The following is a 57671-nucleotide window of genomic DNA, read 5'->3' as shown; positions in this document are numbered from 1 at the left end:
GATCGCGGTGAACGAGTCGGACACGGCGCGCGCGGCCTGCCGCTGACCTTCCCGCACCGCCTCCATGATCGCGGCGGTGAGGCGCGCCGGGCCGAGGTCGCAGGCGCGGTGCCCGAGTTCCAGGCTTTGCAACGCACCGTTCGGCGCGATCGTGACGGTCACCGACCCGTCCTTCGACCGCACCGTCGCCGACGCCTCACCGAGCGCGTCCTGCAGCGCCGCGGCCTTCTGCTGCATCTCCCGCACCTGCTGTTCGAGCAGGTGCTGGAAATCCTCCCCCGGCCTCAGATTCGGCTGCATCCTGCTCCCCTGCGCGCGTGTCCGATGATCAAGGCGCAGGCTACCGCAGCGATCGTGAGGTTCCACCCGGATGCGGCGAACTCCCCGGGAACCTTTCCCTAACGGGCGAAAGGGTCAGTCGCGGACCGGTCCGGTGACCGGGTCGAGGTGGTAGGACCGCATGACCCGGCCACCGCTGCGGTAGACGTGGATGCTGATCGCCGGGTCCGGGCCGTCGTTGCGCACCTGGTGCACGTACCCCGGCCCGAAGACCCGCGACTGCCCCGCCGACAACGCGTGCACCTCGGTCACCCCGCGCCGCGCGACGGTCTCGGTGAGACGTCCGCTGACAACGGTGAACGCGCCCGTCGAGTGCCCGTGGTCGTGCAGATCGGTGTGCTGACCGGGCAGCCAGCCCATCAGCCAGATCTCCTCGTCGTCGCGCGCCTCGACGAGCGCGGAGAACCGCTCGTCCGGGTCGTAGCGCAGCAGGTGCCGCCAGCGGTCGCGGTCGGCCGCGAACTCGAGCGCGACCCGCACCGGGTGGCGCAGGACGGGCTTCTCGGTCAGGGCAACGGTGTTGTCCGGAACGGCAAACATGAAAAGAGGTGTCCTCGGAAAAGAAGGTGGTTGTCGGACAGGCTGGGCTGAGTCAGCGACAACAACAAGGACACAGCGCGGCGCCGCAGCGGAGATCCCGCCGGGTCATCAGGCCACGCGTCGTCATGGCGCCCACCCAACCAGCAGGCCGGGCGGGCGTCAAATCCGTTCCACCTGCTAGGACCACTCGTGCTTCTGGCGGCGGCCGAGCAGCTCGGCGCCCACCTGGCGGGGGTCCGCGGCCTCATGGCACACGCGGTGCATCGCGTCCGTGATCGGCATGTCCACACCGTGCTTGTAGGCCAGTTCACGGATGGACGTGCAGGACATCACGCCCTCGGCGACCTGCCCGCCCGCCGCGGCCTGCGCCTGCTCCAGCGTCTCGCCGCGCCCGAGCCGCTCGCCGAAGGTGCGGTTGCGGGACAGCGGGGACGAACAGGTCGCCACGAGGTCGCCGACCCCGGCGAGCCCGGCGAACGTCAGCGGGTCGGCGCCCAGCTTCGTGCCCAGCCGCGCCATCTCCGCCAGCCCGCGGGTGATGAGCGTGGCCGTGGTGTTGGCCCCCAGCCCCATGCCGACCGCCATGCCGCAGCTCAGCGCGATGACGTTCTTCGCGGCGCCACCGACCTCGCAGCCCACCACGTCGGTGTTGGTGTAGGGCCGGAAGTAGGAGTTGAAGCTCGCTTGCTGGATCGCGACCGCGCGGTCGTGGTCGGCGCACGCCAGCACCGCGCCCGCCGGCTGCCCCTGCGCGATCTCCCGCGCCAGGTTCGGGCCGGACACCACCACGATCTCGTCCCCGGACACGCCGCTGATCTCGGCGATCACCTCGCTCATCCGCTTGAGCGTGCCGAGTTCGACGCCCTTGGCGAGGCTGACCAGGATCGCGCCGCGCGGCAGGAGTTCCCGCCAGCCGAACAGGTTCGCGCGCAGGCTCTGGCTGGGCACGGCCAGCACGACCGCCTCCGCGCCCGCCAGCGCCTCAGCCGGGTCGTGCGTCGCGGTCAGGTTCGCGGGCAGTTCGATGCCCGGGAGGTAACCGCTGTTGGCGTGCCGCTCGCGGATCTCCCGGGCGACTTCCGCCCGCCGGGCCCACATCGTCACGTCCCGGCCCGCGTCGGCGAGCACCTTCGCGAACGCGGTGCCCCACGAACCCGCGCCGAGCACGGTGATGCGCTGCACCATCGTCAGTCCGCCGCCTCGGGCTTGTGGGCCGGCGGCTGCTCACCGCGGACGTCGGCCAGCAGCTCGGTGACCCGCTCCATGAGCAGTTCCGTCACCTCCCGCAGCAGCGGACCGGTCTGCGGCTTGCCGCGGTAGGCGGACAGGTCGACCGGTTCGCCCACCGCGTGCGTCACGGTCGTGCGCGGCAGCAGCCGCACCTTCTTGTGGTAGAAGTCCAGGATCTGCTGGGTGCCCCAGCGCGCCACGGGAATCACCGGGACGTCGTTGTCGAGCGCCAGCCGCGCGACCCCGGTGTGCGACCGCTTCGGCCAGCCGTTCGGGTCCTTGGTGATGGTGCCCTCGGGGTAGATGACGACGACCTTGCCCTCCTGCAGCGCCTGGTGCGCGGCGCGGAGGCTGTCGCCGGCCTGCGCCGACCCGCGGTACACCGGGATGCTGCCGGCGCCGACGAGGATCTTCCCGAAGATCGGCGTGCGGGCGAGGCTGTCCTTGGCCAGGAACCGCGGCACGCGCTTCTGGCGGTGGATGAACACCGCGTCGACGGCGGGGTCCATGTGCGAGACGTGGTTCATGACCACGAGCGCCGGACCTTCCCGCGGGATGCGCTCGGCGCCGGTGTAGACCCGCCTGCCGATCCAGCTCACCGGGTAGAACAGCACGGCGGCGGCTCCGACCCAGAACCCGCCCTTCTCACGACCGGCCAAGACTCCTCCTGCTGTGGTGTGTGCTGCCGGTAGCTGATCCTAGGTGCACGATTGCGGAAAGATGGGGGTGTGCCCGTACCCGTCGAAATCTCCGGCCTGATCGTCCCGCTGAAGCCGCCGCGGGCAGGCAAGTCCCGCCTGCGTGGCGCGGTGGACGAGCACGACCACGCCGCGCTCGTACTGGCCCTGGCCTGGGACACCCTGGCCGCGGCGACCGACGCCGGGGTCCGTCGCGTGCTGGTGGTCGCCGCCGATCCGGCCGCGGTGTCCGGTCTGCGACGCCCCGGAGTGGAGGTCGTCGGCGAGCGCGGCGACGGCGACCTGAACTCCGCGCTGCGGCAGGGCGAGGCGCTGCTCCGGCAGCGGGAGCCGGACGCCGTGGTCGGGGCGATTCAAGCCGATCTGCCCGCTTTGCGCCCCGCGGAGCTGGCCGCGGCACTCGCCGCGGCGGAGGGCAGGCGGGTGTTCGTCGCGGACGCCGACGGCACCGGCACGACGCTGTTGCTGTCCGAACCGGGCGGGCCGCTCGACCCGAGGTTCGGCGCCGGTTCGGCCGCGGCGCACGCCGGGTCCGGCGCGGTGCCACTGGAACTGGACCTGCCGACCCTGCGCCGGGACGTGGACACCCCGGCGGACCTCGCGGAGGCCTGCCGTCTGGGTGTCGGCGACCGGACACGGGCGGTGCTCTGCTCACGGGAGGTCGCGTGAACATCACCCGGCCGCTCGGCGAACTGCTCCGGGTGGTCCTGCGGAGCACGGGTGAACTGCTCAATCTCTCACTCGGAGTATCGGCAGGCAGGCCCGAAGTAGGGAACAATGCGAGGGTGAGCAGCGACGAGACCAACCCCCCGGCAACGACCCAACCGGCGTCCGGCGAGACCGCCGCGCCCACGAGATTCCGCGCCATCCCGTCCGCGCCCCCGGCGGTGACCCCGTCGTCGGACCTGCCGCCCGCGTCCCTGCCCGACGACCGGTACTTCAACCGCGAGCTGTCGTGGCAGGACTTCAACGCCCGGGTGCTGGCGCTGGCCGAGGACGCGTCCCAGCCGCTGCTGGAGCGGGCCAAGTTCCTCGCCATCTTCGCGTCCAATCTGGACGAGTTCTACATGGTGCGGGTAGCCGGGCTGAAGCGCCGCGACGAGACCGGGCTGCCGGTGCGCAGCGCCGACGGGCTCACCCCGCGCGAGCAGCTGGCCTACATCGCGAAGCGCAACCAGGACCTGGTGGAGCGGCACACCGCCGCGTTCGAGGAGCACGTCCGCCCGGAGCTGGCCAAGCACGACATCCAGATCGTGTGCTGGGCCGATCTGGAGGCGGACGACCAGGCGCGGCTGTCGGACTACTTCACCGAGCAGATCTTCCCGGTGCTGACGCCGCTGGCGGTCGACCCGGCGCACCCGTTCCCCTACATCTCGGGGCTGTCGCTGAACCTGGCCGTCACCGTGCGGGACCCGGACCTGGGCACCGAGCGGTTCGCGAGGGTCAAGGTGCCGAACAACGTGCCGCGCCTGATCCGCGTCGAGCAGCAGCGGGAGAGCCGCGTCGCGACGTTCCTGCCGTTGGAGGAGCTGATCGCCGCGCACCTCGGTGAGCTGTTCACCGGCATGGAGGTCACCGAGCACCACGTTTTCCGGGTGACCCGCAACGCCGACGTGGACGTGGACGAGGACCGCGACGAGGACCTGTTGCAGGCGCTGGAGCGGGAGCTGGCGCAGCGCCGGTTCGGCCCGCCGGTGCGGCTCGAGGTCGCCAACGACATGAGCGAGCACGTGCTCGACCTGCTGCTGCGGGAGCTGGAGGTCGATCCGCACGACGTGGTCGAGGTGCCGGGGCTGCTGGACCTGACATGCCTGATGCAGCTTTCCAGTTTGGACCGCAAGGAACTGAAGGACCGCCCTTTCGTCCCGGCCACGCACCCGGCGTTCGGTGAGCACGAGACGCCGAAGAGCGTCTTCGCCACCCTGCGCGAAGGCGACGTGCTCGTGCACCACCCGTACGACTCGTTCTCGACGAGCGTTCAGCGGTTCATCGAGCAGGCCGCCGGGGACAGCAAGGTGCTGGCCATCAAGCAGACCCTGTACCGCACGTCCGGTGACTCCCCCATCGTGAACGCGCTCATCGACGCCGCCGAGGCGGGCAAGCAGGTCGTGGCGCTGGTGGAGATCAAGGCCCGGTTCGACGAGGAGGCCAACATCACCTGGGCCCGCACGCTGGAGCGGGCGGGGGTGCACGTGGTGTACGGGCTCGTCGGGCTGAAGACGCACTGCAAGGTGGCGATGGTGGTGCGGCAGGAGGGCTCGACCATCCGCCGCTACTGCCACATCGGCACCGGCAACTACAACCCGAAGACCGCGCGGCTCTACGAGGACGTCGGCCTGCTGACCGCGGACCCGGACATCGGCGCGGACATCACGGACCTGTTCAACGTGCTGACCGGGTATTCGCGGCAGGACACCTACCGCAACATCCTCACCTCACCGGCGGGAATCCGGCGTGGCATCCTGCGGCTGATCGACGAGGAGATCGAGCACAAGCACGCCGGCGCGGAAGCGGGTATCCGCATCAAGTGCAACTCGCTCGTCGACGAGCAAATCATCGACGCGCTCTACCGGGCCTCTGCCGAAGGGGTTCCGGTGGAGATCGTGGTGCGGGGTATTTGCGCCCTGAAACCGGGGGTGCCCGGACTGTCCGAGAACATTTCCGTCCGGTCCATTCTCGGGCGGTTCCTGGAGCATTCCCGCATCTTCCATTTCCTCGCCGGGCGCACCTACTGGATCGGCAGCGCGGACATGATGCACCGCAACCTGGACCGCCGGATCGAGGCGATGGTGCAGGTCAAGGACGTGCGGCTGACCAGGCAGCTGGACGAGATCCTCGATTCGGCGCTGGACCCGGCGACGCGGTGCTGGGTGCTGACCGACAGCGGGGAGTGGCAGCCGTCGCCCGCGGACACCACGCAGGTCCGCGACCACCAGAACGAGTTGTTGAAGAAGCACGGGGCCAACGGGTGAGTTCTGTTCGTGTCCGCGCCGCGGGTGCGGTGCTGTGGCGGACCGGTCCGGGCGGGATCGAGGTGGCTGTCGCGCACCGACCCCGCTACGACGACTGGTCGCTGCCGAAGGGGAAGCTCGACAGCGGGGAGACCCTGCCCGCCGCGGCGGTGCGGGAGATCGCGGAGGAGACCGGTTTCCGGGCCCACCTGGGGCGGCACCTGCGGACGGTGCGGTACTCGGTGGCGGCCGGGCCGAAGTCGGTGGACTACTACAGCGCGGCGGCCGTCTCGGGGGCTTTCGAGCCCAACGAGGAGGTCGACGAGCTGAGGTGGCTCGCGCCCGCGGAGGCGGCCGGGTTGCTGTCGTACGACAGTGACCGGTCGGTGCTCGAGGACTTCGGAGCATTGCCCGCGAGCTTGACCACGCTGTTGCTCGTGCGACACGCGAAGGCCGGGAAGCGGGACGAGTGGCGGGGTGACGACGACCTCCGTCCGCTGTCCCCGAGCGGCATCCGGCAGGCCGCCGCGCTGCGGGCGTTGTTGCCGCTGTTCGGACCGGACAGGGTGGTGGCCGCTCCCCGGTTGCGGTGCGAGCAGACGGTGCGCGGGGTGGCGGATGACCTCGGTGTGCCGGTGGAGCACGAGGACCTGATGGCGGAGGAACACTACTGGGACGACCGGGACGCCGGGCTCGCCAGGCTGCTGGCGCTGGTGTCCGTCGGTGGGACGCCCGTGGTGTGCAGCCAGGGCGGGGTGATCCCGGACCTGGTGACACGATTGGCCACGCGAGACGGCGTGCGCCTGCCGGTGGATGAAGGTGAGAAGGTGCCGAGCAAGAAGGGCTCGGTGTGGGTGCTCTCGTTCCGGGCCGCGCCCGGCAACGGCGGACCCCAGCTCGTGGCGGCGGACTACCTGCCCACAGCGCTGCCAACCCCCGCCACGAGCCAGGTGTAGTCCGTCCGCCTGCGACGGTGGTCGCAGCGCACCGAAGCCCCCGCCCGCCTCGCCAACGCAAGCCAGCCGACCAAGCCCCAGACCTCCCCCGCCCCCGATCCACAGCCTGCTTCTGGTCGCCGATCAGCGGAGTCAAGGTACTCTTTCCCGCCTTGACGCCGCTGTTCGGCGACCAATACGCAATCGAGGTGAGGGGGTGGGGGAGGTCGGCATCCAAGGCGACCTTTCTCCCGCCGTGAGGCGCTTCCCGTCCGAAGGGCGCACCGCCCGCAGGGCGGACTCTCCGCCGCGCGACAGCGCACCTCCAAAGATCAAAACAGTCCTCGCCGGACGGGCAGGCTCCGGGATGACAGAAGAGCCCCCCATGTCACCTTGGGTGGGTGGCTGGGTGCAAACGCGGCAGGGCCCCCGCGGGTTACCGCGGGGGCCCTGCCGAGAAGCAATCGCTACGGCGCTTACTTCTTCTTCCGGGTCGTGGTGGTCTTCTTCGCGGCAGTGGTCTTCGCCGCGGTGGCCTTCGGGGCCGCCTTCGTGGCGGTCGTCTTCTTGGCCGCGGTGGACTTCGCCGCCGTGGTCTTCGAAGCCGTAGCCTTCGAAGCCGTGGCCTTCGGGGCCGCCGTCTTGGTGGCGGCCGCGGCGCGGCTGCGCGTGCTGGTGCTGCGGGTCGCGGTGGGACGCGTGGTGGTCGCCTTCGCGGTGGTGGCCCGCGAGGTCGTCGAGCGCGACGCGGTGGTGCCGGTGCTGCGGGTCGAAGCGGCAGCGCTGCGGGTCGAAGTCGTCGTGCGCTTCGCCGCCGTGGCCTTCGGCAGCTTCTTGGCACCGCTGATGACGTCCTTGAAGGTCGTGCCGGCGCGGAAGGCCGGAACGTTGGTCTTCTTCACCTTGACCGTCTCACCGGTGCGCGGGTTGCGAGCGGTGCGGGCCGCGCGGGCACGCTTCTCGAACACACCGAAACCGGTGATGTTGACCTTCTCGCCCTTCTGCACGGTGCGAATGATGATGTCCACCAGGTTGTCGACCGCCTGGGAAGCAACCTTCTTGTCGCCCAGACGCTCGGAGAGCGCCTCGATCAGCTGGGCCTTGTTGGCCATTCCAGTCCTCCATGAAGAACTACGTGTCACACGGCCACATCGGCCGACTTCACGCACACGGTATTACCAACTCGCCCAAAATTCCAAACGGCGCGCGGAATTTTTCTGCAGGCGGGGCGTGGTTTCCGCCTCCTGAGCGACCCTCTCGGGCCCTTCCGCGCGCCGTTCGGCGTGGTGTTCCCGGCCTCGGACCGGGTGCGAATCCCTTGCTGAGCAGGGAATTCGTGCTATCCGGCGGCCACCGGGGTGGTCACCGGCTTCCAGCTGGGACGCTGCGACTCGAACCGGTCGATCTCGTCGGCGTGTCGCAGGGTGAGAGCGATGTCATCCAGCCCCTCCAGCAGCCGCCAGCGGGTGTAGTCGTCGATCGCGAAGGTCGTCTGGAAGTCCTTGGCCCGCACGGTCTTCGCCTCGAGGTCGACCGTGACCTCCGTGCCGGGGTCGTTCTCGAGGATCTTCCACAGCTGCTCGACGTCCGACTGCTCGCACTGGGCGGCCACCAGACCCTGCTTCCCGGAGTTGCCCCGGAAGATGTCGGCGAAGCGGGAGGAGATGACGACCCGGAAGCCGTAGTTCATCAATGCCCAGACAGCGTGTTCGCGCGAGGACCCCGTGCCGAAGTCCGGACCGGCGACCAGGACGCTGCCGGCCTTGAACGGCTCCTGGTTCAGGATGAACGACTCGTCGGTCCGCCAGGCGGCGAACAGGCCGTCCTCGAAACCGGTGCGGCTGACCCGCTTGAGGTAGACGGCCGGGATGATCTGGTCAGTGTCCACGTTGGACCTGCGCAGGGGCACTCCGATGCCGGTGTGCGTCTTGAACGGCTCCATGGTGGTGCGGGCTCCTTCAGTTCAGGTCTTCGGGGCTGGACAGCGTGCCGCGGACGGCCGTGGCGGCCGCGACGAGCGGCGAGACGAGGTGGGTGCGGCCACCCTTGCCCTGCCTGCCCTCGAAGTTGCGGTTGGAGGTGGACGCGCTGCGCTCGCCGGGGGCCAGCTGGTCCGGGTTCATGCCGAGGCACATCGAGCAGCCCGCCTGGCGCCACTCCGCGCCGGCGTCGAGGAAGACCTTGTCCAGCCCCTCGGCCTCGGCGGCCTGGCGCACCCGCATCGAGCCGGGCACGACGAGCATCCGGACGCCCTCGGCCACCTTGCGGCCCTGGAGCACGTCCGCGGCCGCCCGCAGGTCCTCGATCCGGCCGTTGGTGCACGAGCCGAGGAAGACGGTGTCGACCTTGATGTCACGCAGCGGGGTGCCCGGCTTGAGGTCCATATAGGACAGGGCCTTCTCGGCGGCGAACCGCTCGGTCTCGTCCGCGATCTGCTCCGGGTCCGGCACCGACTCGCTCAGCGGCAGGCCCTGGCCGGGGTTGGTGCCCCACGTCACGAACGGGGTCAGGGAGTCGGCGTCGAGGTGGACCTCGGCGTCGAAGACGGCGCCCTCGTCGGTGCGCAGCGACTTCCAGTTCTCCACCGCGGCGTCCCAGTCGGCGCCCTGCGGGGCGTGCGGGCGGCCCTTCAGGTAGGCGAAGGTGGTCTCGTCCGGGGCGATCATCCCGGCGCGCGCGCCCGCCTCGATCGACATGTTGCAGATCGTCATGCGGGCTTCCATCGACAGCGCCTCGATCGCGCTGCCCCGGTACTCCAGGACGTAGCCCTGGCCGCCGCCGGTGCCGATCTTGGCGATGACGGCGAGGATGACGTCCTTCGCCGTGACACCCGGCCGGAGCCTGCCGTCGACGTTGATCGCCATCGTCTTGAACGGCCGCAGCGGCAGGGTCTGGGTGGCCAGCACGTGCTCGACCTCGGAGGTGCCGATGCCGAAGGCCATCGCGCCGAACGCGCCGTGGGTGGAGGTGTGACTGTCACCGCAGACGACCGTCATCCCGGGCTGGGTCAGGCCCAGCTGCGGGCCGATGACGTGCACGATGCCCTGCTCGGCGTCGCCCATCGGGTGCAGCCGGACGCCGAACTCCTTGCAGTTCTTCCGAAGCGTCTCGACCTGGGTGCGGGACACCGGGTCGGCGATCGGGAGTTCGATGTCGACGGTCGGGACGTTGTGGTCCTCGGTCGCGATGGTCAGGTCCGGGCGCCGCACCTTGCGGCCGGCCAGCCGGAGACCGTCGAACGCCTGCGGGCTGGTGACTTCGTGCACCAGGTGCAGGTCGATGTAGAGCAGGTCGGGCTCCGCTCCTTCACCGCGGCGCACGGTGTGCGCCTCCCACACCTTCTCGGCCAGTGTCCGCGGCCGCGTGGTGGTCATCTGTGCTCCTCCCACGAGGTTGATTGGGAGCAAAGGAACCTGAGGACCGTCGCGGGAACGTCAGCGACCTCGGGTTCGATTTTCCCAGATTCTGGACTTCCCAAATCCCGGGAAGCTAGTATCGCGTCGTGGGACAGCATAGCTCTACTGACCAGCAGAGCGGTATCGGCGTTCTGGACAAGGCCGTCGCCGTGCTGCATGCCGTCGCCGAAGATCCCTGCGGGCTCGCGGAACTGTGCACCCGAACCGGGTTGCCGCGCGCGACCGCGCACCGCCTCGCCGTCGGACTCGAGGTGCACCGGCTGCTGCGGCGCGGGCCGGACGGCCGCTGGCGCCCGGGATCCGCACTCGCCGAACTCGCGGGCGGCACCGCGGATCCGTTGCTGGACGCGGCGAGTTCGGTACTGCCGAAGCTGCGCGACATCACCGGGGAGAGCGTCCAGTTGTACCGCCGCGACGGGGTGCAGCGTGTGTGCGTGGCGTCCGCGGAGCCGATGAGCGGACTGCGCGACACGGTGCCGATCGGGACTCGGCTGTCGATGACGGCGGGCTCTGGCGCGAAGGTCCTTGCCGCGTGGTCCGATCCGCACACCCAGCGCACAATCCTGGCGGACGCGGTGTTCGGGGAACGGACCCTGCTCGAAGTGCGCCGCCGCGGATGGGCGCAGAGCGTGGCCGAGCGGGAGCCGGGCGTGGCGAGTGTTTCCGCGCCGGTGCGGGATTCCGCGGGCAACGTGATCGCGGCCGTGTCGGTTTCCGGCCCGGTGGAACGGATAGGGCGCAAGCCGGGCGCGCGCTGGGCGGCGGATCTGCTCGCGGCGGCGGAGGCGTTGCAGGAAAGGCTGTAGCTCTCGCGGTCCTCCGGCGCGCCTCGGGCGGGTTCGAACAGCACATGCCCGGGTAGAACACACGTTCGATTTGGGGTAGCCTCGGGTCATGACCGCAGGGCTGCAGGGTTCGCTGTTCGGTCAGGCCGAGGAATGTTCGCTCGGGTCCCTGACCGAGACGCGGCGCACGGAACTGGGCGACGGCGCGTGGATCGATCTGCGGCCGGGGTGGCTGTCGGGCGCGGACCTGTTGTTCGATCGCCTGGCGGCGGACGTGCCGTGGCACGCGGAGCGGCGCCGGATGTACGACCGGGTGGTCGACGTGCCGCGGCTGTTGTGCTTCTACGGCGAGGACGAGCGGCTGCCGGACCCGGTGCTGGACGAGGCGCGGGCCGCGTTGAGCCGGCACTACGGGGACGAGCTCGGCGAGCCGTTCCGCACGGCGGGGCTGTGCTTCTACCGCGACGGCCGGGACAGCGTGGCGTGGCACGGCGACACGATCGGCCGGGGTTCGCGCGAGGACACGATGGTGGCGATCGTGTCGGTCGGCGCGCCGCGGAGCATGCTGCTGCGCCCACGCGGCGGCGGGGCGACCGTGCGGCAACTCCTGGGCCCCGGCGACCTCATCGTCATGGGCGGTTCGTGCCAGCGGACGTGGGAGCACGCCATCCCGAAGACGAGCCGCCCCGTCGGGCCGAGGATCAGCATCCAGTTCCGCCCGCGCGGTGTGCGCTGAATCCCAGCCGACAATGGGCAGCCACCGGCCCCGATGGAGCGGCGGGTCGGGCCGGCGGAGATCAGCGCGCGATTCCGCCAGCGGAGCGCGCTGAAGACAGCAGCCGTCACCCCAGTGGTGTCCGCCGGAGCGGAGGAGCGCCGCAGGGGCACCCTCGTCGGATGCCCGCGAGCGGCGTGTCAGACCCCAGTAAGAACAGTCAGGAACGCGCCCAGCGGTCGCCGAGCGTGGCCCATTCGGCTTCCCACCGCGCGGCGCGCCTGCGGTCCAGCACGAAGCGCGTGATCCAGTACGTCGCGGTCAGCACAAGCGCCGCCACCAGCCAGGCGAAGATCCCAGCCAGCACACCGGTCGTGGCCGCGTCGGTCGAGCTGATCGGCGCGGGCGCCGGGTCACCGGCTTCGTTGATCCACACCGGCACCGTCGACCCGGCCGTCGCGCCGGGGTCGGCCGCCACGATGCCCGTCTTCGGCTCCCCGCCGTTGTAGGTCCACGTCGCGTGCACCCCGGCCGTGCTGCTGGTCGAGAACGCGCCCTCGGTCGCCGGCACCGGCGCCGGCGCGTCCTCGAGCAGCGTCGCGGTCACGAGGTGCCGCGAAGTGCGCTGCTGTTCGGAAACCGCCAGCTGGCCCCCGTACGTCCGGGACCCGGTGAACAACGCCAGCGGAACCGCGACGAGCAGCCCCAGCACGACCACCAACAGGAGCGCAGCCTCGACCCGGTCGGACGTTCTGGCCAACGGGTTGCGACCGATGTGCAGGCGCCGCCAGAAACGCCCGATTGGTCCGGTCACGGTCTAATCCCCCTTCCTCTGCCACCTCGGCAAGCACAATCGCAATACCCACTGTGCCTCGCCCGTACCCGAATTGGCACTGAAACGAGACCAAGACCGCTGTGAGCCGCCCCTCACAACGGCTCAAGATCGGGATCTCTCCATGCTGGCACCGGTGAAGGGCTCACAACATCGACCGAAAGGGCTTTCCCGCGCGGCAGGGCGCCACGCTCCGTGACCGCCTCCACCTGGCGATCTGCGGCCGCCCGTCAAGCCGTGGGAAATTTTCGCGCGGAACCGGCCTGGTCACGGCCGCGGACCGCTGTTATCGTCCCTTGATGTAACGCGTTGATTCGCGATCGCCGATTAGGGCGTCCGCGTTACACATTTCCCGGACAATTTCTGTCACAGGCCTTTTCGTTTCTCCCCGTGACCGGAATCGGGGATGATCACGCGAGACCCTCGGCCAGAAGAGTGATGACGCGCGCGCCGAGAGCGGTCGGGGTCACCGCGCGTTCCGAGCAACACCAGTGGAGTCACTTTGCGTAAGCCCTTGGGCCGCCTCGCGGCGGCCGTGATCAGCGGTGCGCTGATCACCCTCACCACGGCCCCGGCCGCGCTCGCCGAGGAGAGCACCACCCCGGAGGTCACCACCACGACGTCGGCCGCGCCGGAGAGCACGGAGACGTCCGCGCCGAGCTCGGCCGCCGAGACGACGAGCGAGACATCCTCGGCCACCAGCACGACCAGCCAGCCGAGCGTCACCAGCAGCCCGGGCACCACGACGACGCCGGTCACGACGACCACCGGGTCGAGCGAGCCGGCGTCGACCTCCAGCAGCGCCCCGGAGGAGCCGCCGTACGAGGACGACACCGCCTACGGCATCGACCTCGGCGACGGCACCGGCGTGCTGATCATCGCCTGCGCCGCCGGCCAGCCGACCGACGTGTGGTCGCCGGACTTCGACATCCTCGACGGCCCGTACCAGGAGGAGCAGGACGGCCGGTACTGGGACTACCTCGTGCAGCTGCACGAGGGCAAGTCCTTCGACTCGGGCACCGTCACGGCCGACTGGACCTGCGCGGGCGCCCCGCAGGGCGGCGGCGCGTCCGGCGGCGGCGTGGCTCCGGTCCCGGGCTCGGGCGAGTCCGTCGAGTGGCAGCAGAGCAACGGCGGTGACGCCCAGGTCTCGTTCGCGCCCAAGGCGGGCGTGGAGACCGGGGCCGGCGGCACCGCCCGGTTCTGACCGCCATGCGCAACCCGTTCACCGGCCGGGGCGGTCGCGTTCACGCGGCCGCCCCGGCGGTTCTGCTCGCCCTCGTCCTGACCGGCTGCGGCTCCGATCCGCAGCCGACGCAGGCGGCGGCGCCCACCACGTCGGTCCCGGTGACCAAGCCCTACGACAAGCTGCGCCCGACCCAGGTGCGGATCCCGAAGATCGGCGCGGAGTCCTCACTCATCTCGGTCGCGGTCAACAAGGACGGCGAGATCGCGGTGCCCTCGGTCGACAAGCCGATGCAGGCCGCCTGGTACCGCCTGTCCCCCGTGCCCGGTGACGTCGGCCCGGCGATCATCCTGGGCCACGTGGACGGCAACCACCAGCCGGGCGTCTTCTACAAGCTGAAGGACGTCCGGCCTGGCGACGAGATCTTCGTCGACCGCAGCGACGGGCAGCAGCTGCGGTTCGTGGTCGACCACACCACGCAGGTGCCCAAGGACCAGTTCCCGCAGGACGCGGTCTACGGCAACACCGACGGGCCGCAGCTGCGGCTCATCACGTGCGGCGGTGTGTTCGACCACGCCGAGCACAGCTACACCGACAACATCGTCGTCTACGCGAACCTGACGTGACCCCCGGTGGCGCCCCGCCCGCGGCGCCACCGGCTCACCAGACGTCCCCGTCGCGCCAGTCGCACGTCAGCTCCCCGTCCGGGTCGAGCGACGTGCCGAGCACGAAGACCCCGCCCGCTTCTTCGGGCGTGGGCGTGATCCCGGACGGCGTGAGCGCGGAGAGTGGCCCGCGCCAGCACACCCAGCCGCGGGAGCCGTAGAACGGGATCGCCTTGTCCGACGCGCTGAGCGCACCCACCTCGTAAGCCTCGCGAATCACACGCTCCAGCGGCTCCATCACCAGGCCGCCGTAGCCGCGCCGCCGGCGGTCCGCGCGCACTCCAACGGCCTCCACATACCCGGTGCGCCAGGCCCGCCCGTTGTGGACCATCCTGCGCTGCACCACGGACGCGTGGGCCACCAGTTCCGGGCCCTCCCACAGCAGGGCGTGCACGCCACCGAGGGCGTGCTCCCAGTCGTGCTCGGTCAGGTCGCCTTCGAACACGCCGTACAAGAGCTCACGGGCAGCGCTGAGGACCGGAGCGCCGAGATCGGCTGTGTGGGCCACCTGGAGCGCGGGAGTGATCTCGGCCATGCCCGGAGATTAGGCCGGGCGGCCGGCTCTGTCATCCGGTTTTGTCCACCGTGGACGGGCGGCTTTTCAAGCAGGGCAACGAAAAAGACCGCCAGCCTGATAGCTGGCGGCCTTTCGGAGTACCCCCGATGGGATTCGAACCCACGCTACCGGCGTGAGAGGCCGGCGTCCTAGGCCGCTAGACGACGGGGGCTAGGCACTCGCTCTTTCCCTTGTTGCGAGAGGAACCTTACCAGAGGTGGTTTTTCCTCTTGCAGCTGGGGTACCAGGACTCGAACCTAGACTAACAGAGCCAGAATCTGTCGTGCTGCCAATTACACCATACCCCAACGGTTTGCCACTCCGATTCGCGACTCGGAGCAGCTCCGCTGGGAAGAAATATAGCCTAGCCCCGTCAGCGGTGCGTAACCGGGGGTGGGGTTCAGCGCTGGGCGGGCACGCCGATCCGCGCGAACTCGCTGACCAGCAGCTGCGGGAGCTCGTCCAGCCCGCCGATGACGTGCACACCCTCCGGCACCTCCGCGTCACCGCCCGCCCGGTCGAGCCACACGCCCTCCAGGCCGGCGTCCCGGGCGCCCACGGCGTCGGTGTGCAGCTTGTCGCCCACGTGGGCGGCCTCACTCGGGTCGCAGTCGAGGACCGCGCACACGGCGTGGAACATCACCGGATCGGGCTTTGCGGCCCCGACCTCACCGGCGATCGCCACGTGGTCGAAGAAGCGGGTGAGCCCCAGATCGGCTAGCTTGGCGCGCTGGTGGGCGCCGGAGGCGTTGGTCACAGCGGCGATGAGGACGTCCGCCGCGCGCAGCCACTCCAGGCAGGGCAGGACGTCGTCGAAGAGGCGCCACGAGCTGCGCAGCACCTCCTTGCGGCGGCGCTCGAACCGGGCCACGTCCTCCGCTTCCAGCACGACGCCGATCTCGGCGAGGAAGCACTGGGTGCGCCGGTGGTGCATGGACGCGTAGTCGATCTCCCCCGCGACGACACGGGCGACGTGCCAGTCGGTGATCCGCTCCCACAGCGGCCACAGGTCGGCCCGGCCGATCAGCAGCGACAGCGCGCGTTCGCCCGCGGAGGTGAAGTCGATCAACGTGTCGTCGATGTCCAGGCACACCAGCCGCAGGCTGGACGGTCTCCACGGATCCGCCGGATCCCCCAGACCGGGCTCGGGGACACGGACGCGGGTAGGTGTGCCGGAACGCGCAAAATCCACCCAGCGAGGCTAGGCGAGAACTACGCTGAGCGGTTCGGCCGACAAGGTGATTCAGTACGTCGTTTCGACGGCGACCGCTTCTACTCTGCGTTGCCGGGCAGAGCGTTACGCAGACGTCCGAGTGAAACCTCCCGGCCGAGCAGCTCCATCGATTCGTACAGCGGCGGCGACACCGTGCGACCGGTGATGGCGACGCGAACCGGGGCGAAAGCCTTGCGCGGCTTGAGGCCGAGGCCCTCGACCAGTGCGTCCTTGAGCGCCTGCTCGATCGCCGCGGTCTCCCACGACGGCAGCGCCTCCAGCGCCTCGATCGACGCGCGCAGCACGGGTTCGGCGTCCGGCTTGAGGTTCTTGGCGGCCGCGTCCTCCTCGGGCGCGAACTCCTCCTCCGGCACGAACAGGAACCGCACGAGCGGCGCCGCGTCACCGAGCACGGTCACCCGCTCCTGGACGAGCGGCGCGATGGTGCGCCACCTGGTGAGCTGCTCCTCGCTCGGCTCGGCGGGCAGCAGCCCGGCCGACTGGAGGTAGGGCACGACCCGCTGGACGAAGTCCTCGGCGTCGAGGGCGCGGACGTGCACGCCGTTGATCGCCTCGGCCTTCTTGACGTCGAAGCGGGCCGGGTTGGCGCTCACCTTCGAGATCTCGAACGCCTGGACCAGCTCGTCGACGGTGAACGTGTCCCTGTCGTCGGCGATGGACCAGCCGAGCAGGGCCAGGTAGTTCAGCAGTCCCTCGCGGATGAACCCGCGGTCGCGGTAGTTGAACAGGTTGGACTTGGGGTCCCGTTTGGACAGTTTGCGGTTGCCCTCGCCCATCACGTACGGCAGGTGGCCGAACTTCGGCGTGAACTCCGCGACGCCGATCCGCTCCAGCGCCCGGTACAGCGCGATCTGGCGCGGCGTCGACGGGAGCAGGTCCTCACCGCGCAGGACGTGCGTGATCCGCATCAGCGCGTCGTCGACCGGGTTGGTCAGCGTGTAGAGCGGATCGCCGTTGGCGCGCACCAGGACCGGGTCCGGGATCGAACCCGCGGGGAAGGTGATGTCACCGCGCACCAGGTCGTTCCAGGCGAGGTCCTCGTCCGGCATGCGCAGCCGTAGCACCGGGGCGCGGCCTTCGGCGCGGTAGGCCGCGCGCTGCTCCTCGGTGAGGTCGCGGTCGAAGTTGTCGTAGCCGAGCTGCGGGTCCTGCCCCTTGGCCTTGCGGCGCTCGGCGACCTCCTCGTTGGTGGAGAACGCCTCGTACAGCTCGCCGGCCTCCAGCAGGCGGCGCGCGACGTCGGCGTAGATGTCGCGTCGCTCGCTCTGCCGGTACGGGCCGTACTCGCCGCCGGCGTCGGGGCCCTCGTCCCAGTCGAGACCGAGCCAGCGCAGCGCCTCCAGCAGTTGCTGGTAGGACTCCTCGCTGTCCCGGGCGGCGTCGGTGTCCTCGATGCGGAACACCAGGCTGCCACCGTGGTGCCGGGCGAAGGCCCAGTTGAACAACGCCGTGCGGATGAGCCCCACGTGCGGGGTTCCGGTGGGCGACGGGCAGAAGCGGGCGCGGACTGTCTCAGTCATAACCCGTTCAGCCTATCCCGCTTGACCAGGCGTTCGGAGAGCGCCATGCTGGTATTATTCAACACAAGATGAATTAAGGGGGTGGTGGCCGTGGTCGAGCGCACGACCTGCGTCGTCGTCGGTGGCGGACCGGCCGGAATGGTGCTCGGACTGCTGCTGGCGCGAGCCGGGGTGGAGGTGACCGTGCTGGAGAAGCACGCGGACTTCCTGCGGGACTTCCGGGGCGACACGGTGCATCCGTCGACGCTGCAGCTGCTGGACGAGCTGGGCCTCGGCGAGCGGTTCGCGAAGCTGCCGCAGAGCAGGCTGAGCACCGTCTCGCTGCCCGGCCCGCCGCCGCTGACGATCGCGGATTTCCGCGGGCTGCGGATCGCGCACCCGTACCTGGCGATGGTGCCGCAGTGGGACCTGCTGGACCTGCTGGCGGACGCGGGCCGGGCCGAGCCCGCGTTCCATCTGCGGATGAGCACCGAGGTGACTTCGCTGGTCCGGGAGGCGGGCCGGGTGGCGGGCGTGCGTTACCGGACGGCGGACGGCGCGACCGGGGAGATCCGGGCGGACCTGACCGTGGGGTGCGACGGTCGTTGGTCGGTGGTGCGGCGGGAGGCCGGTCTGCGGGCACGGGAGTTCCCGGTGCCGTTCGACACGTGGTGGCTGCGGTTGCCCCGGTACGGCGACGAGCGACCGGAGTTGATGCCGGGCATGCGGCACGGGCACTTCGCGGTGATCATCCCGCGCGAGGAGTACTTCCAGGTCGCCTACCTGGCGGCGAAGGGGCTGGACGGGCAGTTGCGCGCGGAGGGCGTCGAGGCGTTCCGCGACCGGATCAGAACGGTGCTGCCGCAGCTGGCGGACCGCGTGGACGCGATCGCCTCGATGGACGACGTGAAACACCTGGACGTGCGGCTGAACCTGATGACACGCTGGCACCGGAACGGCGTGCTGTGCATCGGCGACGCGGCGCATGCGATGTCGCCCATCGGGGGCGTGGGGATCAACCTGGCGGTGCAGGACGCAGTCGCGACGGCCCGGTTGCTGGCCGTCCCCCTGCAGCGCGGAACGAGCGATCGGAAGCTGGGACGCGTACGACGGCGCCGCTTGCTGCCGACGATGGTCGTGCAGGCCATCCAGCGATTCATGCACCGGGCGGTCGTCCGGCCGGCGATCGAGGGACGGCGAAACGGACCGCCGAAGCCGCTGGTGACGGTGATGAACGCGGTGCCGTGGGCCCGCAGGATCCCCGCCTACGTCATCGGGGTGGGCCTACTGCCCGAGCACGCACCGAACTGGGCACAGCGAAACAACACCGAAAGCGAATAGGAAACGCAAGCCGGCAACGAAAGAAGACCGACCACGCACCAGACCTCCCCCGCCCCCGATCCACAGCCGATCTTTAGTCGCCGACCAGCGGGGTCAAGGTACTCTTTCCCGCCTTGACCCCGCTGCTCGGCGACTGAAACACAATCAGGTATCGGGCGCGGGGGCGGTCGTAAGGTGACCTTTCGAGCGCCGTGAGGCGCTTTCCGCGCGAAAGCGCGGCTCTAAAGATCAAAAGAGTCCTCGCCGGACGGGCAGGCTCCGGGATGACCACCCAGCTACCTTCGGTTCAAAGACTGGCGCTACGCGTTCTGTACCGGGTTGGTCAGTGTGCCGATGCCCTCGATGGTGATGGACACCGTCTGGCCGTCGGTGATCTGGCCGACTCCGGCGGGCGTGCCGGTGAGGATGACGTCGCCGGGCAGCAGCGTCATCACGCCGGACACGAACTCCACCAGCTCGGGGATCTTGTGGATCAGCAGCGAGGTCCGCGAGTCCTGCTTGAGCTCGCCGTCGACCTCGGTGCGGATCGCCAGGTCGGAGGCGTCCACAGCGGTCTCGATCCACGGTCCGAGCGGGCAGAACGTGTCGAAGCCCTTCGCGCGGCCCCACTGGCCGTCGGCCTTCTGGAGGTCCCTCGCGCTGACGTCGTTGGCGATCGTGTATCCGAGGATCGCCGCCGGGGCCTGCGCCGCCTTCACGTTGCGGATCGGCTGGCCGATGACCACCGCGAGCTCGCCCTCGAAGTCCACCCGCTGCGACGCGGCGGGCAGCTTGATGGCGGCGTTCGGGCCGATCACGCTGGTCGACGGCTTGAGGAACATCATCGGGGACTGCGGCACCTCGTTGCCGAACTCGGCCGCGTGCTCCGCGTAGTTCCGTCCGATCGCGATCACCTTCGACGGGAGGATCGGCGCGAGCAGCCGCACGTCGGCGAGCGAGAACCGCTTGCCCGTGTAGTTCGGCTGTCCGAAGGGGTGGTCGGCGATTTCCAGGAGCTCGTCGCCGTCGACGGAAGCGAAGGCGACCCCACCGGCATGAGCAACTCGAGCTAGACGCACCCACCCACCCTAACCAGCCGCCCTCCCCCGGGTACACGGGTGGTCATTGACACGGGGTACCCCACAGGCGTCTCATTAAAGGACACTTCCATTTCGATGAACGAAACGTGTAGGCTCGGTGATCACCAATGCCTGGTACGTCGCCGGGTTCTCGCCCGACTTCGTGCGCGGCCACCTGCACGCACCCGTCGTCGCGGGGCTGCCCCTCGTGCTGTGGCGGACCGTCGACGGTGACGTCGTGGTGCCGGCACAAGCGGTTCCCGCTGCTCCGGTCCGGCGGCGACCTGCGGTGCGCCTACCACGGAATCTGCAACGACCAGCCCGGTCCGTGCTCCCCCGGATCCGCGCCGTCGACCGTGCTCCCCCGCCGCCCGATGACCGAAAAGGACGGACTCGTCTGGGTGTGGCCGGGCGCGCCCGGCCGCGCCGAACGCGTCGCCGTCCCGGACACCCCCGAGATCCCCGGCTGGGCGACGGTCCGGTCCGAGCCGGTGGAGGTCGCGGGATGCAGCCGCCTGCTGGTGGAGAACCTGCTCGACATCCCGCGCTCCTACCCGCTGCACGTGCGGAGCCTGCCCGGCGGCACGCGGATCGCGGTGCGCCTGGAACGCCGGATCGATCGCCCACCGGTACTCGGGGATCATCCCGGCGATCCCGTCCGCGACCTGGTCGGCCAGCTCCCGCGACCGGCAGCTCACGGTCCACCACCACCGCAGCCGCTCCGGCGCGACCGGGGTGTGCAGGTGGTGCAGGACGTACCCCTTCTCCCGCTCGCCGCCCAGCCCGCCCGGACCGACGCGCAGCTCGATCCGCGTCAGGCCGGGCTCAGCACCCCGAGCGGGCCACGAGGACGTGCCCGTGAAAACCGACGGCGCGGTCGTCCTGCTGCGCCGCGCCTTCGAGCACCTGGAACGGCTCGAAGACGAACCCGACCACGCCGAGCTCGCCCGGCTGCGCACCGGAGTGACCCGATGCTGGGACGCCACGACAAACCCCCGCGCTGGGGCTACTGCGGAGGCTGCCGCCGCTGGATCTTCGCCGGATCCTGGCGGAGATCCCGGTGCCCGGTCTGCCGCACCGCGGTGAGCGTGCTGGAACATGCCGCGGACGACGCGTTCTACGTCGAGCAGGCGCCGACGAACCGGTGTTCTGACCCGCGCACGCGTGGCACGGGCAGTGCGGGCAGCCCACGTCGTGCGGCCGCCGCGGCGTGCTGGGGATGACGTCGCAGATCAGGCAGCACAGTTCACCGTCGAGCGAGACGACCTCCTCGTACGGCACGGGCGCCATCCGGTCCTCGGCGTCGATCGCCCGATGCGGCGAGCCCACGGCCAGGATGACGCGATCGGTGATCGCGCCGACGGCGTGCGGCACCTCGCCATCGATGAGGTACACCTGGCCGGCGCGGGTCTCGTGGATCCGGCCCGCGTAGGTGATCGTGCCGATCCCGGCGGTCACCACCAGCACGTGGTGGCCGGGGTGCGTGTGCGGGACGAACCCGTTGGACACCAGGGCGTCCCCGCTCGCGGCGGGCGCGCCGTGGAGCGCGAGCCGTGGTGCATGTCCAGTTCGGTGTGTCCCCTGTGGACCCGGCTGCGGGCCCACGTGACGAGTTCGAGTTCGGGCACCGCCGTCACCTTCCTACTTGGTCGCCCACACGACCCCGCCGAGGTCGTGGTGTCCCACGTGCAGTGCGGCGTAACCCGGTTCGCGGAACCCAGCGTCGCGGAGCAAGCGCAGCCACTCCCAGCGGCTGCGCAGACCGCCGCGGTCCCACCAGCCGTCGACGGCGGCGAAGAGCGGGTCCAGCGCCCACGGCGTCGCCCCGGTGGTCGGGCTCGTGCCCTCGGCCAAGACCAGCCATCCGCCGTCGGTGAGCATGTCGCGCAGGCGGCGCAGCGCCATCTCCTTGTCGGCGGCGCGGTGCAGGTGTTCGTGGCCACGATGGTGTCGAACATCTCCGGTCCCGGCCCACTGTCCAGATCGTCCGGTCCCGCGTCCAGTAACCGGAAGCGCCTGCCGCGGCGGGGAATGCGCCGCGGTCAGCGCCAGTGCCTCGCGGTACAAGTGGCGCGCCCGCGCGCACTCCGGGCGCACCGGCGAGGCCAGGATCGCCCGCGCCGCAGGCGTGGTCGAGCAACTCCTCGTACCGCAACGCACTCTCCCGCCGCACGGTGAGCCCGCGGGCCGCACCCGCGCGCTCCGGCACACCTCCCGCAACCCGTGCACCGCACCCACGAGCGCGACTTCGTGTCCCAGCGGGGGTTCCGGCACCACCACCGCGGCGAACTCCCCGGACAGCCCGGCCTCCCGCCACTCCCCCTCGACGTCCGCCGGGTGCAGCCGCTGCCCGCCGCGCTCGATCAGTTCCGCGGAACGCCCGTGCAGGACCAGGAAACCGTCACGCAGCTCGCCGCGGTCCCCGGTGCGCAGCCAGCCGTCCGGCACCACCGGGCTCGCCTCCGGGGCGCCCCAGTACCCGCGCAACAGCTCGGGCGCACGGAGCCACACCTCCCGGTCCTTCAGGCGCAGCTCCGTGCCCGGCAACGGCACCCCGACCGGACCCTGGTGCCGCACGTACTGTTCCCGGAACCCGGCCGCGTCGAGCAGCGGCATGGTGGTGCTGAAGTTGACCGCCTCGGCGAGCCCGTAGGCCTGCCGCAACCGCGGCCCGTACCGGGCGGCGAAGTCCCCGGCCAGTTCCCGCGAGAGCGGCGCGCGCCCGAGGTGATCACGTACTCCAGGCAGTCCGGCCAGTGCACACCGGCGCGGACCACCTCGCGCAGCTGCGCCGGCACGAGCGACGCGGTCTGCGCGCCCTTCACCTCGACCGCCGCGAAGAACGTGACGGGGTCGAACTTCTCGATCAGCACCAGGGGCGCGTCGGTGAGCCGGGTGCCGACCAGCGACATCACGAGCGCGGTGACGTGGTGCAGCGGCAACGCGGTGGCGTGCGGGCGGACCGGTGAGAAGCCGTGCAGGGCCGCGGTCCGCGCCGCGTTGCCTGCCACCTCGTCCCGGCCGAGCATGACGCACCGGCCGGCTCCCGGGGTGTGCACGAGGAACGCCAGGCCGGCGGCGTCCGGATGACCGGGCTCACCGTCGAGCAGGCTCACCCGCGACGCGCGGGGCGACCCGTCGACCACCGCGGAGGCCCCGACCGCCGCGGCCCTGGCCACCTCGGTGTCCGTCACGCGGGCGCGCAATGGAACCGCCACCAGCCTGCGGTCGGCGCAGGCCAGCAGCAGCTCGGCGAACGCGTCGCCGGTGGGACAGCGCAGCACCACCCGGGCGTTGCCCGGGAGGCCGTCGAGGATTGCCCGCCATGGCTCCACCGCACCCAGCCTGGCCGCTCACGGACGGCAGTCGCAGGGAGGCGAGTCCCGCCGCGAGGCTCACCCGCGACGCGCGGGGGTGGCCCACCGCGCTTCTAGGCCCGCATGCTCTTGTGCACCAGTGCGTCGCACAAGGCGAGCCAGCTCGCTTCGACGATGCTGCCGTGCACGCCGACCGTGGTCCACTCCTGGTCGCCGTCGCTGGACTTCAGCAGCACCCGGGTCACCGCGTCGCTGCCCGGGTGGCTCGGCAGGATCCGCACCTTGTAGTCCGACAGCTCGACACTGTCCAACCAGGACAGCGACGGCGACAGGGCCTTCCGCAGCGCAGCGTCCAGCGCGTGCACCGGGCCGTTGCCCTCCGCGGTCGCGATCACCCGCTCCCCCGCGACGTGCACCTTCACCGTCGCCTCGGAGATCACCTCCCCGTCGCCGCGGTGGTCCAGCACGACGCGGTAGGACTCCAGCGTGAACGGCGGCTCGGCCGGGCCGTCGACCTCCTCGCGCAGCAGCAGTTCCAGCGACGCGTCGGCGGCCTCGAACGACCAGCCCTCGGCCTCCAGCTCCTTCACCTTCGCCACCACGCTGGTGACCGCCTCAGGCCGGCCGGCAAGGTCCACCCCGAGCTCACGTCCCTTGAGCTCCAGGCTGGCCCTGCCGGCCATCTCGGTGACCAGGACCCGCATGTCGTTGCCGACGGAAGATGGATCGATGTGGTTGTACAGCAACGGATCCACCTTGATCGCGCTCGCGTGCAGCCCCGCCTTGTGGGCGAAGGCCGACGACCCGACGTAGGCCTGGTGGGTGTCGGGTGCGATGTTCGCGATTTCGGCAAGGGCATGGGAGACGCGGGTCAGCTCGGCGGCGCCCCCGGTGGGGAGCACGTCCATCCCGAGCTTGGCCACGAGGTTTCCCGTCACGGCGAACAGGTCGGCGTTGCCGGCCCGCTCCCCGTACCCGTTCGCGGTGCACTGCACGTGCGTCGCGCCGGCCTGCACCGCCGCGATGCTGTTGGCGACGGCGCAGGAAGTGTCGTCCTGGCAGTGGATGCCGAGCCGGAAACCGGTGCGGGCGGCGACTTCCCGCACCGTTTCGGCGATCCCGAGCGGCAGCTGGCCGCCGTTGGTGTCGCACAGCACGACGACGTCGGCGCCTGCGGTGAACCCGGCTTCCAGCACGCGCAGCGAGGTGTCCGGGTCGAAGGCGTAGCCATCGAAGAAGTGCTCGGCGTCGAGGAACACCCGGCGCCCCTCGCCGACCAGGAACGACACGGTGTCGGCGACCATCGCGCAGGCCTCGTCGACGTCCACGCGCAACGCGCGCTCGATGTGGCGGCGGTCCGACTTCGCGACCAGCGTCACCACGGGCGCCCGCGAGTCGAGCAGCGCCCGCACCTGGGCGTCCTCCGCCGCCGTCGTGCCCGCCTTGCGCGTCGATCCGAACGCGACGAGCGCCGCGTGCTTGAGGATCAGCTCCCCGTCCGCGGCGCGGGCGAAGAACTCGGTGTCCTTCGGCAACGCTCCCGGCCAGCCGCCCTCGATGAAGCCCACACCCAGCTCGTCCAGCAGACGCGCGACGGCGAGCTTGTCCGCCACCGAGTAGGAGATGCCCTCGCGCTGGGCGCCGTCCCGCAAAGTCGTGTCGTACAGGTGGAAGTCGTCACCGAGAGGCAGTCCGGCTGGCTCCGTGCGGGTCACGGTCATCTCCTTGCGTGGTGGAAGGCTTCTCGGGCAACAAAAAAACCTCCCGCGGATGCGAGAGGTCTGCGCGCCAGGTGTCCGATGCGGACACTACCCGGCGCGCCTGCCGATAATGATCACGGCGAAAGAGGAAGCCATGCCCGCATCATGCCACACCGGTGCGCGAAAGGGCAAAAATGCCGTGGAGGCCACCCCCGAAGCGGGGATGGCCTCCACGGCTTGGGAAAACGATCAGGCGACCGGTCGCGTGTTCGACGAGACCAGGGCGGCCAGGCGGTCGCCGATCGCCTGCGTGGCGCCCGGGTTGGCCTGGTCGCGGGTCGCCAGGTCGAAGGCGACGGACGCCTCGATGCGGCGGGCCGCCTCGCGCTGGCCGAGGTGGTCCAGCAGCAGCGAAACCGACAGCACCGCGGCGGTCGGGTCGGCGATGCCCTGACCGGCGATGTCCGGCGCGCTGCCGTGCACCGGCTCGAACATGCTCGGGTTGCGGCGCGTGATGTCCAGGTTGCCGCTGGCGGCGAGACCGATGCCACCGGTCACGGCGGCGGCCAGGTCGGTGATGATGTCGCCGAACAGGTTGTCGGTGACGATCACGTCGAAGCGGCCCGGGTCGGTGACCATGTGGATCGTGGCGGCGTCCACGTGCGAGTAGGAGACCGTGACCTGCGGGTGCTCGAGCGACACCTCCTCGACGATCCGCGACCACAGCGAACCGGCGTGCAGCAGCACGTTGGTCTTGTGCACCAGCGTGAGGTGCTTGCGCGGCCGCTCCTCGGCCCGCTTGAACGCGTCGGACACCACGCGGCGGATGCCGAACGCGGTGTTGACGCTGACCTCAGTGGCGATCTCGTGCTCGGTGTCCTTGCGCAGCAGGCCGCCGTTGCCCGCGTACGGGCCCTCGGTGCCCTCGCGCACGACCACCATGTCGATCTCGGCGTTGCTGTCGGCCAGCGGGCCGCGCACACCCGGGTACAGCTTGGCCGGGCGCAGGTTCACGTGGTGGTCCAGCTCGAACCGCAGGCGGAGCAGCAGGCCCCGCTCCAGGATCCCGCTGGGCACGGTCGGGTCGCCGACCGCGCCCAGCAGGATGGCGTCGTGCTGCCGGAGCTCGCCGAGGACCGACTCGGGGAGCAGCTCGCCGGTGGCGTGCCAGCGGGCCGCGCCGAGGTCGTAGTTCGTGTACTCCACTGTGGGAGCGACCTCGCCGAGTACCTTCAGGGCCTCGGTGATCACTTCGGGTCCGATCCCATCACCTGGGATCACCGCCAGCCGCATCAGACACCTCCGTCGATCAGGGCCACGGGGCTCGTTCGCACCCGTTTGCCCACATACTCCAGCGACGGCAGGTTACCGGCTGTCGCCAACGAGCCGAAGCGGCACCACCCTTATGACGGAATCTCCCGATAAGTGAGACACCCGATCGGCGGAGTGGCCCCGGTCGTCAGGGCCGGCTACCCCCGTTCACCCGGATCACGCTCACCCGGTTGCCGTTGCCGTTGTGGTGCTTCAGCGCGAGCAGCCCGCGCACCGTGTCGGCCGACGCCGGGTTGCGCGTGACGTCGAGCGCCGTGCCGGGCTTCGCCGAGTACATCAGCGCGGACCCGTTGGCACCGGCAACCGAGTAGGCCGGCGCGAGCGCGTCGAACGTCATCGGCGTGCCGATGGCGTCGACGAGCCCGTTCTCGCTGCTGGGCGCCACGTAGTACCCGGTGGTGCCGACGGTGTAGCTGATCTTGTGCGAGGCCGCCGCCGGGTCGATGCCCAGCGCCGTGATGCTGACCGGCAGCAGCACGACGTTGGTGTCGAACACGTTGGTGTCCACGTCACCGAGCTGGCCGTTGACCGCCTGGACGTCCACGGTGGGGAAGCCCTCGGCGTTCAGGTCCACGGTGTTGACCAGCCAGACGTCGGTGCCGCTCGCCTTCGTGACGTAGGACTCGAAGTCGGGCACGCCGTCGCCGGTGGTGTCGATGTCGACGAACGGGATCGTGTTGCTGCCCAGGTTCGCCCAGTTGCCCCACGTCGAGATCCCGAACGCGAGCAGCGCCTGGTCGGCGTGGCCCTGCTGCCGCGCCTGCGCGATGGTGGACGCCGCGCCGACGTACTGCAGGTCGCCGCCCTTGGCCGTGTCGTTGATCGTGCAGCCGTCGGTCACCCTGCCGCGGCACTCGGGCAGCCGCGGGGACTCGCCCTGCAGCTCCAGCACGCTGATCAGCGACTCGTAGCGCTGGCTCCCGGTGCCCTGGTCGACGCCGCGGCCGGTGAGCGTGAAGCGCGCGGTGTCGGCCGCGAAGTTCAGCGACTTCGGGGTGTCGATCGACGACACCGGCTTCGGCGCCGCGTAGACCGGCACGCGCAGCGTCGGCTTGCTCCCGCCGGGCGGCGGGCTGAGCACGACGCGCCCGGAGGCGTCGGCGACGAACTGGCGGGCCATCCCGGCCTGGTCCGTCGCCACCGTCGGGTCGATGACCTTGCGCAGTGCCGTGGGGTCGGTGATCCGCAGCGTGACGCGGACCGACGCGGTGCCGCGCGGCGGCAGCGACACGGACCGGTCGGACAGCTCGTACTGCACGCCGGGCAGGTTCGTGATGCCCTCGTAGGCCACGGCGTAGCGGGCCCAGCTGTCGCCCTTGTTGACCACCTGGATGGTCTTGGTGATCGTCGTCGGCCGGTCCACCTCGACGGTGCCGAAGGTGACGCTGACGGCACCCCGGTCGTCCCGCGAGTAGGCCAGCACCTGGTCGTTCAGCGCGGCCTGCGTGTCCAGCCGCCCGGCACCGACGCGCTGCGGCGCGTAGGTCTTGCCGTCGGCGACGATGTCGTGCCCGGCGGTGTTCATCACCAGGGCCTTGATCTCCTCGACGGACCAGTCGGGGTGCGCCTGCCGCAGCAGCGCGGTGACGCCGGCGGTCAGCGGCGTCGCCATCGACGTGCCGGACAGCACGGTGCGGTTGTTGCCGCTGCCGCGCAGGGCGGACGAGATCGTGTCGCCGGGCGCGGACACGTCCGGCTTGACGGCCGGGCCGCGCACGCCGCGCGAGGTGAACGAGCTCGGGGTGTCCACGATCGCCGGGTCGTCGGTCCGCAGGCTGGCGCGGCCGGCCCCGTACAGGCGGGCGGTCAGCGTGCCCGCGTCCAGCGCCGGGCGGATCTGGCTGGTCGCCGACGCGGTGAACTGGAACATCGGGATGGCCGAGTTGCCCGCGATGCCCGCGGCGAAGTGCTCCAGGCTGGACGACAGCAGCACACCGGTGGCGCGGGCGGCCTGGGCATTGTTGGCGCGAGCGGCCGAACCGCAGGCGCGGGTGGCGTCGTTGTCGTCCCACTCCAGCCATGCGAACTTGCCCGCGACCGCGGCCTTGTCGGCGTCGGAGTAGGGCGCGCAGCCGTCGGCGTTGGCCGAGGACAGCTTCGCCACCGCCGAGGTGCGGTCCAGGGTGTCGTAGCCGGTGTAGTTCTGGCTGTACTGGCCGCCCTTCGGGCCGGCGACGCCGGCCGGCGCGGTCACGTCCGCCGCGTCGCGCAGGACCGACACGTCCCGGCTGGACGCCACGGTCAGCGCCTCGGGCGTGTTGCCCGGCGACCCGCCGACGTCGTAGAGGTCGCCGCCGTTGCCCTCGGCGATGACCGACAGGACGTTGTTCGCGGCCAGCTTGCGCACGAACAGCGAGTCCGGGTCGTCCGGCGCGCCGAAGTCGCTGCCCAGCGACAGGTTGACGATGTCGAGGTGGTCGTCGAAGTCACCGTCGCCGTTGGGGTCGAGCGCCCAGTCCAGCGCCTGCGAGGTGACGTCGGTGGAGCCCTCGCAGCCGAACACCTTGATCGCGTACAGCGAGGCCTTGGGCGCCATGCCCGGGCCGATCTTCATGGCGTTCAGCGACTCGGCGGTCAGCTTCGAGTAGTCGCCGGTGAAGGTGCTGCCGTCGGCGTTGACGCCGTACCCGGCGACGGTGCCGGCTACGTGCGTGCCGTGCTCACCGCAGGCGATCGGGTTGGGGTCCGGCTTGGGGGTGTCGGCGCCCTCGGTGCCCGCGTCGTACTCGTCGCCGACCAGGTCCGTGCCGCCGACCACCTTGGCGTTGGGGAACAGCGGCGTCGGCGCGTTCCGGTCGACCGAGTCGTAGGCCGCCTTCGTGCCGGGGCCGCCGAAGTCGGCGTGGGTGTAGTCGATGCCGTCGTCGATGACCCCGACCTTGACGCCGTCGCCGAGGCGGCCGGTCTGCTGCCACGCGTTGAGCGTGTTGGTCAGCTGGGCGGCACTGTTGTTGCTGCGCGTCTTCGGCACGACCGTGCGGATCGACGCGACGTCCGGGCGGGCGGCCAGTTCGCGGATCTTCGCGGCGTCGGCGGTCACGACGACACCGGAGACGGCGTTCGCGGTCGAGTAGAGCACCTCGGTGCCCGCGTCGAGCGAACGCAGCTGGCCCAGCACGGAGTTCACCACCCCGGCGACCCCGGCCCGCGCGTTGTTCGCCGCCTGCCTGGCGCGGTCCTTGCCCGCGCCGCGCTCGGCGTTGAACGCGTCCACCGCGGGCTGCTGGGTCAGCTCGATGAAGGCGGTCGTCCGGCCCTTGGCCGACGCCAGCCGCGGGGACAGCTTGCCCTGCAGGCCGTCCGCGGACACCTTGGCCACGGGTTTGCCCGCCGCCAGCGGCTCGTCCTGGGCCGCCGCGCTGCCCGACGCGAAACCGGTCGCGGCGAGCGCGGCGGCGAAGACGGCGGCGAGCGACCGCCGGGTCGTGTTTCTCATGCTTGTTCGCACCCTCACTCCGATCAAGGCGAGGGTGCGAACTTAGCCGGTGCTCCCGCGATGCGCCTAGAGCGCATCGGAGTAATCCGACTTTGGGAGGTAGTGCGTGTTATGCGAACGTGACGGCGCGGATGGTGCGCGCGCCGACGGTCGCGGCGATCGGCTCCAGCAGGTGGGAGTCCACCTCGCGGTCGACGCGCAGGATCATCACCGCGTCCGACCGGTCGGTGGTCTGGCTGATCTGCGCCGCCTCGATGTTGATCGACGCCTCACCCAGGAGGGTGCCGACGCGGCCCATGATGCCGGGGCGGTCGGGGTACTCCAGGAGCAGCATGTGGCCCTCGGCGCGCAGGTCGAAGTGGCGGCCGTTGACCTCCACCAGCTTCTCCACCTGGTTGTTGCCGGTGACCGAACCGGACACCGACAGCGTGGTGCCGTCGTCGTGCACCGCGCGCACGGTGACCAGGCTGCGCCAGTTCGGGCTCTCCGGCTCGGTGACGATCTCGGTGCGCACGCCGAACTCCTCGGCCAGGCGCGGCGCGTTGACGAACGTGACCTGGTCCTCGACCACGCCCGAGAACACGCCCCGCAGCGCGGCCAGCGACAGCACGCTGACGTCCTCCGACGACAGCTCGCCACGCACCTCGACGGTGACCGCCGACGGCGCCTTCTGGCTCAGCGCGGCCAGCACGGTGCCCAGCTTCTGGGTCAGCGGCAGGTACGGGCGGACCTCCTCGCCGACCACGCCACCGCTGGCGACGTTCACCGCGTCCGGCACGAAGTCGCCGCGCAGCGCGAGCAGCACCGACCGGGCGACGTCGGTGCCCGCGCGGTCCTGCGCCTCGGCGGTCGAGGCGCCCAGGTGCGGGGTGACGACGACGTTGGGCAGGCCGAACAGCGGGCTCTCGGTGGTCGGCTCGGTGACGAACACGTCGATGCCCGCGCCGCCGACGTGGCCGTTGCGGATGGCCTCGGCCAGCGCGTCCTCGTCGACGAGGCCACCACGCGCGGCGTTGACGATGATGACGCCCGGCTTGGTCTTCTTCAGCGCCTCGGCGTCGATGAGCCCCTTGGTCTCCGGGGTCTTCGGCAGGTGGATCGAGATCATGTCGGCACGCGCGAGCAGCTCGTCGAGGCTGAGCATCTCGACGCCGAGCTGGGCGGCGCGGGCGGCGGACACGTACGGGTCGTAGGCGACGATCTTGGTGTCGAACGCGGCGAGGCGCTGCGCGAACAGCTGCCCGATCTTGCCGAAGCCGACGACGCCGATGGTCTTGCCGTTCAGCTCGACACCAGTGAACTGGCTGCGCTTCCAGGCGCCGCCCTGCAGGCTCTGGTCGGCGGCGGGCACGCGGCGGGCCACGGCGAGCAGCAGCGCGACGGCGTGCTCGGCGGCCGAGACGATGTTCGAGGTCGGGGCGTTCACCACGAGCACGCCGCGCGCGGTGGCGGCGGGCACCTCGACGTTGTCCAGGCCGACACCCGCGCGGGCGACGACCTTCAGGCGCGTGGTGGCGGCCAGCACCTCGGCGTCCACCTTGGTCGCGGAGCGGACCAGCAGCGCGTCGGCGGACTTCACGGCCTCCAGCAGCGCGGGGCGGTCGGTGCCGTCCACGTGCCGGACCTCGACCTCGTCACCGAACACGGCCAGCGTGGACGGGGCGAGCTTTTCGGCGATGAGGACGACCGGCTTGCTGGGGTTGGTCACGATGGGGCTCCCGTTGACGCGGCTGGGCTCAAACGACGCCCGCGAGTCTAGTCGCGCTGCTCACCGGGCCTGTGAACGGGAGCGCAACCCGGCGGGATCGAGATCGCGGGCGCACAAGCGGAGTATGGGCTCCGCATATTGGGTGACGTGGCTCACTCCCCCACGGAGGTCGTCAGCGCTCTCCTCGAACAGATCACCGCGAGCCGGTGGTCCGAGCTGGCTCCCACCTACCGCGGAATCGGCCCCGCCCCCGCGAACCTGCTGCTCGTGCGGGCGCGGAACGACCGGATCACCGAATCCCGCGACTACCTCGACCAGGTGGCCTTCGCGACCGCGGCCGGGCCCCTGCCTGCCAGAGCTGCTCGCGGCCGCTCAGTCCGCGGTCAGCCCCGCGAGGTCGTGAAACTCGCCGTCCCTCGCGCCGGCCACGAAAGCGGCCCATTCGGACGGTGTGAAGACCAGGACCGGCCCGTCCGGGTCGGTCGCCTTGCGAAGCGCCGTGTAGACGAGACCGTCGACGTGCTCGACCTGTGCGAACTCCAGTTCACCTTCCGTGGCCTGCCACCGCGCCCCGGTGAGATCCAGTTCCTCGCGAACCCGCACCTTGTCGTCCACGTGATCACGGTAACTCCGGGAACGAAAAGGGACCGCCCCGGGGCGCATCCCGGAGCGGTCCCTTCGCACACAAAACTCAGGCGGTCTCGGTGATCGGCCGGTCGACCCACGACATCAGGCCGCGCAGCTTCTTCCCGGTCTCCTCGATCGGGTGCTGCTCGCCGGCTTCCTGCAGCTTGCGGAAGTTGGCCCGGCCCGCCTCGTCCTCGCCGACCCACTCGCGGGCGAATGTGCCGTCCTGGATCTCGCCCAGGATCTTCTTCATCTCCTCCTTCACCGCGGGCGTGATGACACGCGGGCCGCGGGTGAGGTCGCCGTACTCGGCGGTGTCGGAGATCGAGTAGCGCATCCGGGCGATGCCACCCTCGTACATGAGGTCGACGATGAGCTTCAGCTCGTGCAGCACCTCGAAGTAGGCGATCTCGGGCGCGTAGCCGGCCTCGGTCAGCACCTCGAACCCGGTCTGCACCAGCGCGGAGGCGCCACCGCAGAGGACGGCCTGCTCACCGAACAGGTCGGTCTCGGTCTCCTCCTTGAAGGTGGTCTTGATGACCCCGGCGCGGGCGCCACCGATGGCGGCGGCGTAGGACAGCGCGAGCGCCTGCGCGTTGCCGGAGGCGTCCTGCTCGACCGCGATCAGGGCGGGCACGCCCTTGCCGTCGACGAACTGGCGGCGGACCAGGTGGCCGGGGCCCTTCGGCGCGACCATCGCCACGTCCACATTGGCCGGCGGCTTGATCAGCTCGTAGCGGATGTTGAAGCCGTGGCCGAAGAAGAGGGCGTCGCCGTCCTTCAGGTTCGGCTCGATGTCCTCGCTGTAGATGAAGCGCTGCTTGGTGTCCGGCGCGAGGATCATGATCAGGTCGGCCTCGGCGGACGCCTCCGCCGGGGTGAGCACCCGCAGGCCCTCCTCCTCGGCCTTCGCGCGCGACTTCGACCCCTCCGGAAGACCGATGCGCACATCGACCCCGGAGTCGCGCAGGCTCAGCGCGTGCGCGTGGCCCTGGCTGCCGTAACCGATCACGGCGACCTTGCGACCCTGGATGATGCTGAGATCGGCGTCGTCGTCGTAGAAGATTTCGACTGACATGAGGGGAACTGATTCCTTTCGGTTTTAAAAACTGCTAGCGGGGCGCGGAGGCGGTGATCGACCGGGGACCCCGGCCGACCGCGACCATGCCGGACTGCACGATCTCACGCACGCCGTACGGCTCCAGCATGCGCAGCAGGGCACCGAGCTTCTCACCGGTGCCGGTGGCCTCGATGGTGAGCGCCTCGGGCGACACGTCGACCACCTTGGCACGGAACAGCTGGACGGTCTCGAGGACCTGGCTGCGCACGGTGGCATCGGCCCGCACCTTGACGAGCAGCAGTTCGCGCTGCACCGACGAGACGGGCTCGAGCTCCACGATCTTGATGACGTTGACCAGCTTGTTGAGCTGCTTGGTCACCTGTTCGAGCGGTAGCTCCTCAACGGCGACCACGATCGTCATCCGGGACACCTCGGGGTTTTCCGTGGGCCCGACGGCGAGGGACTCGATGTTGAAACCGCGACGGGAGAACAACCCGGCGACTCTGGCGAGCACCCCGGGGACATTCTCCACCAACACGGACAGCGTATGCCTGGTCACTGCGAAACCTCGTCGTCCTCGAACAGCGGGCGGATGCCGCGCGCGGCCATGATCTCGTCGTTGCCGGTCCCGGCCGCCACCATGGGCCAGACCTGGGCGTCCTTGCCGACCACGAAGTCGATCACGACGGGGCGGTCGTTGATCTCCATCGCGCGGCGGATGACGTCGTCGACCTCGTCCTTGGTCTCGCACCGCAGGCCTGCGCAGCCCAGCGCCTCGGCCAGCAGCGTGAAGTCCGGGATCCGGTGCTTGTGGGTGCCGAGGTCGGTGTTGGAGTACCGCTCGGCGTAGAACAGGTTCTGCCACTGGCGGACCATGCCCAGGTTGCCGTTGTTGATGACGGCGACCTTGATCGGCGCGCCCTCGATGGCGCAGGTGGCCAGCTCCTGGTTGGTCATCTGGAAGCAGCCGTCGCCGTCGATGGCCCACACCTGCTTGTCCGGCACGCCGAACTTGGCGCCCATCGCGGCCGGCACCGCGTAGCCCATGGTGCCGAGGCCACCGGAGTTGAGCCAGGTGCGCGGGTTCTCGTACTTGATGAACTGCGCGGCCCACATCTGGTGCTGGCCGACACCCGCCGCGTAGACGGCGTCCGGGCCGACGATCTGGCCGATGCGCTCGATGACGTACTGCGGCGAGAGGGTGCCGTCGGCAGGCCACTCGTAGCCCGCCGGGAAGGTCTGGCGCCACGCGTCGATCTGCGTCCACCACGGGGCCAGGTCCGGCTCGCCGATGCGGTCGGTCTCGGCCTTCACCGCGTCGATCAGCTCGGTGATGATCTCCGCGCAGTCCCCGACGATGGGCACGTCGGCCTTGCGGTTCTTGGAGATCTCGGCCGGGTCGATGTCGGCGTGGACGACCTTGGCCTCCGGCGCGAACGACGACAGCTGACCGGTCACCCGGTCGTCGAACCGGGCGCCGAGCGCGACCAGCAGGTCGGCGCGCTGCATCGCGGCGACCGCGGCGACCGAGCCGTGCATGCCGGGCATGCCCAGGTGCTGCTGGTGCGAGTCGGGGAACGCGCCGCGGGCCATCAGCGTGGTGACCACGGGGATGCCGGTCAGCTCGGCCAGCTCCTTCAGCTGCGCGTGGGCCTGCGCCTTGATCACGCCGCCGCCGACGTAGAGGACCGGGCGGCGGGCCTGCGCGATGAGCCGCGCGGCCTCGCGGACCTGCTTGCCGTGCGGGCGCAGCGTCGGCCGGTAGCCGGGCAGGCGCAGCTCCGGCGGCCAGGAGAACGAGGTGGTCTCCTGCAGCACGTCCTTGGGGATGTCGACCAGGACCGGGCCGGGACGACCGGTGGAGGCGAGGTGGAACGCCTCGGCGATCACGCGCGGAATGTCGATGGGGTCGGTGACCAGGAAGTTGTGCTTGGTGATCGGCATCGTGATGCCGCAGATGTCGGCTTCCTGGAACGCGTCGGTGCCGATCAGCGGCCGGGTCTGCTGGCCGGTGATCGCAACGACCGGGACGGAGTCCATGTTCGCGTCGGCCAGCGGGGTGACCAGGTTGGTCGCGCCGGGACCCGAGGTCGCCATGCACACGCCGACCTTGCCGGTGGCCTGCGCGTACCCGGTGGCCGCGTGCCCGGCGCCCTGCTCGTGGCGGACGAGGACGTGCCGCACCTTCGTCGAGTCCAGGAGCGGGTCGTACGCAGGCAGGATGGTGCCACCCGGAATGCCGAAGACCACCTCGACGCCCATCGCCTCGAGCGATCGCACCAGCGACTGCGCGCCGGTCACCCGGACCGGCGTGCCTGCGGGCGGGGCTGGCTTGGGGCGGTTGCCGAGCTGGGCCGGCGACGCGGCGGCCGGATTCGCTCCGGGTTTCGTTTCCGATCGCGACGTGGCGCTTGTCATCAGTTCTGCCTCGTGGGTCTCGTCGGGCTTCTCGTCGGGTGGTGGGGGTCGGGCTGGCGTGGGCAACAAAAAACCCCCGCCGACCTTTCAAGGTCGCACGAGGGTCGCGCGTCGACGCAGGTGGGTTCGATTGTCCCTACGCGTCGACGCGCGGGGGAAGTACGAGGCCAATCTGCGGGTTCACGGCGCTGACGTTAACGGGTCCTGTCGAACAGTGTCAACTCTGCGGGACGGTGATCCCGGATACTGGGCACACCCGGCCGTGGCGTCCCGGCGGGCGGGAGGCACCATGGAGGCGTGGCCGAAACCGAGCAACAGGGCCGGAAGGCGATCTTCCGCGTCCCGCTGATCTCCCTGCTCGCCGTCGTGTTCCTGGCGGTCTGCATGATCCCCGCCGCGTTCGCCGACGTACCCGGGCTGTGGTTGATGTACGTCGTCCCGATCGGGTTGTTCGTCTTCGTGGTGCGCACCCGCACGGTCGCCTCCGCGCGCGGCCTGGACGTGCGGACGGTGTTCGGCCACCGCGAGATGCCGTGGTCCTCGCTCAAGGGACTGGCGATCAACGACAAGGCCAAGGTCCGCGCGGTGCTGACCGACGGCAGCGAGGTCCCGCTGCCGTCGGTCCGCACCCGCCACCTGCCGGTGATCTCCCTGGTCAGCGAGGGCCGCATGAAGGACCCGAGCGGCCTGACCGACGACCTGGACGAGACCACGGACGAGGCGTCGGACTAACGGGCCCAGTCCTCGACGCGGGCGCCGGCGCGGAAGCGCAGCGCCGGGTCGGTGTGTACCGGGCTTCCGGCACGTCGTAGAGGGCGTCGAGCCGGCCGCGCACCATCGTCAGGTCGTCCATCGTCTCTCCTTTCAGGCGGCGGCCACGCCAGCCGGCCGCGGCACCCGCAGGCGCCAGTCGGTGCTCTGCTGGAACGCGTCGCCCGCGCGCAGGATCGCCGCTTCGCCGAAGGCCGGGCCGGCCAGCTGCAGGGACAACGGCATCCCGTCCGCGGTGAAACCCATCGGCACGGCCAGAACCGGGTTGCCGACGCTGTCCCAGTACGGCGTGAAGATCAGCGAGAACAGCTCGCTCACGTCGACTCCCCCGCCGGGTGTGGTGATGCTGTCGAAGGTCGGCGCGCCGACCGCGGCCGTCGGCGCGGCGATCACGTCGACCGTCTCGAACAACCGGGCCAGCGCGTCCTGCACGACCCGGCGCACCCGCTGGGCCTGCACGTAGTCCGCGCCGGACGCCATCGCCCCGGTCACCAACATCGCGCGCGTGGCCGCGTAGTAGTCGCCCCAACGGCCGGCTAGGTCATCGCGGTGGTAGGCCAGCGCCTCGCAGCCCATGGTCACCATGTCCGCGGTGATCATCTCGTGCCAGTACGGCAGCGTGACCTCCACGACCGTCGCGCCCTGCTCGGCGAGCACCGCGACGGCCGCGTCGAACGCGCCGGCCAGCGCCGGATCCGCGTGGTCCGGGAAGTGCCCTTCGCGCACCACCCCGATGCGCAGGCCGGACAGGTCGCCGTCGAAGGCGGGGCGCGCTGAACGGCGCGTCCACGCAGTCCGGGTCGCTGGTGTCCAGGCCGGCCAGCACTTCCAGCACCGCGGCGCAGTCCCGCGCCGAGCGCGCCAGCGGTCCGATGTGGTCGAGGCTGTAGCCCAGCGGCACACACCCGGACTTCGGCACCCGGCCGAACGTCGGCATCCGGCCGCTGACCCCGCAGAACGCCGCCGGGATGCAGATGCTGCCCGCGGTGTCGGTGCCCAGCCCGGCCAGGAACATCCCGGCCGCGACCCCGCTGCCGGTGCCGGAGCTGGACCCGCCGGGCCAGGTGTCCGGGTTCCACGGGTTGCGCGGCATGGGGAACGGCTTGGTGTCGTCCGGCATCCCGCAGGCGAACTCCATCGTCGAGGTCTTGCCCGTGATGACCGCGCCCGCGGCCTTGAGCCGGGCGACGACGGGCGCGTCCCGGCCCGCGCCCCACGCCGGGTCGAGCACCAGGCTCTGCGTCGGTGACGGTGTGGATCATGCTTCCCTCCCGGGGACTCGGGTGCCGCGCGAGACGAACCGGAACCGGTCGGCGCGGGTGTGGATGAAGGCCAGGTCGAACAGGCGCCCGGCGGGGTCGGCGATGGTCTGCTCGGTGACCAGAACGGGCGCGCCGGGCGCGATGCCGAGCACGGCGGCGACGAGCGGGTCGGCGGGCTCGGCGCCGATGATGAACTCGGACTGTCCGGACTCGACGCCGGCGTCGGCCATGAGCGCGTACCAGTCGGTGACGAACGGACAGTCCCGCAACCGCGCGGCCTCCGGGAAGAGGGCGTAGTTGGTGGCGAGCCAGACCGGCTCCTCCTGGTGCAGCGCGACGTACTCCAGGCGCAGGCACGGGGTTCCGGCAGGCACGCCGAGCCGGTCGGCGACCACGGCGGGCGCGGCGATCTCGGAGCGGTCGAGCAGCCGGGGCCGGGTGCGGCGGTTGAGCAGGCTGTGCTGGTCCGGGCGGATCACGCCGTGGGCTTCGACGAGCCGTGCGTCGGCCGGCCGGACGACCGCGTTCGTGCCGATGCCCTGGACGCGCTCGATCACCCCTTCGCGCGGAGCAGGGAGAGCGCTTCCCGGACGGTGGCGCGGGACGCGCGGTGCGCCGCCATCAGCTCGGCCTCGCCAGGCAGCTGCCCGTCGCCGTAGCGGCCGCCCTGGACGGCCGCGCGGAGCATGTCCCGCAACCGGCGCACCTCGTGACCCCGCTGTGCAGCACTCCTCATTCCCGGGGACGCTAAGGAGCGTCGTTTGCCGCTCGGTCTCCACGGAATCACCGCCGTGTTACCGCTGCTCACGCGGCCTCCGGGAGAGCACCGAAGGTGAAGCCGCCGCCGATCGAGGCGATCGCGGCGAACCCGATGTCGCGCATGATCTCGACGCCGATCTCGTGCTGCCGCCGGGTCATCGCCGCGCAGCAGTCCTCGAGCAGCGTGACGCGGTAGTCCCGCATGAAGGCCGCGCGCACGGTGGACTCGACGCAGACGTTGGTCACCACGCCGCAGACCACCAGTCCGGTCACGCCGAGCCCCTGCAGCAGCGGATCCAGCGAGGTCCACAGGAACGCGTCGAACCGGGCCTTGTCGACCACCAGGTCCGCGGCCGTGCAGCCGAGCTCGTCGACCACGTCGGCGGCCCGGGTGCCCAGTTCCAGGCCGTGCAGCTCGGCCAGCCCGCCGGACAGCTCGGCCAGCCGGGGACCCTCGTCCACGCGGCCGGGCCGGTAGACGTGCCGGGTGAAGACCACCGGCACGCCCGCTTCCCTGGCCCGAGCCACCGCGACCGCGGTGTTCGCCACCGCCGCCGCGCCGTCCAGTGCCCGGCCCAGCCGCGGCAGCGAGCCGTCCGGGTGGCAGAACCCGTTCTGCACGTCCACCACCAGCAGTGCGGTGCTCATCAGGCGACCTCCAGTTCCTTGTCGGGGGCGAACTTCGGCATGCCGAGCGGCACGGAACCCTTGGGCGGCCGCCACGCGCTGGGTTTGCAGGTGTCCCGGCAGGCGGCCTCGGTCGAGCGGCACAGGGAGCAGATCGTGCCGCCGTGGAAGGGACAGCTCGCCATGTCGTCGCGGTCGTAGTTCCCCGCGCACACCGAGCACGGCAGCTCGTCTGCGGCGGGCAGCACCGCCTCGCGGGCGACGTACCAGCGTCCGCGGGTGGCGGCGGCCACGATCGGCGGCAGCACCACCGCGACGCCCAGCGCGATGAACGGCGACAACGCGGCCGCGCCCGCGCCGAACGCGCCGTAGTAGGCGACCATCGACACGGCGCCGGCGACGATCATCGACCCGCCCCCGACGGGGTTCACGTTGTAGAGGTGCGCGCGGTTGAACACCAGCTGCGGCGGGGCCAGCTTCAGCCACTTCTTGTTGATCACCAGGTCGGACACCATCGCCGCGATCCACGCGACACCGACGTTCGAGTACCAGGCGAGCACCTCGACGATGTGGCTGAAGATGTCGATCTCCATCAGCACCAGGGACAGCCCGACCTGCAGGAACACCCACACGGCGCGCCCGGGGTGGCGGTGCAGCAGCCGGGAGAAGAAGTTCGACCAGGACAGCGACCCCGAGTAGGTGTTCATGATGTTGATCTTGATCTGGGACAGCAGCACCAGGACCCCGGCGAGGACCAGCGCGACGGTGTGGTTCCCGGTCAGCCGCTCGTAGACGGCCGTGAACAGGTCCACCGGCACCCCGACGTGATCGGCGCCGATCTTCGTCGAGGCGTACCCGACCAGCAGCGTCGAGGCGAAGAAGATGCCCACCGCGAACAACGCGAAGCCGGGCCCGCCCGTGATCACCGCGAGCCGCCACCGCCCCCGCCTGCCTGGTTCGGGGTCGGGCATCAGCCGCAGGTAGTCGCCCTGCTCCCCCACTTGGGTGGCCAGCGACAGCTGCGCGGCGGCGATCGTGAACACCGCGAGCACGGTCATCCCGGCCAGACCGGACGGCGACACGGTCGCCGGGTGGACCATGTTGTGCCCGGCATCCGGCGCGGTCGCCGCGGTGCCCAGCGCCAGCCCGATCAGCGCGATCCACGGCCACGTCCAGGCCTGGACGCCCTCGTAGGCCAGGAAGATCAGCGTGTAGGTGGCGTAGACCAGCGAGGTCAGCGTGGATCCGAGGTAGCCGAAGCCAGAGCCGCGGGTCAGCAGGTCGATGTCCACGTGCCCGCGCGCGATCGCGAACGCGATCACCAGGGTCAGCGGCAGCGTCACGGCCGCGGCGACCAGGAAACCGGTGAGCGCGCTGGCGAAGCCGAACGCGTCGACGAACGCGGCGTCGAGTGCGTAGCCCGCCATCGCGGAGATGCCGACGAGGCAGGACAGGAACACCATCCACGGCGACCACTTCCGGAACGCCGCCGGGGTGTACCGCAGTGAGTAGTCTTCCATTTCCGGGTTGTCAGCGAGGCCCATATCCGATCCCTTCGCTCGGATGCGGCGAAAGCTAGGAATCGCGTATTTCGGCCGCGTATCCGACGGCATTGCGCCCGGTTACGCCGCTTCTCGCTCTCTGGACACCGCACTGACCTGGGGTTTTCCTCACCTGAGGAGGTGATGCGCCGAATTCGGTGTGGGATGGGCCGCCGGTTGATCGGGACGCGCGGGACCCGGCGTAATCTGGCTGGCATGCCTGCTCTGCGCTCCCGAACAACCACCCATGGCCGCAACGCCGCGGGCGCCCGGTCCCTCTGGCGGGCCACCGGGCTGACCGACGGCGACTTCGGCAAGCCGATCGTCGCGATCGCCAACTCCTACACCCAGTTCGTGCCCGGGCACGTGCACCTCAAGGACCTCGGCGACATCGTGGCCGGGGCGATCCGCGAGGCCGGTGGCGTGGCGCGCGAGTTCCACACGATCGCGGTGGACGACGGCATCGCCATGGGGCACAGCGGCATGCTCTACTCGCTGCCCTCGCGCGAGATCATCGCCGACTCGGTCGAGTACATGGTCAACGCGCACCAGGCCGACGCGCTGGTCTGCATCTCCAACTGCGACAAGATCACGCCCGGGATGCTGAACGCCGCGATGCGGCTGAACATCCCGGTGGTGTTCGTCTCCGGCGGCCCGATGGAGGCCGGTAAGGCGGTGGTCGTGGACGGCGTCGCGCACGCGCCGACCGACCTGATCACCAGCATCTCCGCCTCGGCGAACCCCGCTGTCGACGAGGACGGGCTGTCCATTGTGGAGCGGTCCGCGTGCCCGACGTGCGGGTCGTGCTCGGGCATGTTCACCGCGAACTCGATGAACTGCCTCACCGAGGCGCTGGGCCTGTCGCTGCCGGGCAACGGCTCGACGCTGGCCACGCACGCCGCCCGCCGCAAGCTGTTCGAGGACGCCGGCCGCACGGTCATGGAGCTGTGCAAGCGCTGGTACGGCGAGGACGACGACAGCGTGCTGCCGCGCTCGATCGCCAACCGCAAGGCGTTCGAGAACGCGATGGCGCTGGACATGGCGATGGGCGGCTCGACCAACACGGTGCTGCACATCCTGGCCGCGGCGCAGGAGGGCGAGGTCGACTTCACGATCTCCGACATCGACGAGATCGGCCGCCGCGTGCCGTGCCTGTCGAAGGTCGCACCGAACTCCGACTACCACATGGAGGACGTGCACCGGGCCGGCGGCATCCCGGCGATCCTGGGCGAGCTGAACCGGGCCGGGCTGCTCAACACGGACGTGCACGCGGTGCACTCGCCGTCGCTGGAGCAGTGGCTGTCCACGTGGGACATCCGTGGCGGGTCGCCGTCTCCGGAGGCGATCGAGCTGTTCCACGCCGCGCCGGGCGGGGTCCGCACCACGGAGGCGTTCTCGACGTCGAACCGGTGGACCGAGCTGGACACGGACGCGGCCAACGGCTGCATCCGCGACATCGAGCACGCCTACACCAAGGACGGCGGGCTCGCGGTGCTGCGCGGCAACCTGGCCGAGAACGGCGCGGTGATCAAGTCCGCGGGCATCGACGAGGAGCTCTGGCGGTTCCAGGGCCCGGCGCGCGTGGTCGAGAGCCAGGAGGAGGCCGTCTCGGTCATCCTGAGCAAGAAGATCCAGCCGGGTGAGGTGCTCGTGGTCCGCTACGAGGGTCCGGCAGGCGGCCCGGGCATGCAGGAGATGCTGCACCCGACGGCGTTCCTCAAGGGCGCCGGGCTGGGCAAAAAGTGCGCGTTGATCACCGACGGCCGGTTCTCCGGCGGCTCGTCCGGGATCTCGGTCGGGCACATCTCGCCGGAGGCCGCGTCGGGCGGCACGATCGGCTTGGTCCAGGACGGCGACCAGATCCTGATCGACGTGCACGAGCGGAAGCTGGAGCTGCTGGTGGACGCCGACGTGCTGGCCGAGCGCCGGGCGAAGATGGAGGCCTCGGAGCGGCCGTGGCAGCCGGTGGAGCGCCAGCGGCCGGTGACCGCGGCCCTGCGCGCCTACGCGCGGATGGCGACCTCCGCCGACACCGGCGCGGTGCGCGACCCAAACAAGTAGGCCTGACAAGAAACAGGGCCCCGGCTGCGAGCAACCGGGGCCCTTTTCCGTTGTTCAGCGCGCCAGCACGATGACCACGACGGCCGCCGCGGCGGCGATCAGCAGGAAGAACAACCCGAACGGCACCGGGCGGCGCCGCCACGGGGTGTTGACGTCCAGCGCGATCCGCCCGGAGCCGGTGAACAGCAGCGCGAACGCAACGGTCGCCAGCAGCAGCTCGAACTCGAACCCGTTCGGTTCGAAGAACCCGCTGCTCCACTGGACGTAGATCATGTTCACGGTGACGCCGAGGATCGCGGCGGCGCCGATCTGGGTGAACAGGCCCAGTACGACGAGCACCGCGCCGATCAGTTCGCTCAACCCGGTGATCCACGCGAGCAGCGTCGGCTGGGCCGTGTAGCCCATCGCCTCCAGCATCCGCGCCGTGCCGTCGATGCCGGGGCCGCCGAACAGCCCGAACACCTTCTGCAACCCGTGCGCGCCGAGGATTACCCCGAGCGCCAGCCGCAGCGCGAGCAGACCGAAGTCGATCCCGCCGTGGTAGCGGTTCGCCGGCGGCGACGGCCGGTCCTCGACGTCGGAGAGCATGCTGGTGCTGCTGCTCTCGGTGGGTTGGTAGTACGCGGATTCCGTGAACAGGTTCTGGGTCTTCGACTCGTCCTGAGGGCTGGTCACCCGCGCAGGTTAGGCCATCCGTGTCGGAAGCGCGACAGTTTCCGGGACATCGAGCGAGTGCTCAGCTGCCGAACACCGACATGATGAGCGCGCCCAGCGCCGCGGGGAACACCTGTGCCGGGTCGGCCTCGCCGGTGGTCAGTGTCGCCGTCAGGGTCCGGCTGCCGTCCGGCGTGCTGATCATCAGGGCGCCGTAGCCGCCGGGGGCGCCGCCGTTGTGGTGCACGATCGTGCCCGCCGGGCCGAGGTTCTGCACCCACAGGCCCAGACCGAGGTTGAGCTCGCCGTGCGGAGTGAGCATCTCGGCCAGCAACGGGGCAGGCAGGAGCCGGCCGCCGAGCAACGCGGAGATGAAGGTGTTCAGGTCCTCCGCGGTCGAGATCAGGTCACCGGCGCCGGCCAGCAGGGACGGGTTCTGGCGGCTGACGTCGACGACGTGCCACTCGCCGCCGTCCTCGTAGCGGTAGTAGCCGTGGGCATGCGGCCCGGGGAGGTCCGGCGAGGTCGCCGACACGACGGTGTCCGCCAGCCCGAGTGGGTCGAGGATGCGCCGCTGGGCCTCCTCGGCGTAGGTGTTGCCGGTGACCGCCTCGATCAGCAGCAGGGCGACGGTGTAGTTCGTGTTGGAGTAGCTCTGGCCGTCGCCCGGCTCGAAACGCCCCGGCCGCGACAGCGCGGACCGCACCAGCTCCTCGGGGCGGTAGGTGTGGAAGCGGTTGTCCACCCACGCCCGGCCCTGCGACGGGAGCCCCATCACGAAGGTGCCGTCGGCGTCGAGCTCGCCGGTGTAGTTGCAGAGGCCGCTGGTGTGCTGCAACAGCATCCGGACGGTGATCCGCTCGTCGAACCCGAACCCGGGCAGGTGACCGGCGACCGGGCCGTCCAGGTCGATCCGGCCCTCGGCGACCAGCTGGAGCACGAGCGTCGCGGTGAAGGTCTTCATGACGCTGCCCGCCCAGCCCTGCGCGCCCGCGGGCGGCTCGGCGGTCCCGCCCAGCTCGCTCACGCCGGCCCGGCCGGTCCAGCGGCCACGGTCGTCGCGGACGCACAACTCGGCGGCGGCGAACCCGGCGTCGACGAGGGCCTGGACGGCCTGCTGCGACTCGGGGCGGTGCGTGGTGGTGGCGGTGTTCTGCATCGTGCGCTCCTGTGTTCGGTCCGGCTTGATGCGACTACGTTCGCCCGCCGGCCTGACACCGCACCGCCTCCGCGCTGACACGGCGCCTGACACGCCCCGGGGCTTGTCAGCCGGGATGCACCCGCCGTGGCAGAGGATCATCCCTAGTACTCCCCGTGCACGAGATTCTGCGGCAGCTCCCCGCCGGCGTAGCGTGCGATCTCCGCCGCGACCACGGCGTACGAACGCCGCTTGCTGCCCGTCACCGAGCCGGCCACGTGCGGTGTCAGCACCACGTTCGGCGCCGTCCACAATGGATGGCCCGCGGGCAGCGGCTCGGGGTCGGTGACGTCCAGCGCGGCCCGCAGGCGGCCGGCGGTCAGCTCGGCGACCAGCGCGTCCGTGTCGACCACCGGTCCGCGCGCGGCGTTGACGAGGATCGCGCCATCGGGCATCGCGGCGAGGAATTTCGCGTCCACCATCCCGCGGGTGCGGGAGGTCAGCGGCACCATCAGCGCGACGACGTCGTGCGCGCCCAGCAGCGCGGGCAGCTCGTCGACCGAGTGCACGCCCTCGCGCGCGCTGACGCCGACCATCGTGACCCGCGCGTCGAAGGCGGCCAGGCGGCGCTTGAGCTGCCGTCCCAGGTCACCGGCCCCGACGACGAGCACCCGCTTGTCCTGCAGCGTGTCGGTGGCGTGCAGGTTCCAGCGGTGCGCGGCCTGGTCGGCGGCGAACCCGGGTAGCTCCCGGTAGATCGACAGCAGCACCGCGACGACCCATTCGGCCGTGCTGCCGCCGTGCGCGCCGCGGCAGGTGGACAGCAGCACACCGTCCGGCACGGAGCCGATCCAGTTCTCCGCGCCCGCCGACAGCAGCTGGATCAGCTTCAGGTTCGGCAGCGCGCCGAGCACCGCGTCGCGTTCCTCGGGCCGGTGCGCGCCGGGGACGAGGACCTCGGCGTCGGCGGCCTCGGGCGGCAGCGGTTCGCGCCAGCTGTAGCGGACGGGCCGCACCCCGGCCAGCTCGCCGAGCGCGTGCAGGCCGTCTTCGTCGGGGACCAGAACCGTGACGGACATGATCGCCACGGTACTTACCCGTCGTTCACCCACCGGCACCTAGGCTGGGAGCGTGCGTGTCGGGAACGGGAAGGCGCCGTGGCTGCTCGTTGCGGCCTGCGGGCTGCTGCTGACCGGCTGCGCCCAGTTCGACGACCGGGCCGCGAACCAGACGTTCGAGCCCGCCCCGGAGCTGACCGCCCCGGCCGGTCCGCAGCCCGAGCTGCCCGAGGTCGACGGCGGTGACGACGAGTCGCGGCCCAGCGCCCCGCAGACGTCGATCCCGCCGCCGCAGGGCTGCACCGACTACGACCAGTCGGTGATCGCGACGTGCCTGGACACGGTGTCCGCGCTCGCCGCGTTGCCGAACAGCGGCTCCGCGCCGAGCGCGCTCGCCGCGGAGCGCAAGACCGGCCGCGTGCTGCAGGTGTCGAGCGGTCAGGCGCCGGCCGAGGTCATCCGCCTGGACGTGCAGGCGACCGGTGACGGCGGCCTGACCGGGCTCGCGCTGTCCCCGACGTTCGCCGAGGACCAGCTGGTGTTCGCCTACGTCACGACGGCCACCGACAACCGGGTGGTCCGTTTTACGCGCGGCCAGCAGCCGAAGGCGCTGCTGACGGGCATCCCGAAGGGCGCGACGGGCAACCGGGGCGCGATCATGGCCGACGGCAAGGGCGCGCTGCTGGTCGCGACGGGCGACGCGGGCAACCCGTCGGCGGCCGCGGACCCGAACTCGCTGGCCGGGAAGGTCCTGCGCATCGACACGGCGGGCAACGCCGCGCAGGGCAACCCGACTCCCGGCTCGCGGGTGTACGCGAGCGGTGTGCACTCCCCCGGCGGGCTCTGCAAGGCGACGGACGGTTCCCGGATGTGGATCACGGACCGGGGCTCGTCGGTGGACGCGCTGTACCCGATCATGCCGGGTGCGTCGCTCGCGGTGCCGACCTGGACGTGGCCGGACAAGCCGGCGCTGGCGGGCTGCGCGGACAGCGGCTCGGCGGTCGTCATCGCCACCTCGGTGGGCGCCAACGTGCAGGAACTGCCCATCACGCTGGACGGTTCGGTGGGCGGCAAGCCGAAGACGCTGATGGACGGCAAGAACGGCACCGCGTACGGCCGCTACGGCGGTCTGGACCAGCTCGACAGCCAGTTCGCGCTCGTGGGCACCGTCAACAAGGACGGCGGCCAGCCGATTTCGAGCGACGACCGGGTCGTGCTGATCTCGCTGCAGGCCACCCCGAGCGGCGGCAGCGGCAAGGACTAGCACCGCAGACCTCACGCGCAGGACCGCAGAACTCACGGCCGGGAACGCAGAACTCGCGGACAGGAACGGGGGACTCGCGGACACACCGGCGAGTTCCACGCTCACGCGCGCGAGTTCCGTGTTCTACCCGGGAACCGCCGAGGCTCAGGACCGGCGACGCAGCGCGCGGACGTCCAGCACGGCCACCACCAGCGAAGCCAGCGCGCCGAGCATCCCCAGGTACCGGCCGATCCCGGCGTACAGCCCGATGCCGCCCTCGTCGAGCAGCCCGCGGGTGTCCTCGTCGAACTGCCAGCCCATCGCGAACCAGCCGAGGACCATCAGCAGCAGCGCCACCCCGGCGAAGATCAGCCACAGGTGCGGCAGCCCGGCGACGCGCACCTTGCGGAACTGTCCGAACGCGACCACCGCGACACCGGCCAGGAGCAGCAGCAACGGCCCGCACCAGGCGAGGAACCCTGTGGTCCAGGCGTCCCGCGCGACGTCCGGCGACGGCAGTTCGCGCAGGGCCTCCTCGACGATCTGGTCCTGCGCGGACAGGTTCGTCCACGGCAGGAACAGGGCGAGCGTGGCCAGCACGCCCGCCCCGAACGCCGTCCACTCGCGCCAGCTGACGCGGGCGAGCGAGAACCGCTCGGGCTCGGCGGACACCTTCGACGGCATCCTCAGGCGCCCACCCGCTCGATGATGAGTTCACGGACGCGCTTGGCGTCGGCCTGCCCCTTGGTCGCCTTCATGACCGCGCCGACGATCGCGCCCGCCGCCTGGACCTTGCCACCGCGGATCTTGTCCGCGATGTCCGGCTGCGCGGCCAGCGCCGCATCGACCGCGGCCAGCAGCGCCGAGTCGTCCGAGACGACCTTCAGGCCCCGCTTCTCCACGACCTCGTCCGGCTCGCCCTCGCCGGCAAGCACGCCCTTGACCACCTCACGCGCGAGCTTGTTGGTCAGCTCGCCGGAGTCGACCAGCGCGGCCACCCTGGCGACCTGCGCCGGGGTGATCGGCAGCGCGCTGATCTCGGTCTCGCGGGCGTTGGCCTCCTGCGCCAGGAAGTTCACCCACCAGCTGCGGGCGTCGTTCGGCTTCGCGCCCTCGGCGACCGTCGCCTCGACCAGCTCCACCGCGCCCGAGTTGAACAGGTCGCGCAGCTCCTCGGCGGACAGGTTCCACTCGGTCTGGATCCGCTTGCGGCGCGCGGCCGGCATCTCCGGCAGCGTCCGGCGCAGCTCCTCGACCCACTCGCGCGACGGCGCGATCGGGACCAGGTCGGGCTCCGGGAAGTACCGGTAGTCCTCAGCGGTCTCCTTGGTGCGGCCCGGCGAGGTGGTGCCGTCGGCCTCCTGGAAGTGCCGGGTCTCCTGGGTGACCGTGCCGCCCGCGACCAGCACCGCGGCCTGACGCGTCATCTCGTACCGCACGGCGCGCTCGACGCTGCGGAAGGAGTTGACGTTCTTGGTCTCGGTGCGGGTGCCGAACTCGGTGGCGCCCTTCGGCATCAGCGATACGTTCGCGTCGCAGCGCAGCGAGCCCTGGTCCATGCGCACGTCGGAGACGTCCAGCGCCAGCAGCAGGTCCCGCAGCGCGGTCACGTAGGCGCGGGCGACCTCGGGGGCCCGCTCGCCCATGCCGACGATCGGCTTGGTGACGATCTCGATGAGCGGCACGCCGGCCCGGTTGTAGTCCAGCAGCGAGTGCTCCGCGCCGTGAATGCGGCCGGTGGCGCCGCCGACGTGCAGCGACTTGCCGGTGTCTTCCTCCATGTGCGCGCGCTCGATCTCCACGCGCACGACCTCGCCGTCGTCCAGCGTCACGTCCAGGTAGCCGTTGAACGCGATCGGCTCGTCGTACTGCGAGGTCTGGAAGTTCTTCGGCATGTCCGGGTAGAAGTAGTTCTTCCGGGCGAACCGGCACCACTCGGCGATCTCGCAGTTCAGCGCGAGGCCGATGCGGATCGCGCCCTCGACGCCCTTGCCGTTGAGCACCGGCAGCGCGCCGGGCAGGCCGAGGCAGGTCGGGCACACGTGGGTGTTGGGCTCGCCGCCGAACTCGTTGGCGCAGCCGCAGAACATCTTCGTCTTGGTGTTCAGCTCGACGTGGACCTCGAGCCCGAGCACCGGGTCGAACCGCTCGACGACCTCGGCGTAGTCCATCACTTCGGCAACGGCGGTCACGCCGAGACTCCCTTCAGCTCCGGAACCCGGTCGATGATCGACCCGCGCGCGACCTCGTAGGCGGCGCCCACCCGGTAGAGCCGGTCGTCGGCCAGCGCCGGGGCCATGATCTGCAGACCCACCGGCAGGCCGTCCTCATCGGACAGTCCACTGGGCACGCTCATGGCGGCGTTGCCCGCCAGGTTGGCCGGGATCGTGCACAGGTCGGCGAGGTACATGGCCATCGGGTCGTCGACCCGCTCGCCGATCTTGAACGCGGTGGTCGGGGTGGTCGGCGAGACCAGCACGTCCACCTTCTCGAACGCGGCCGCGAAGTCGCGGGAGATCAGCGTCCGCACCTTCTGCGCCGAGCCGTAGTAGGCGTCGTAGTAGCCGGAGGACAGCGCGTACGTGCCGAGCATGATGCGGCGCTTGACCTCGGGGCCGAACCCAGCCTCGCGGGTGGCCGACATGACCTCTTCGGCGCTGTGCGAACCGTCGTCGGCGACCCGCAGGCCGTAGCGCATGGCGTCGAACCGGGCCAGGTTCGACGACGCCTCACTCGGCGCGATCAGGTAGTACGCCGGCAGCGCGTAGACGAAGTTCGGGCAGGACACCTCGACGACCTCGGCGCCGAGCGCCTTGAGCTGCTCGACCGCCCCCTCGAAGGAGCGCTGGACGCCGGCCTGGTAGCCCTCGCCGCTGAACTCCTTGACCACGCCGACCTTGACGCCCTTGAGGTCACCGCGCAGGCCCTCGCGGGCGGCGGCGACCACCGGCGGCACCGGCGCGTTGATCGAGGTCGAGTCGAGCGGGTCCCACCCGCCGATTACCTCGTGCAGCAGCGCGGCGTCCAGCACGGTGCGGGCGCACGGCCCGGCCTGGTCGAGCGAGGACGAGAACGCCACCAGCCCGTAGCGGGACACGCCGCCGTACGTCGGCTTCACGCCGACCGTGCCAGTGACCGCGCCCGGCTGGCGGATCGAGCCGCCGGTGTCGGTGCCGATCGCCAGCGGCGCCTCGAAGGCGGCCAGCGACGCGGCCGACCCACCGCCGGAGCCGCCCGGGATGCGGGCGTGGTCCCACGGGTTGTGCGTCGGGCCGAACGCGGAGTTCTCGGTGGAGGAGCCCATCGCGAACTCGTCCATGTTGGTCTTGCCCAGGATCGGCACGCCCGCCTCGCGCAGCTTGCGCGTGACCGTTGAGTCGTACGGCGGGATCCAGTTCTCCAGGGTCTTCGAACCGCAGGTGGTGGGCAGGCCCTGGGTGGTCAGCACGTCCTTGAGGGCGAGCGGGACACCGGCGATCGGCGAGGCCGGGGCCTGGCCGTCGGCCAGTGCGGCGTCGACCTCACGGGCCGCCGCGAGGGCGCCGTCGGCGTCGACGTTGAGGAACGCGTGGACGTGGTCGTCGACCTCGCCGATGCGGTCCAGGTGCGCCTGCGTGACCTCCGCGGCGGACACCTCACGCGCGTGGATCTTCTCGGCCAGCTCGGCGGCCGACAGCCGTGTTAGGTCGGTCACTGTTCCTCCCCCAGGATCCGCGGCACCCGGAAGCGGCCCTCTTCGGCGGCCGGCGCACCGGCCAGCGCCTGCTGCTGGGTGAGCCCGGGCCGGACCACGTCCTCGCGGAAGACGTTCGTGAGCGGCACGGCGTGCGAGGTCGGCGGCACGTCGTCGGCTGCGACTTCGCTGACCTTGGCAACCGCGTCCAGGATCTGGTCGAGCTGACCTGCGAAAACGTTCAGCTCGTCGTCGGTGACCGCGAGCCTGGCGAGCTTGGCCAGGTGCGCGACCTCGTCGCGGGAAATGTTGGGCACGCGGGTGACTCCCGGGGTGTGCGGATCGGCGTTTCGGTAAGTCACAAGTCTATGGCGGCGGGCCTTGCGACCTCGACCGGGTTGTGCACGGCGGGCTCGCAATCCGGTCTCGGTACTCAGACGATGGCTCCCCGTGACGGCCTTCGTCTGTCACAATCAGCGGCCGGTTGCGCTCCCCGGCAAGGCGGGAGCGCCGGACCCGAGAGGGGTTCACGTTGTCCTTCCTGATCCGGGTGCAGCTCCCGGACACGCCAGGAACCCTCGGAGCGGTCGCGACGGCTCTCGGCATGATCGGGGCGGACATCCTCTCGGTGGACGTGGTCGAGCGCGGCGGTGGTGTCGCGATCGACGACATGGTCGTCGAGCTGCCCTCCGGCAGGCTGCCGGACGCCGTGATCACCGCGGCGGAGAGCGTGGAGGGCGTCGAGGTCGACGCGGTGCGGCCGTACGCCGGTGTGCTGGACACCCACCGCGAGCTGGAACTGGTCGAGGAGATCGCCGCGCAGCCGGCGTCCGGGCTGTCGGTGCTGGTCGAGGGTGTGCCGCGGATCATCCGGGCGGGCTGGGCGATCGTGGTGTCGGTCGGCGAGCCGGGCGTGGACCGCCTGGCCTCCTCCAGCGCGGCGCCCGAAGCGCCGATCACCGACTTGCCGTGGCTGCCGCTTGAGCGCGCCACCATCCTCGACTCGGAGGACTCCTGGGTGCCGGACACCTGGCAGGAGCTGGGCACCGAGCTGGCGGCGACGCCGCTGGGCAAGCCGGACAAGGCGCTGCTCGTGGGCCGTCCCGGCGGCCCGATGTTCCGGGCCGCCGAGGTCGCGCGCCTGGCGCACCTGGCGGGGATCGTCGCCGTCGTGCTCGACGGCTGATCACGGCACCTTCGACGGCCACCAGATCCGCCGCCCGACGTCCAGCGTCAGGGCGGGCACCAGCAGCGACCGCACGATCAGGGTGTCGAGCAGGACGCCGAACGCGACGATGAACGCGATCTGGGCCAGGAACAGGATCGGGATGACCGCCAGCGCCGCGAAGGTGGCGGCGAGCACCACCCCGGCCGAGGTGATCACGCCGCCGGTGAGCGTGAGCCCGCGCATCGTGCCCTGGCGGGTGTTCGTCCGGACGGCCTCCTCGCGCACCCGGGTCATCAGGAAGATGTTGTAGTCGATCCCGAGCGCCACCAGGAAGACGAACCCGAACAGCGGCACCGCCGGGTCCGCGCCGGGGAAGTCCAGCAGGTGGTTGAACACCAGCGCCGACACGCCCATCGTGGCGGCGAAGGACAGCACGACGGTCGCGATCAGCAGCAGCGGCGCGAGCAGGGCCCGCAGCAGCAACGCGAGCACCGCGAAGATCACCACGAGGACGATCGGGATGATCACCGCCCGGTCCCGCTCGGAGGTCTTCTGCGTGTCCAGCTGGGTGGCGGTGGTGCCGCCGACGACGGCGTCCGCGCCGGGCACCGCGTGCACGGCCTCCCGGATGCGGCCGACCGTGTCGAGCGCGGCTTCGGAGTCGGCGGCGTCGGTGAGGATCGCGACGACCTGGACACGGCCGTCGACGACGTTGGGGATCGCGGCGACCTGCGCCACCCCGTCCACCCGTGCGGCCCGCGCGACCGCCTCGCCCTGACCCGCGTTGGCGATGATCGTGGTCGGCGAGCCGGACCCGCCGGGGAAGTGCCTGGCCAGCACCTGCTGACCGGCGACCGAGTCGACCGGGGTGAGGAACAGCTCGGACTGCGCGACCCCGCCCGCCCTGAGCTGCGGGACGAACGCGGCGCCGGCCAGGAGCAGGACGGTGGTGCCGATCCAGATCGCACGCGGTTTGGCCGCGACAGCCTTGGCGATCCGCCCCCAGATGCCGCTCGACTCCGGGTGCGGCTCGCCGAGCCTGGGCCGGACCGGCCAGAACGCGGCGCGGCCGAGCAGGGCGAGCGCGGCCGGCAGGAACGTGACGGAGGCGAGGAACGCGGCGGCGATGCCGATCGCGGCGACCGGGCCGAGGCCGCGGTTGGACTGCAGGTCGGAGAACAGCAGGCAGAGCACGCCGAGCACGACGGTCCCGGCCGACGCGGCGATCGGCGGCAGGGTGGCGCGCCAGGCGAGTTCGACCGCTTCGCGCCGGCTCTCGGTGTCGCTCAGCTGTTCGCGGAACCGGGAGACCAGGAGGAGCGCGTAGTCGGTGGCCGCGCCGAAGACGAGGATGAACAGGATGCCCTGGCTCTGGCCGTTGAGGGTGAGGACGTCGTGGTCGGCGAGCAGGTAGACGACCAGGCTGGCCAGCCCGAGCGCGAAGACGGCGGAGAGCAGCACGACGACGGGCAGCAGCGGGCTGCGGTAGACCACGACGAGGATCAGCGCCACGACGAGCCCGGCGACCAGCAGGAGGAGCCCGTCGATGCCGCCGAAGGCGGTGACCAGGTCCGCGATCTGCGCGGCCGGTCCGGCGACGAGGACGGTCAGCCCCGGCGGCGCCTGGCGGAGTTCGGCGCGGATCTGCTCGACGACCTCGCCGGGTTCGCCGCCGACGAGGACGGAGACGGTGAGTTCGAGGGCCTGGCCGTCCTGGGACGGCTGCGGGCTCGCGACCCGCGCGACGCCGGGGATGGCCTGGATGCGGGCCGCCGCCTCGGTCAGGAAGGCGTTGTCCTGGGGCGCGACGCCGCTCCCGCGCTCGGCGACGACGATCGCCGGGAGGGTCTGGTCGGTGCTGAAGGTGCGCTGCTCGTCGAGGGCGCGGGTGGATTCGGCGGACGCCGGGAGGAAGGCGGAGTTGTCGTTGGTGGCGACGTCGCTCAGCTTGCCGGCGTAGGGACCACCGAAGCCGCCCAGCGCCAGCCAGGCGACGACCAGCAGGACGGGGACGAGCCAGCGTGCGGTCCTCATGGGCTAATACAGTCCTAGGGATCGGAGAGTTGTTCAGCAGGCTGAACATTACCGGGAGGCGCGGTTGCCCGCAGAGGAAGGCCCGGCAAATCAGACATCGGTCGAGGCCGCGGAAGGGATGGCGTCCTGGCCCACTGGTCGACTGCTGTCCGCGGCGGCGCGGCTGGTCGAGCAGCGGTGGACGGCGCGACTGGAGACGCTCGGGCTGTCGCACGCCGGGCTGATCGCGTTGCACACGCTGCGCGGCGGGCCGTTGTCGCAGCGCGCGCTGGCCCGCCGGTGCCAGGTGACGGACCAGACGATGAGCCGCACCCTGGACCGGCTGTCCCGGTCCGGCTACGTCACGCGGGTCCCCGATCCGCTCGACGGCCGCCGCTCCCTGGCGCGGCTCACCCCCGCGGGCGAAGAGGCGCTGGCCACCTCGGAGCAGATCGCGCGGGAGGACTCGTCGGTGATCGGCGCACTCGGCGACGACGCGGCCTTCCGGCGGCAGCTGATCGAGCTGATCGGACACCTGACCGGACCATGACAAGTGTCATAGTCGCGCGCTAGTGTGCTGACATGGAGCTGGGTTTCCTGGGGCTGGGCACGATGGGCACGCCGATGGCCCTGAGCCTCGTCCGCGCGGGCGCGCCGCTGGCGGTGTGGAACCGGACCGCCGCGAAGGCCGAGGTGCTGCGCACGGCGGGGGCGGCGGTCGCCGGGAGCGCGGCGGAGGTGTGCCGCCGGGCGGACGTGGTGTTCCTGATGCTCGCCGACGGCCCGGCGGTGGATGCCGCGCTGGGCCGCGGCGGGAGCGCGTTCGCGGCGAACGTCGGCGGGCGGATCGTCGTGCACATGGGGACGACGTCGCCGGAGTACTCGCGCGGGCTGGCGGCCGATGTCGCCGCGGCGGGCGGCCGGTACGTCGAGGCGCCGGTGTCGGGGTCGCGGAAGCCGGCCGAGGCGGGGCAGCTGGTGGCGATGCTGGCTGGCGAGCCGGGGGCGGTGGCCGAGGTGGGGCCGTTGCTGGCGCCGGTGTGCCGTCAGGTGGTGGAGTGCGGGCCGGTGCCGGGCGCGTTGCTGATGAAGCTCGCGGTGAACCTGTACCTGATCACGATGGTGACAGGCCTGGCCGAGGCGACGCACTTCGCGGAGCGGCAGGGCCTGGACCTGGCGAGGTTCGTGGAGGTGCTGGACGCGGGCCCGATGGCGAGTGATGTGTCCCGGGTGAAGGTGGCGAAGCTGGTGGCGCGGGATTTCGGGGTGCAGGCGGCGATCGCGGACGTGCTGAAGAACAACCAGCTGGTCGCGGAGGCTGCGCGCGGGGCGGGGCTGGCGTCCCCGCTGCTGGACGTGTGCCACGAGCTGTACGGGGAGACGCTGCGGTTGGGCCACGCGGCGGAGGACATGGCGGCGGTGGTGCACGCGATCGAGGAGCGGACCGCCGCGCTTGCTGCTGCAGATGCGGCCCCGGCCCGGACGCGGCTCCCGAGCCGGGTGTAGAGGCAATGCCGCACGGCTGGGCTCACCCGCCCGTGGGGCAATGCGGCGCCACACGCTGTTGAGCCTGTGCGCCAGCGCCACGGCGCCGGCACCGGCTCCGCGTCAACGCCTCACAGGAGCAGCCGGAAAGCCCGCAACCACAAACCCGGCAGCGGCTCCCAATCCCGCTCCGGCAGGCGGCTGAAACCGAGCCGGGTGTAGAGGCGGTGGGCGGTCTGCATGGCGTCCAGACTGGACATCACCACGGCGCCGGCGCCGATGGCACGCGCCCGGTCGAGCACCGCTCGCGTGAGGGCTTCGCCGACGCCGCGGTCCCGGGCGGCCGGTGCGGTGGCCAGCATCCGGAACTCCAGCTCGCCGTCGCGGGCGATTTCGGAGTAGTGCGTTCCCGGGTGGACGATCGTGACCGAGCCGAGCAGGCCGTCGTCGTCCGTGGCGACCAAGAGTTCGGCGTGCTCGGCGCGGTGGGCGGCGTTGGTCAGCTCGCGCACGTAGTCGTCGTCCGCGGTGATCAGGCCGTCCGCGAGGTAGGCAGAGGCGGTCAACGTTCCGACGGCCGCGAACTCCTCGGGGCGCGCCAGTCTGACGGACACCTCACTCACCGGCCGGCTCCTCCGTCGGCAACGCCACCTCGGCGGCTGCCTCCGGGCCGCGGTCCAGCAGCACCTGGAACCCGCCCTCGTCGAGGATCGGGACCTTCAGCTGCACCGCCTTGTCGTACTTGGACCCGGGCGCGTCGCCGACCACGACGAACGCCGTCTTCTTCGACACCGAGCCCGCGGCCTTGCCACCGCGCGACATGATCGCCTCCTTGGCCTCGTCGCGCGAGAAGGTGTTCAGCGAACCGGTCACCACGATGGACAGGCCCTCCAGCGTGCGCGGCACCGACTCGTCGCGCTCCTCCGCCATCCGGACCCCCGCTCGGCGCCACTTCTCCACCACCTCGCGGTGCCAGTCGACGGCGAACCACTCCCGCAACGCCCCGGCGATCGTCGGCCCGACACCGTCCACATCGGCCATCGCGGCCTCGTCGGCGTTCTCGATCGCCTCCAGCGAGCCGAACTCGCGCGCCAGCGCCTGGGCAGCGGTGGGGCCGACGTGCCGGATCGACAACGCCACCAGCACCCGCCACAGTGGACGGTCCTTCGCGCTGTCCAGGTTGGCCAGCAGCTTGCGCCCGTTCGCCGACAGCTCCCCCGCCTTGGTGCGGAACAGCTCGACCCGGCCCAGCTTCTCCTCGTCCAGGTCGAAGATGTCGCCCTCGTCGACGACCACACCGGACTCCAGCAGCGCCGTCGCCGCCTCGTAGCCCAGCATCTCGATGTCGAACGCGCCGCGCCCGGCCAGGTGGAACAGCCGCTCCCGCAGCTGCGCGGGACACGACCGGGCGTTGGGGCACCGGATGTCGACGTCGCCCTCCTTCTGGTGCGCCAGCTTCGTGCCGCACTCCGGGCAGAACGTGGGCATGATGAACTCGCGCTCGTCCCCGGTGCGCACGTCGACCACCGGGCCGAGCACCTCGGGGATCACGTCGCCCGCCTTGCGGATCACCACGCGGTCGCCGATCAGCACGCCCTTGCGCTTGACCTCCTGCGCGTTGTGCAGCGTCGCCATCGCCACCGTCGACCCGGCCACCTTCACCGGCTCCATCACCGCGAACGGCGTGACCCGCCCGGTGCGGCCGACGTTGACCTGGATGTCGAGCAGCCGGGTGGTCGCCTCCTCCGGCGGGTACTTGTAGGCGATGGCCCACCGCGGCGCGCGGGACGTGCTGCCCAGCCGCCGCTGCAGCGACACCTGGTCGACCTTCACCACGATGCCGTCGATCTCGTGCTCGGCGTCGTGCCGGTGCTCGCCCCAGTACCGGATGTGGTCCAGCAGCTCGGACGCCTTGTCGACGACCTTCGTGTGGCTGGACACCGGCAGCCCCCACGCCGCCAGCGCCTCGTAGGCCTCCGACTGCCGCGCCGGCTCGAAACCCTCGCGCTTGCCGAGGCCGTGGCAGATCAGCCGCAGCTTCCGGCTGCGCGTGACCTTCGGGTCCTTCTGCCGCAACGACCCGGCCGCGGTGTTGCGCGGGTTCGCGAACGGCGGCTTGCCCGCCTCGACCAGCCGGGCGTTGAGCTCCGCGAAGTCCTCGACCCGGAAGAACACCTCGCCGCGCACCTCGACCAGGTCGGGCACCGGGTACTCGTCCGTGCCGGTCAGCGTCTCCGGCACCTGCTCGAGGGTGCGGACGTTGAGCGTGACGTCCTCACCCGTCCGCCCGTCGCCGCGGGTGAGCCCGCGGACCAGCCGCCCCTTCTCGTACAGCAGGTTGATGGCCAGCCCGTCGATCTTGAGCTCGCACAGGTACTGCGTGGACCCGCCGACCTCGCGCTCCACCCGGTCCACCCAGGCCCGCAACTCCTCCTCGTCGAAGACGTTGTCCAGGCTCATCATGCGCTCGAGGTGGTCGACCGCGACGAAGTCGGTGGAGAAAGTGCCGCCGACGTTCTGGGTCGGCGAATCCGGCGTCGCCAGGCCCGGGTACTCCGACTCCAGCCGCTCCAGCTCCTTGAGCAGCGCGTCGAACTCGCCGTCACTGATGACCGGCGAGTCCAGCACGTAGTACCGGAA

Annotated in this window: 51 protein-coding genes, 2 tRNA genes and 1 pseudogene (2 of these 54 only partly in view); 14 read left to right on the top strand and 40 right to left on the bottom strand. The window is 71.0% G+C overall.

What is annotated here, in order from left to right:
• The 4 genes from AMETH_RS07690 to AMETH_RS07675 form a co-directional block, all read right to left on the bottom strand.
• Positions 1-300 carry the 5' portion of a YbaB/EbfC family nucleoid-associated protein gene (locus tag AMETH_RS07690; protein ID WP_017987487.1) on the bottom strand. Its footprint begins 207 nt before the window's first position, so only the first 300 of its 507 coding nucleotides appear in the window; it begins with the start codon at positions 298-300; its stop codon lies off the left edge, out of view.
• Positions 301-414: 114 nt separating this feature from the next.
• Positions 415-879, bottom strand: a complete 465-nt coding sequence (locus tag AMETH_RS07685) for a cysteine dioxygenase (protein ID WP_017987486.1) — start codon at positions 877-879, stop codon at positions 415-417.
• Positions 880-1056: 177 nt separating this feature from the next.
• Positions 1057-2064 carry an NAD(P)H-dependent glycerol-3-phosphate dehydrogenase gene (locus AMETH_RS07680; RefSeq protein ID WP_017987485.1) on the bottom strand — a complete coding sequence of 336 codons (1008 nt, stop codon included), beginning with the start codon at positions 2062-2064 and terminating at the stop codon, positions 1057-1059.
• 2 nt (positions 2065-2066) lie between these two features.
• The gene (locus tag AMETH_RS07675) at positions 2067-2768 is read right to left on the bottom strand and encodes a lysophospholipid acyltransferase family protein (protein ID WP_017987484.1); all 702 of its coding nucleotides are present in this window, start codon (positions 2766-2768) and stop codon (positions 2067-2069) included.
• A gap of 69 nt (positions 2769-2837) precedes the next feature.
• On the opposite strand from AMETH_RS07675, the gene cofC reads away from it, so the two are divergent.
• The 3 genes from cofC (at position 2838) to AMETH_RS07660 (ending at position 6714) form a co-directional block, all read left to right on the top strand.
• Complete coding sequence (cofC, locus tag AMETH_RS07670) at positions 2838-3476, top strand: 2-phospho-L-lactate guanylyltransferase (RefSeq protein ID WP_017987483.1); 639 nt, start codon at positions 2838-2840, stop codon at positions 3474-3476.
• Positions 3477-3592: 116 nt separating this feature from the next.
• On the top strand, positions 3593-5779 hold the full coding sequence (locus tag AMETH_RS07665) for an RNA degradosome polyphosphate kinase (RefSeq protein ID WP_017987482.1): 2187 nt from the start codon (positions 3593-3595) through the stop codon (positions 5777-5779).
• Positions 5776-6714 (top strand): NUDIX hydrolase, encoded by a 939-nt coding sequence (locus AMETH_RS07660; RefSeq protein WP_081617684.1) that lies wholly within the window; start codon positions 5776-5778, stop codon positions 6712-6714. Before AMETH_RS07665 ends, AMETH_RS07660 begins: the two co-directional genes overlap by 4 nt.
• Positions 6715-7169: 455 nt before the next feature.
• Here AMETH_RS07660 and AMETH_RS07655 read toward each other — a convergent pair whose 3' ends face one another.
• The 3 genes from AMETH_RS07655 to leuC all read right to left on the bottom strand — a co-directional run bounded on the left by AMETH_RS07655 (position 7170) and on the right by leuC (position 10067).
• Complete coding sequence (locus AMETH_RS07655) at positions 7170-7805, bottom strand: HU family DNA-binding protein (protein ID WP_017987480.1); 636 nt, start codon at positions 7803-7805, stop codon at positions 7170-7172.
• Positions 7806-8032: 227 nt separating this feature from the next.
• Positions 8033-8635 (bottom strand): 3-isopropylmalate dehydratase small subunit, encoded by a 603-nt coding sequence (gene leuD / locus AMETH_RS07650; protein WP_017987479.1) that lies wholly within the window; start codon positions 8633-8635, stop codon positions 8033-8035.
• A gap of 16 nt (positions 8636-8651) precedes the next feature.
• On the bottom strand, positions 8652-10067 hold the full coding sequence (gene leuC / locus AMETH_RS07645) for a 3-isopropylmalate dehydratase large subunit (RefSeq protein ID WP_017987478.1): 1416 nt from the start codon (positions 10065-10067) through the stop codon (positions 8652-8654).
• A gap of 128 nt (positions 10068-10195) precedes the next feature.
• Between leuC and AMETH_RS07640 the strand changes: the two genes are divergently transcribed.
• A complete protein-coding gene (locus AMETH_RS07640) occupies positions 10196-10915 on the top strand; it encodes an IclR family transcriptional regulator (protein ID WP_026153910.1) in 720 nt (239 codons plus the stop codon).
• Positions 10916-11003: 88 nt separating this feature from the next.
• Positions 11004-11630, top strand: a complete 627-nt coding sequence (locus AMETH_RS07635; protein ID WP_017987476.1) for an alpha-ketoglutarate-dependent dioxygenase AlkB — start codon at positions 11004-11006, stop codon at positions 11628-11630.
• A 199-nt stretch (positions 11631-11829) separates the two neighbouring features.
• Here the strand turns inward: AMETH_RS07635 and AMETH_RS07630 are convergent, their stop codons facing one another.
• The gene (locus AMETH_RS07630; RefSeq protein WP_017987475.1) at positions 11830-12423 is read right to left on the bottom strand and encodes an Rv1733c family protein; all 594 of its coding nucleotides are present in this window, start codon (positions 12421-12423) and stop codon (positions 11830-11832) included.
• Positions 12424-12943: 520 nt separating this feature from the next.
• On the opposite strand from AMETH_RS07630, the gene AMETH_RS07625 reads away from it, so the two are divergent.
• Together AMETH_RS07625 and AMETH_RS07620 are read left to right on the top strand one after the other, a co-directional pair.
• Positions 12944-13648: a hypothetical protein gene (locus AMETH_RS07625; RefSeq protein WP_223843079.1), complete on the top strand. Its 705-nt coding sequence runs from the start codon at positions 12944-12946 to the stop codon at positions 13646-13648.
• 5 nt (positions 13649-13653) lie between these two features.
• The gene (locus AMETH_RS07620) at positions 13654-14253 is read left to right on the top strand and encodes a class F sortase (RefSeq protein ID WP_017987474.1); all 600 of its coding nucleotides are present in this window, start codon (positions 13654-13656) and stop codon (positions 14251-14253) included.
• 34 nt (positions 14254-14287) lie between these two features.
• Here AMETH_RS07620 and AMETH_RS07615 read toward each other — a convergent pair whose 3' ends face one another.
• The 5 genes from AMETH_RS07615 to gltX form a co-directional block, all read right to left on the bottom strand.
• A complete protein-coding gene (locus AMETH_RS07615; protein WP_017987473.1) occupies positions 14288-14827 on the bottom strand; it encodes a GNAT family N-acetyltransferase in 540 nt (179 codons plus the stop codon).
• 120 nt (positions 14828-14947) lie between these two features.
• Positions 14948-15020 (bottom strand) — tRNA-Glu (locus tag AMETH_RS07610).
• A gap of 64 nt (positions 15021-15084) precedes the next feature.
• Positions 15085-15156, bottom strand: a tRNA-Gln gene (locus AMETH_RS07605).
• Between the two features lie 92 nt (positions 15157-15248).
• Positions 15249-15941 (bottom strand): HAD family hydrolase, encoded by a 693-nt coding sequence (locus AMETH_RS07600; RefSeq protein WP_017987472.1) that lies wholly within the window; start codon positions 15939-15941, stop codon positions 15249-15251.
• Positions 15942-16120: 179 nt separating this feature from the next.
• Entirely contained in the window at positions 16121-17602 is a 1482-nt protein-coding gene (gene gltX / locus AMETH_RS07595; protein WP_026153908.1) for a glutamate--tRNA ligase, read from the bottom strand.
• Between the two features lie 90 nt (positions 17603-17692).
• On the opposite strand from gltX, the gene AMETH_RS07590 reads away from it, so the two are divergent.
• Positions 17693-18922: an FAD-dependent oxidoreductase gene (locus AMETH_RS07590; RefSeq protein ID WP_026153907.1), complete on the top strand. Its 1230-nt coding sequence runs from the start codon at positions 17693-17695 to the stop codon at positions 18920-18922.
• 299 nt (positions 18923-19221) lie between these two features.
• On the opposite strand, the gene AMETH_RS07585 is transcribed toward AMETH_RS07590, so the two are convergent.
• The 12 genes from AMETH_RS07585 to AMETH_RS07530 form a co-directional block, all read right to left on the bottom strand.
• Positions 19222-19980 (bottom strand): fumarylacetoacetate hydrolase family protein, encoded by a 759-nt coding sequence (locus AMETH_RS07585; RefSeq protein WP_017987469.1) that lies wholly within the window; start codon positions 19978-19980, stop codon positions 19222-19224.
• 295 nt (positions 19981-20275) lie between these two features.
• The gene (locus AMETH_RS07580; protein ID WP_017987468.1) at positions 20276-20521 is read right to left on the bottom strand and encodes a hypothetical protein; all 246 of its coding nucleotides are present in this window, start codon (positions 20519-20521) and stop codon (positions 20276-20278) included.
• A 284-nt stretch (positions 20522-20805) separates the two neighbouring features.
• A complete protein-coding gene (locus AMETH_RS35555) occupies positions 20806-21489 on the bottom strand; it encodes a cupin domain-containing protein (RefSeq protein ID WP_017987467.1) in 684 nt (227 codons plus the stop codon).
• Between the two features lie 132 nt (positions 21490-21621).
• Entirely contained in the window at positions 21622-23016 is a 1395-nt protein-coding gene (locus AMETH_RS35550) for an AMP-binding protein (protein WP_081617683.1), read from the bottom strand.
• 394 nt (positions 23017-23410) lie between these two features.
• Positions 23411-25012, bottom strand: coding sequence for a citramalate synthase (cimA, locus tag AMETH_RS07565; protein WP_026153906.1), 1602 nt, complete (start codon positions 25010-25012; stop codon positions 23411-23413).
• A gap of 234 nt (positions 25013-25246) precedes the next feature.
• The gene (locus tag AMETH_RS07560; RefSeq protein ID WP_017987464.1) at positions 25247-26290 is read right to left on the bottom strand and encodes a 3-isopropylmalate dehydrogenase; all 1044 of its coding nucleotides are present in this window, start codon (positions 26288-26290) and stop codon (positions 25247-25249) included.
• A gap of 166 nt (positions 26291-26456) precedes the next feature.
• Positions 26457-29765: a S8 family serine peptidase gene (locus AMETH_RS07555; RefSeq protein ID WP_017987463.1), complete on the bottom strand. Its 3309-nt coding sequence runs from the start codon at positions 29763-29765 to the stop codon at positions 26457-26459.
• A gap of 109 nt (positions 29766-29874) precedes the next feature.
• Positions 29875-31473 carry a phosphoglycerate dehydrogenase gene (gene serA, locus AMETH_RS07550; protein ID WP_017987462.1) on the bottom strand — a complete coding sequence of 533 codons (1599 nt, stop codon included), beginning with the start codon at positions 31471-31473 and terminating at the stop codon, positions 29875-29877.
• A gap of 372 nt (positions 31474-31845) precedes the next feature.
• Positions 31846-32088 (bottom strand): DUF397 domain-containing protein, encoded by a 243-nt coding sequence (locus tag AMETH_RS07545; protein ID WP_017987461.1) that lies wholly within the window; start codon positions 32086-32088, stop codon positions 31846-31848.
• Between the two features lie 76 nt (positions 32089-32164).
• The gene (ilvC, locus tag AMETH_RS07540) at positions 32165-33178 is read right to left on the bottom strand and encodes a ketol-acid reductoisomerase (RefSeq protein ID WP_017987460.1); all 1014 of its coding nucleotides are present in this window, start codon (positions 33176-33178) and stop codon (positions 32165-32167) included.
• 34 nt (positions 33179-33212) lie between these two features.
• Entirely contained in the window at positions 33213-33719 is a 507-nt protein-coding gene (gene ilvN / locus AMETH_RS07535; RefSeq protein WP_026153905.1) for an acetolactate synthase small subunit, read from the bottom strand.
• The gene (locus AMETH_RS07530) at positions 33716-35578 is read right to left on the bottom strand and encodes an acetolactate synthase large subunit (protein ID WP_038531951.1); all 1863 of its coding nucleotides are present in this window, start codon (positions 35576-35578) and stop codon (positions 33716-33718) included. The genes ilvN and AMETH_RS07530 overlap by 4 nt, the downstream gene beginning before the upstream one ends.
• A gap of 297 nt (positions 35579-35875) precedes the next feature.
• Here AMETH_RS07530 and AMETH_RS07525 point away from each other — a divergent pair, with 297 nt between their 5' ends.
• Positions 35876-36310: a PH domain-containing protein gene (locus AMETH_RS07525; protein ID WP_017987457.1), complete on the top strand. Its 435-nt coding sequence runs from the start codon at positions 35876-35878 to the stop codon at positions 36308-36310.
• Between the two features lie 132 nt (positions 36311-36442).
• On the opposite strand, the pseudogene AMETH_RS07520 reads toward AMETH_RS07525, so the two are convergent.
• From AMETH_RS07520 to AMETH_RS07505, 5 genes and pseudogenes are all read right to left on the bottom strand, one after another.
• Positions 36443-37580 (bottom strand): annotated as a pseudogene (locus AMETH_RS07520) (amidase).
• A gap of 27 nt (positions 37581-37607) precedes the next feature.
• Positions 37608-38168 carry a GntR family transcriptional regulator gene (locus AMETH_RS07515; protein ID WP_017987455.1) on the bottom strand — a complete coding sequence of 187 codons (561 nt, stop codon included), beginning with the start codon at positions 38166-38168 and terminating at the stop codon, positions 37608-37610.
• Positions 38165-38347 (bottom strand): GntR family transcriptional regulator, encoded by a 183-nt coding sequence (locus AMETH_RS39045; protein ID WP_081617682.1) that lies wholly within the window; start codon positions 38345-38347, stop codon positions 38165-38167. Before AMETH_RS39045 ends, AMETH_RS07515 begins: the two co-directional genes overlap by 4 nt.
• Before the next feature lie 68 nt (positions 38348-38415).
• The gene (locus AMETH_RS07510; protein ID WP_017987453.1) at positions 38416-39018 is read right to left on the bottom strand and encodes a cysteine hydrolase family protein; all 603 of its coding nucleotides are present in this window, start codon (positions 39016-39018) and stop codon (positions 38416-38418) included.
• Positions 39018-40517 carry a purine-cytosine permease family protein gene (locus tag AMETH_RS07505; protein WP_223843078.1) on the bottom strand — a complete coding sequence of 500 codons (1500 nt, stop codon included), beginning with the start codon at positions 40515-40517 and terminating at the stop codon, positions 39018-39020. The genes AMETH_RS07510 and AMETH_RS07505 overlap by 1 nt, the downstream gene beginning before the upstream one ends.
• Positions 40518-40754: 237 nt before the next feature.
• Here AMETH_RS07505 and ilvD point away from each other — a divergent pair, with 237 nt between their 5' ends.
• Positions 40755-42599: a dihydroxy-acid dehydratase gene (gene ilvD, locus AMETH_RS07500; protein ID WP_017987451.1), complete on the top strand. Its 1845-nt coding sequence runs from the start codon at positions 40755-40757 to the stop codon at positions 42597-42599.
• A 54-nt stretch (positions 42600-42653) separates the two neighbouring features.
• On the opposite strand, the gene AMETH_RS07495 is transcribed toward ilvD, so the two are convergent.
• The 3 genes from AMETH_RS07495 to AMETH_RS07485 all read right to left on the bottom strand — a co-directional run bounded on the left by AMETH_RS07495 (position 42654) and on the right by AMETH_RS07485 (position 45470).
• Positions 42654-43274, bottom strand: a complete 621-nt coding sequence (locus AMETH_RS07495; protein ID WP_017987450.1) for a DoxX family protein — start codon at positions 43272-43274, stop codon at positions 42654-42656.
• Between the two features lie 61 nt (positions 43275-43335).
• Positions 43336-44412: a serine hydrolase domain-containing protein gene (locus AMETH_RS07490; RefSeq protein WP_017987449.1), complete on the bottom strand. Its 1077-nt coding sequence runs from the start codon at positions 44410-44412 to the stop codon at positions 43336-43338.
• 143 nt (positions 44413-44555) lie between these two features.
• Positions 44556-45470 (bottom strand): 2-hydroxyacid dehydrogenase, encoded by a 915-nt coding sequence (locus AMETH_RS07485; RefSeq protein WP_038532819.1) that lies wholly within the window; start codon positions 45468-45470, stop codon positions 44556-44558.
• 52 nt (positions 45471-45522) lie between these two features.
• Between AMETH_RS07485 and AMETH_RS07480 the strand changes: the two genes are divergently transcribed.
• Positions 45523-46713 carry a PQQ-dependent sugar dehydrogenase gene (locus AMETH_RS07480; RefSeq protein WP_017987447.1) on the top strand — a complete coding sequence of 397 codons (1191 nt, stop codon included), beginning with the start codon at positions 45523-45525 and terminating at the stop codon, positions 46711-46713.
• Positions 46714-46857: 144 nt separating this feature from the next.
• Here the strand turns inward: AMETH_RS07480 and AMETH_RS07475 are convergent, their stop codons facing one another.
• The 4 genes from AMETH_RS07475 to gatC are packed head-to-tail and all read right to left on the bottom strand — an operon-like array spanning position 46858 to position 50682.
• On the bottom strand, positions 46858-47376 hold the full coding sequence (locus AMETH_RS07475) for a hypothetical protein (RefSeq protein WP_017987446.1): 519 nt from the start codon (positions 47374-47376) through the stop codon (positions 46858-46860).
• Positions 47377-47378: 2 nt separating this feature from the next.
• Positions 47379-48884, bottom strand: a complete 1506-nt coding sequence (gatB, locus tag AMETH_RS07470) for an Asp-tRNA(Asn)/Glu-tRNA(Gln) amidotransferase subunit GatB (protein WP_017987445.1) — start codon at positions 48882-48884, stop codon at positions 47379-47381.
• Complete coding sequence (gene gatA / locus AMETH_RS07465) at positions 48881-50386, bottom strand: Asp-tRNA(Asn)/Glu-tRNA(Gln) amidotransferase subunit GatA (RefSeq protein WP_017987444.1); 1506 nt, start codon at positions 50384-50386, stop codon at positions 48881-48883. Before gatA ends, gatB begins: the two co-directional genes overlap by 4 nt.
• The gene (gene gatC / locus AMETH_RS07460) at positions 50383-50682 is read right to left on the bottom strand and encodes an Asp-tRNA(Asn)/Glu-tRNA(Gln) amidotransferase subunit GatC (RefSeq protein ID WP_017987443.1); all 300 of its coding nucleotides are present in this window, start codon (positions 50680-50682) and stop codon (positions 50383-50385) included. Before gatC ends, gatA begins: the two co-directional genes overlap by 4 nt.
• A 215-nt stretch (positions 50683-50897) precedes the next feature.
• On the opposite strand from gatC, the gene AMETH_RS07455 reads away from it, so the two are divergent.
• Positions 50898-51551 (top strand): ACT domain-containing protein, encoded by a 654-nt coding sequence (locus AMETH_RS07455; protein ID WP_017987442.1) that lies wholly within the window; start codon positions 50898-50900, stop codon positions 51549-51551.
• Here the strand turns inward: AMETH_RS07455 and AMETH_RS07450 are convergent, their stop codons facing one another.
• Entirely contained in the window at positions 51552-53567 is a 2016-nt protein-coding gene (locus tag AMETH_RS07450) for an MMPL family transporter (protein WP_017987441.1), read from the bottom strand. It abuts the gene before it with no gap.
• A gap of 118 nt (positions 53568-53685) precedes the next feature.
• Between AMETH_RS07450 and AMETH_RS07445 the strand changes: the two genes are divergently transcribed.
• On the top strand, positions 53686-54096 hold the full coding sequence (locus AMETH_RS07445; RefSeq protein WP_017987440.1) for a MarR family winged helix-turn-helix transcriptional regulator: 411 nt from the start codon (positions 53686-53688) through the stop codon (positions 54094-54096).
• 32 nt (positions 54097-54128) lie between these two features.
• Positions 54129-55052: an NAD(P)-dependent oxidoreductase gene (locus AMETH_RS07440; protein WP_017987439.1), complete on the top strand. Its 924-nt coding sequence runs from the start codon at positions 54129-54131 to the stop codon at positions 55050-55052.
• A gap of 110 nt (positions 55053-55162) precedes the next feature.
• On the opposite strand, the gene AMETH_RS07435 is transcribed toward AMETH_RS07440, so the two are convergent.
• Entirely contained in the window at positions 55163-55654 is a 492-nt protein-coding gene (locus AMETH_RS07435) for a GNAT family N-acetyltransferase (protein WP_017987438.1), read from the bottom strand.
• On the bottom strand, positions 55647-57671 hold the 3' portion of the coding sequence (gene ligA / locus AMETH_RS07430) for an NAD-dependent DNA ligase LigA (protein WP_017987437.1). Its footprint extends 96 nt past the window's final position; only the last 2025 of its 2121 coding nucleotides appear in the window; its start codon lies beyond the right edge, outside the window; its stop codon occupies positions 55647-55649. Before ligA ends, AMETH_RS07435 begins: the two co-directional genes overlap by 8 nt.

The organism is Amycolatopsis methanolica 239 (assembly GCF_000739085.1).
GTDB lineage: Bacteria > Actinomycetota > Actinomycetes > Mycobacteriales > Pseudonocardiaceae > Amycolatopsis_E > Amycolatopsis_E methanolica.
Note: the sequence above shows the minus strand (reverse complement) of the source record. Positions and strands in the feature narration are given on the sequence as shown.

Excerpts from the sequence above, each read along its gene's own strand:
- AMETH_RS07510 (WP_017987453.1), bottom strand. The coding sequence starts at position 39,018 with ATGAGCACCGCACTGCTGGTGGTGGACGTGCAGAACGGGTTCTGCCAC.
- leuD (WP_017987479.1), bottom strand. The coding sequence starts at position 8,635 with ATGGAGCCGTTCAAGACGCACACCGGCATCGGAGTGCCCCTGCGCAGG.
- ilvC (WP_017987460.1), bottom strand. The coding sequence starts at position 33,178 with ATGTCAGTCGAAATCTTCTACGACGACGACGCCGATCTCAGCATCATC.
- AMETH_RS07490 (WP_017987449.1), bottom strand. The coding sequence starts at position 44,412 with ATGCAGAACACCGCCACCACCACGCACCGCCCCGAGTCGCAGCAGGCC.
- AMETH_RS07555 (WP_017987463.1), bottom strand. The coding sequence starts at position 29,765 with ATGAGAAACACGACCCGGCGGTCGCTCGCCGCCGTCTTCGCCGCCGCG.
- AMETH_RS07530 (WP_038531951.1), bottom strand. The coding sequence starts at position 35,578 with ATGACAAGCGCCACGTCGCGATCGGAAACGAAACCCGGAGCGAATCCG.
- AMETH_RS07485 (WP_038532819.1), bottom strand. The coding sequence starts at position 45,470 with ATGTCCGTCACGGTTCTGGTCCCCGACGAAGACGGCCTGCACGCGCTC.
- AMETH_RS07685 (WP_017987486.1), bottom strand. The coding sequence starts at position 879 with ATGTTTGCCGTTCCGGACAACACCGTTGCCCTGACCGAGAAGCCCGTC.
- AMETH_RS07580 (WP_017987468.1), bottom strand. The coding sequence starts at position 20,521 with ATGTCGAGCAGGTTCTCCACCAGCAGGCGGCTGCATCCCGCGACCTCC.
- AMETH_RS07445 (WP_017987440.1), top strand. The coding sequence starts at position 53,686 with ATGGCGTCCTGGCCCACTGGTCGACTGCTGTCCGCGGCGGCGCGGCTG.
- AMETH_RS07635 (WP_017987476.1), top strand. The coding sequence starts at position 11,004 with ATGACCGCAGGGCTGCAGGGTTCGCTGTTCGGTCAGGCCGAGGAATGT.
- ilvD (WP_017987451.1), top strand. The coding sequence starts at position 40,755 with ATGCCTGCTCTGCGCTCCCGAACAACCACCCATGGCCGCAACGCCGCG.
- AMETH_RS07450 (WP_017987441.1), bottom strand. The coding sequence starts at position 53,567 with ATGAGGACCGCACGCTGGCTCGTCCCCGTCCTGCTGGTCGTCGCCTGG.
- AMETH_RS07505 (WP_223843078.1), bottom strand. The coding sequence starts at position 40,517 with ATGGAAGACTACTCACTGCGGTACACCCCGGCGGCGTTCCGGAAGTGG.
- gltX (WP_026153908.1), bottom strand. The coding sequence starts at position 17,602 with ATGACTGAGACAGTCCGCGCCCGCTTCTGCCCGTCGCCCACCGGAACC.
- AMETH_RS39045 (WP_081617682.1), bottom strand. The coding sequence starts at position 38,347 with ATGAGGAGTGCTGCACAGCGGGGTCACGAGGTGCGCCGGTTGCGGGAC.
- AMETH_RS07615 (WP_017987473.1), bottom strand. The coding sequence starts at position 14,827 with ATGGCCGAGATCACTCCCGCGCTCCAGGTGGCCCACACAGCCGATCTC.
- AMETH_RS07560 (WP_017987464.1), bottom strand. The coding sequence starts at position 26,290 with ATGCGGCTGGCGGTGATCCCAGGTGATGGGATCGGACCCGAAGTGATC.
- AMETH_RS07440 (WP_017987439.1), top strand. The coding sequence starts at position 54,129 with ATGGAGCTGGGTTTCCTGGGGCTGGGCACGATGGGCACGCCGATGGCC.
- AMETH_RS07680 (WP_017987485.1), bottom strand. The coding sequence starts at position 2,064 with ATGGTGCAGCGCATCACCGTGCTCGGCGCGGGTTCGTGGGGCACCGCG.
- AMETH_RS07655 (WP_017987480.1), bottom strand. The coding sequence starts at position 7,805 with ATGGCCAACAAGGCCCAGCTGATCGAGGCGCTCTCCGAGCGTCTGGGC.
- leuC (WP_017987478.1), bottom strand. The coding sequence starts at position 10,067 with ATGACCACCACGCGGCCGCGGACACTGGCCGAGAAGGTGTGGGAGGCG.
- AMETH_RS07620 (WP_017987474.1), top strand. The coding sequence starts at position 13,654 with ATGCGCAACCCGTTCACCGGCCGGGGCGGTCGCGTTCACGCGGCCGCC.
- AMETH_RS07475 (WP_017987446.1), bottom strand. The coding sequence starts at position 47,376 with ATGCCGTCGAAGGTGTCCGCCGAGCCCGAGCGGTTCTCGCTCGCCCGC.